39 protein-coding genes, 1 pseudogene and 1 riboswitch (1 of these 41 running past the window's edge) are annotated in these 57,671 nt (G+C 71.0%); of the genes and pseudogenes, 21 read left to right on the top strand and 19 right to left on the bottom strand.

Annotated elements, in window-relative coordinates; all coding sequences use genetic code 11:
- The 3 genes in view from ABTY61_RS31115 to ABTY61_RS31105 are tightly spaced (at most 33 nt apart) and all read left to right on the top strand, a layout consistent with a single transcriptional unit that may run on beyond the window.
- On the top strand, positions 1–1,088 hold the 3' portion of the coding sequence (locus tag ABTY61_RS31115; RefSeq protein WP_350508450.1) for a pPIWI_RE_Y domain-containing protein. Its footprint begins 67 nt before the window's first position; only the last 1,088 of its 1,155 coding nucleotides appear in the window; the start codon falls outside the window, past its left edge; it ends in the stop codon at positions 1,086–1,088.
- Positions 1,081–4,680, top strand: coding sequence for a pPIWI_RE_Z domain-containing protein (locus tag ABTY61_RS31110; RefSeq protein ID WP_350508449.1), 3,600 nt, complete (start codon positions 1,081–1,083; stop codon positions 4,678–4,680). Before ABTY61_RS31115 ends, ABTY61_RS31110 begins: the two co-directional genes overlap by 8 nt.
- A gap of 33 nt (positions 4,681–4,713) precedes the next feature.
- A complete protein-coding gene (locus tag ABTY61_RS31105) occupies positions 4,714–7,689 on the top strand; it encodes a pPIWI_RE module domain-containing protein (RefSeq protein ID WP_350508448.1) in 2,976 nt (991 codons plus the stop codon).
- Positions 7,690–7,732: 43 nt separating this feature from the next.
- Here ABTY61_RS31105 and drmC read toward each other — a convergent pair whose 3' ends face one another.
- From drmC to drmA, 3 genes are read right to left on the bottom strand one after another with little or no spacing between them, the layout of a single operon-like run.
- Positions 7,733–8,500, bottom strand: a complete 768-nt coding sequence (gene drmC / locus ABTY61_RS31100) for a DISARM system phospholipase D-like protein DrmC (protein ID WP_350508447.1) — start codon at positions 8,498–8,500, stop codon at positions 7,733–7,735.
- On the bottom strand, positions 8,497–10,398 hold the full coding sequence (gene drmB, locus ABTY61_RS31095; RefSeq protein WP_350508446.1) for a DrmB family protein: 1,902 nt from the start codon (positions 10,396–10,398) through the stop codon (positions 8,497–8,499). Before drmB ends, drmC begins: the two co-directional genes overlap by 4 nt.
- The gene (drmA, locus tag ABTY61_RS31090; protein WP_350508445.1) at positions 10,395–14,210 is read right to left on the bottom strand and encodes a DISARM system helicase DrmA; all 3,816 of its coding nucleotides are present in this window, start codon (positions 14,208–14,210) and stop codon (positions 10,395–10,397) included. Before drmA ends, drmB begins: the two co-directional genes overlap by 4 nt.
- Before the next feature lie 127 nt (positions 14,211–14,337).
- Here drmA and ABTY61_RS31085 point away from each other — a divergent pair, with 127 nt between their 5' ends.
- Positions 14,338–15,189, top strand: coding sequence for a methionyl-tRNA formyltransferase (locus ABTY61_RS31085; protein WP_350508444.1), 852 nt, complete (start codon positions 14,338–14,340; stop codon positions 15,187–15,189).
- A gap of 1 nt (position 15,190) precedes the next feature.
- Here ABTY61_RS31085 and ABTY61_RS31080 read toward each other — a convergent pair whose 3' ends face one another.
- The 3 genes from ABTY61_RS31080 to ABTY61_RS31070 all read right to left on the bottom strand — a co-directional run bounded on the left by ABTY61_RS31080 (position 15,191) and on the right by ABTY61_RS31070 (position 18,459).
- Complete coding sequence (locus tag ABTY61_RS31080; protein ID WP_350508443.1) at positions 15,191–17,524, bottom strand: ATP-binding protein; 2,334 nt, start codon at positions 17,522–17,524, stop codon at positions 15,191–15,193.
- A gap of 79 nt (positions 17,525–17,603) precedes the next feature.
- On the bottom strand, positions 17,604–18,197 hold the full coding sequence (locus tag ABTY61_RS31075) for a DUF6879 family protein (protein WP_350508442.1): 594 nt from the start codon (positions 18,195–18,197) through the stop codon (positions 17,604–17,606).
- Positions 18,190–18,459: a hypothetical protein gene (locus ABTY61_RS31070; RefSeq protein WP_350508484.1), complete on the bottom strand. Its 270-nt coding sequence runs from the start codon at positions 18,457–18,459 to the stop codon at positions 18,190–18,192. The genes ABTY61_RS31075 and ABTY61_RS31070 overlap by 8 nt, the downstream gene beginning before the upstream one ends.
- A gap of 162 nt (positions 18,460–18,621) precedes the next feature.
- Here ABTY61_RS31070 and ABTY61_RS31065 point away from each other — a divergent pair, with 162 nt between their 5' ends.
- Positions 18,622–21,171, top strand: a complete 2,550-nt coding sequence (locus ABTY61_RS31065) for a GmrSD restriction endonuclease domain-containing protein (RefSeq protein WP_350508441.1) — start codon at positions 18,622–18,624, stop codon at positions 21,169–21,171.
- A gap of 60 nt (positions 21,172–21,231) precedes the next feature.
- Here ABTY61_RS31065 and ABTY61_RS31060 read toward each other — a convergent pair whose 3' ends face one another.
- The 3 genes from ABTY61_RS31060 to ABTY61_RS31050 are packed head-to-tail and all read right to left on the bottom strand — an operon-like array spanning position 21,232 to position 22,012.
- Positions 21,232–21,408 carry a hypothetical protein gene (locus ABTY61_RS31060; RefSeq protein WP_350508440.1) on the bottom strand — a complete coding sequence of 59 codons (177 nt, stop codon included), beginning with the start codon at positions 21,406–21,408 and terminating at the stop codon, positions 21,232–21,234.
- On the bottom strand, positions 21,405–21,656 hold the full coding sequence (locus tag ABTY61_RS31055) for a hypothetical protein (RefSeq protein ID WP_350508439.1): 252 nt from the start codon (positions 21,654–21,656) through the stop codon (positions 21,405–21,407). Before ABTY61_RS31055 ends, ABTY61_RS31060 begins: the two co-directional genes overlap by 4 nt.
- Complete coding sequence (locus tag ABTY61_RS31050; RefSeq protein ID WP_350508438.1) at positions 21,653–22,012, bottom strand: ATP-binding protein; 360 nt, start codon at positions 22,010–22,012, stop codon at positions 21,653–21,655. Before ABTY61_RS31050 ends, ABTY61_RS31055 begins: the two co-directional genes overlap by 4 nt.
- 295 nt (positions 22,013–22,307) lie before the next feature.
- On the opposite strand from ABTY61_RS31050, the gene ABTY61_RS31045 reads away from it, so the two are divergent.
- The 3 genes from ABTY61_RS31045 (at position 22,308) to ABTY61_RS31035 (ending at position 23,771) form a co-directional block, all read left to right on the top strand.
- Positions 22,308–23,171, top strand: a complete 864-nt coding sequence (locus ABTY61_RS31045; protein ID WP_350508437.1) for a helix-turn-helix domain-containing protein — start codon at positions 22,308–22,310, stop codon at positions 23,169–23,171.
- Positions 23,164–23,358 carry a DUF397 domain-containing protein gene (locus ABTY61_RS31040; RefSeq protein WP_350508436.1) on the top strand — a complete coding sequence of 65 codons (195 nt, stop codon included), beginning with the start codon at positions 23,164–23,166 and terminating at the stop codon, positions 23,356–23,358. Before ABTY61_RS31045 ends, ABTY61_RS31040 begins: the two co-directional genes overlap by 8 nt.
- Positions 23,359–23,576: 218 nt before the next feature.
- The gene (locus ABTY61_RS31035; protein WP_350508435.1) at positions 23,577–23,771 is read left to right on the top strand and encodes a DUF397 domain-containing protein; all 195 of its coding nucleotides are present in this window, start codon (positions 23,577–23,579) and stop codon (positions 23,769–23,771) included.
- A 45-nt stretch (positions 23,772–23,816) separates the two neighbouring features.
- On the opposite strand, the gene ABTY61_RS31030 is transcribed toward ABTY61_RS31035, so the two are convergent.
- The 4 genes from ABTY61_RS31030 to ABTY61_RS31015 all read right to left on the bottom strand — a co-directional run bounded on the left by ABTY61_RS31030 (position 23,817) and on the right by ABTY61_RS31015 (position 33,760).
- Positions 23,817–28,127: an Eco57I restriction-modification methylase domain-containing protein gene (locus tag ABTY61_RS31030; RefSeq protein ID WP_350508434.1), complete on the bottom strand. Its 4,311-nt coding sequence runs from the start codon at positions 28,125–28,127 to the stop codon at positions 23,817–23,819.
- Complete coding sequence (gene drmD, locus ABTY61_RS31025; protein WP_350508433.1) at positions 28,124–31,336, bottom strand: DISARM system SNF2-like helicase DrmD; 3,213 nt, start codon at positions 31,334–31,336, stop codon at positions 28,124–28,126. Before drmD ends, ABTY61_RS31030 begins: the two co-directional genes overlap by 4 nt.
- A 111-nt stretch (positions 31,337–31,447) precedes the next feature.
- Positions 31,448–32,737: a serine/threonine-protein kinase gene (locus ABTY61_RS31020; RefSeq protein ID WP_350508432.1), complete on the bottom strand. Its 1,290-nt coding sequence runs from the start codon at positions 32,735–32,737 to the stop codon at positions 31,448–31,450.
- An 84-nt stretch (positions 32,738–32,821) separates the two neighbouring features.
- Positions 32,822–33,760 carry a serine/threonine-protein kinase gene (locus ABTY61_RS31015; RefSeq protein ID WP_350508431.1) on the bottom strand — a complete coding sequence of 313 codons (939 nt, stop codon included), beginning with the start codon at positions 33,758–33,760 and terminating at the stop codon, positions 32,822–32,824.
- A 117-nt stretch (positions 33,761–33,877) separates the two neighbouring features.
- Between ABTY61_RS31015 and ABTY61_RS31010 the strand changes: the two genes are divergently transcribed.
- Entirely contained in the window at positions 33,878–36,052 is a 2,175-nt protein-coding gene (locus tag ABTY61_RS31010) for a UvrD-helicase domain-containing protein (RefSeq protein ID WP_350508430.1), read from the top strand.
- Here ABTY61_RS31010 and ABTY61_RS31005 read toward each other — a convergent pair.
- The 4 genes from ABTY61_RS31005 to ABTY61_RS30990 are packed head-to-tail and all read right to left on the bottom strand — an operon-like array spanning position 35,991 to position 44,278.
- A complete protein-coding gene (locus tag ABTY61_RS31005) occupies positions 35,991–37,292 on the bottom strand; it encodes a TIGR02679 family protein (protein ID WP_350508429.1) in 1,302 nt (433 codons plus the stop codon). The two genes, ABTY61_RS31010 and ABTY61_RS31005, sit on opposite strands and share 62 nt — an antisense overlap.
- Before the next feature lie 2 nt (positions 37,293–37,294).
- Positions 37,295–41,410, bottom strand: coding sequence for a TIGR02680 family protein (locus ABTY61_RS31000; RefSeq protein WP_350508428.1), 4,116 nt, complete (start codon positions 41,408–41,410; stop codon positions 37,295–37,297).
- Positions 41,407–42,681 (bottom strand): TIGR02678 family protein, encoded by a 1,275-nt coding sequence (locus ABTY61_RS30995; RefSeq protein WP_350508427.1) that lies wholly within the window; start codon positions 42,679–42,681, stop codon positions 41,407–41,409. Before ABTY61_RS30995 ends, ABTY61_RS31000 begins: the two co-directional genes overlap by 4 nt.
- Positions 42,674–44,278, bottom strand: a complete 1,605-nt coding sequence (locus tag ABTY61_RS30990) for a TIGR02677 family protein (protein ID WP_350508426.1) — start codon at positions 44,276–44,278, stop codon at positions 42,674–42,676. The genes ABTY61_RS30995 and ABTY61_RS30990 overlap by 8 nt, the downstream gene beginning before the upstream one ends.
- Before the next feature lie 150 nt (positions 44,279–44,428).
- Here ABTY61_RS30990 and ABTY61_RS30985 point away from each other — a divergent pair, with 150 nt between their 5' ends.
- From ABTY61_RS30985 to ABTY61_RS30970, 4 genes and pseudogenes are all read left to right on the top strand, one after another.
- Positions 44,429–44,896: a GreA/GreB family elongation factor gene (locus tag ABTY61_RS30985; RefSeq protein WP_350508425.1), complete on the top strand. Its 468-nt coding sequence runs from the start codon at positions 44,429–44,431 to the stop codon at positions 44,894–44,896.
- A gap of 302 nt (positions 44,897–45,198) precedes the next feature.
- A complete protein-coding gene (locus ABTY61_RS30980) occupies positions 45,199–46,428 on the top strand; it encodes an MFS transporter (RefSeq protein WP_350508424.1) in 1,230 nt (409 codons plus the stop codon).
- A gap of 88 nt (positions 46,429–46,516) precedes the next feature.
- The gene (gene fdhD / locus ABTY61_RS30975; protein ID WP_350508423.1) at positions 46,517–47,356 is read left to right on the top strand and encodes a formate dehydrogenase accessory sulfurtransferase FdhD; all 840 of its coding nucleotides are present in this window, start codon (positions 46,517–46,519) and stop codon (positions 47,354–47,356) included.
- Positions 47,357–47,473, top strand: a pseudogene (locus tag ABTY61_RS30970) (LysR family transcriptional regulator); the annotation flags it as partial.
- Positions 47,474–47,624: 151 nt separating this feature from the next.
- On the opposite strand, the gene ABTY61_RS30965 reads toward ABTY61_RS30970, so the two are convergent.
- Complete coding sequence (locus ABTY61_RS30965) at positions 47,625–48,950, bottom strand: YhgE/Pip domain-containing protein (RefSeq protein ID WP_350508422.1); 1,326 nt, start codon at positions 48,948–48,950, stop codon at positions 47,625–47,627.
- A gap of 208 nt (positions 48,951–49,158) precedes the next feature.
- Positions 49,159–49,336: riboswitch (M-box (ykoK) riboswitch) on the top strand.
- A 327-nt stretch (positions 49,337–49,663) separates the two neighbouring features.
- On the opposite strand from ABTY61_RS30965, the gene ABTY61_RS30960 reads away from it, so the two are divergent.
- From ABTY61_RS30960 to ABTY61_RS30925, 8 genes are all read left to right on the top strand, one after another.
- Complete coding sequence (locus tag ABTY61_RS30960; RefSeq protein WP_350508421.1) at positions 49,664–51,313, top strand: NRAMP family divalent metal transporter; 1,650 nt, start codon at positions 49,664–49,666, stop codon at positions 51,311–51,313.
- 114 nt (positions 51,314–51,427) lie between these two features.
- Positions 51,428–51,730: a hypothetical protein gene (locus tag ABTY61_RS30955; RefSeq protein WP_350508420.1), complete on the top strand. Its 303-nt coding sequence runs from the start codon at positions 51,428–51,430 to the stop codon at positions 51,728–51,730.
- 71 nt (positions 51,731–51,801) lie between these two features.
- Positions 51,802–52,050, top strand: coding sequence for a hypothetical protein (locus ABTY61_RS30950; RefSeq protein ID WP_350508419.1), 249 nt, complete (start codon positions 51,802–51,804; stop codon positions 52,048–52,050).
- Positions 52,051–52,105: 55 nt separating this feature from the next.
- The gene (locus ABTY61_RS30945; RefSeq protein WP_350508418.1) at positions 52,106–52,525 is read left to right on the top strand and encodes a winged helix-turn-helix domain-containing protein; all 420 of its coding nucleotides are present in this window, start codon (positions 52,106–52,108) and stop codon (positions 52,523–52,525) included.
- A 48-nt stretch (positions 52,526–52,573) separates the two neighbouring features.
- Entirely contained in the window at positions 52,574–53,080 is a 507-nt protein-coding gene (locus tag ABTY61_RS30940; protein WP_350508417.1) for a hypothetical protein, read from the top strand.
- The gene (locus tag ABTY61_RS30935; protein ID WP_350508416.1) at positions 53,077–53,445 is read left to right on the top strand and encodes a VOC family protein; all 369 of its coding nucleotides are present in this window, start codon (positions 53,077–53,079) and stop codon (positions 53,443–53,445) included. The genes ABTY61_RS30940 and ABTY61_RS30935 overlap by 4 nt, the downstream gene beginning before the upstream one ends.
- A 109-nt stretch (positions 53,446–53,554) precedes the next feature.
- On the top strand, positions 53,555–55,324 hold the full coding sequence (locus ABTY61_RS30930) for an ABC transporter permease (RefSeq protein WP_350508415.1): 1,770 nt from the start codon (positions 53,555–53,557) through the stop codon (positions 55,322–55,324).
- A gap of 11 nt (positions 55,325–55,335) precedes the next feature.
- Positions 55,336–56,700: an ABC transporter ATP-binding protein gene (locus ABTY61_RS30925; RefSeq protein WP_350508414.1), complete on the top strand. Its 1,365-nt coding sequence runs from the start codon at positions 55,336–55,338 to the stop codon at positions 56,698–56,700.
- 268 nt (positions 56,701–56,968) lie between these two features.
- Here ABTY61_RS30925 and ABTY61_RS30920 read toward each other — a convergent pair whose 3' ends face one another.
- On the bottom strand, positions 56,969–57,406 hold the full coding sequence (locus ABTY61_RS30920; protein ID WP_350508413.1) for an ArsR/SmtB family transcription factor: 438 nt from the start codon (positions 57,404–57,406) through the stop codon (positions 56,969–56,971).
- Between the last annotated feature and the right edge of the window lie 265 nt (positions 57,407–57,671).

Raw genomic sequence — 57,671 nt, 5'->3', positions numbered from 1 at the left:
TCCGGACCCTCGCAACCGCACTCATCGGACTCGACGCAATCACCGGTCTGGACGGCTTCTCCCTGCCCTACCCCGACGAAGCCCAGCGGGCGCTGAACCGGACGGTCCTCACCTGCGTGCTGCAGGGCGCCGAGCCGCCCGCCAGCCTGCCGGAGCTGCTGCAGTGGTGTCGGTACCGCCCGGTCTCCGACTGGCCGCTCGATCTCCCCGCCGACGCCATCGGTGACACCGACCACCTCCTCGATCCGGATTCCGGCCGCCCCACCGAGCTCTGCCACGAGTGGGCCGAACGAGCCGCCGACAGCGCCGTACGTCAACGCGACCGAGAGATCATCAGTGCCGCGCTCCGGTTGTGCCGCGAGTGCGGCGAGGAGGACGCCTACACGGAGTTCCGGCGGCTTCTGGTCAATCGCCCGGTACTCACCTCGGTGGAGTTCTTCGAGGTCAGCAACGACCATGTCCTCGATCCAGTAAGAGAGTTGATCCGCCGGATCTACCTGCCGGTGCCGGCGAGCCATCTTCGGGCCGGCGCTTACACCACCTGCGCACGCTGCCTGACCCTGCTGCTCCCGGTGCAGGACGGCTCGTGGTGGTGCGAACGCGACCGGTGCCGTCGGCAGGGGCCCGCCCCGGTGGGAAACCTCTGGCCCGCCGACGAGGTCGGCGAACTCTTCCAGTTGGAGCGCCCGTTGAGGCAGTTCGTCACCGCGCCAGGACGGGCGGAGGTCGCTCTGGAGGGAGCGCTGACCGAACTCGGACTCCGGGTCCGGATGTGGCCCGGATTCGATGCCTACGACCTGCACGTCACCTTCCCCGACGGGCGGGTGTGGGCCGTGGACGTCAAGGACTGGGCGCACCCCGCCTTCCTGGGCAGGTCGGCCCGACCCGTGGCTCCGGAACCGCCCTTTGACGAGGCCTTCTGGGTCGTTCCCCGCTATCGGGTCGACGACCGACCCGGCTACCAGGACGTCTACCGCCGACACCGCCCCGCCTCGGCCCTCGGGCTGCCCCTGCTCACCGACACCGAACTGATCTCCCGCGCGGCCGCCCGGCTGCGCGGTGCACCGGCCGGAGGTGCCCATGCGTAACCGCGACAGCTGGCACCAGCAGGTCAGCCGTGACCTCAACCGGGTCTGGCGTGAGATCCCGACCGAGCTGGGCGATGTCAAACCCGCCCTGCTCTGCCAGGTGGAACTGACCCTCCGGGTGCTGGAGCGCATCGCGCCCCACGAGCCGGCCGCCGGCGCCTATACGCTGCTGGCCGGGTATTCGTTCGCCAAGGCTGCCGGGCTCTCCGTCACCCCGGACCACGAGGTCATGCTCACCGCGGTACGCCACCGCGTGTGGACCCTCCGCCGCCGCCGTACCTGGCAGCAGGCGCTGGAGACCTATCAGGCGCTCCCGGAGCGCATGCGCGCCTACCTCGTCCCGGAGGAGAGCGGCCCGGTCCGTCCGATCCGCCCGACCATCGCATCCGACCGCCTCGCCGTCTACGACGCGGCGCTGGCGACCCTCCCGGACTTCGACCGACGACGACTGCGCCTCGCCCCGCCCGGTCGCAGTACCTTCATCGAGCGTCGCCGGCCGACCTCCGTCACCTTCCCGGCGGAGCTGCGGCCCGATCCCACCCCGGGTCACGACCTCGCCGCCGCCCGTGCCGGCGACGGAGCAGCGATCCGGCTGACCCGCGCCGACCTCGCCGAGACCGCCCAGTGGATGGACCGGACCGAGATCGCTGCGGACGCCCCAAAGCGCGGGCACTGGGAACAGCGGCTCGCCGAGCTCCGGCTGGCCCCGCGCAGCGCGGACGGCCGGTCGTTCACCGACTCCGACGAGCTCCACCTGGACGGAATGCTCCACCTGGTGGGCATGGTCGGAGCAGGGAAGAGCACGCTCATGACCTTGGTCGCTGTCTGGGCGACCCAGCGAGGGATGCGGACCACCCTGGTGGTCGGCGACGTGGCCGAGCAGCTGCGGCTCAGCGCCCTGCTGCGGGGCCTCGGTCTGCCCGCCACCCCGGTGCTCGGTCCGACCACCCGCGAGACCCACGTCCAGCGGCTGCACCGCCGGCTGGCCGCTCGCGGCCTGGACAACCTGCTCGACCACGACGACCCGGGCTTCGACGATCTGAGCACGGCCTGCATGGTCGACGCCCTCCGCGGTACCGAGGCCGCCGAACCGCTCCGCTACGCCGACGCGCCCTGCACCTCGCTGCACCCGGAGCAGGTCGGGGAAACCGATCGGGCCGTCACCGACGAGGCCGAACCGATCGCCATCCCCGAGCCCTACCGTCCGGGCGGCACCACCACGACACCGTCCGTCGGCAACCGTCCCGCCGGCCAGAAGCACGGCTGCCCGCTCTGGAGCACCTGTCCGCGCCACCGCACCGCACGCGAGCTGGTGGAGTCGCTGATCTGGATCGCGAACCCGGCGAGCCTCGTCCAGTCCTCGGTGCCGCACCACCTGAACGAGGAGCGGCTGCGCTACCTCGAACTGGCCTGCCTGCGCAGCGACATCGTCATTGTGGACGAGGCCGACTCGGTGCAGATGAAGTTCGACGAGATCTTCGCCCCGTCCGCGACGCTGGTCATGCCCAGCCTGGAGTCCTGGCTCGACCAGCTGCACACCCACAAGATCGAGGAGTTGTCCCGGCAGGGTCGGCTGCCGCTGACCGACCAGGAGGTCGCGCGCTGGTCCGCCTCCCTGGCCGCCGTGACGACGGCAACCGACCGGCTGTACAAGAAGTTGATCGCCGACGGGGACGTGCGCGACTGGGCGGACCCCGAGTACTTCAGCCCGTGGACGCTCCAGGAGAAGCTGCTGACCGACTGGTTCGAGCCGAACGGCTCCCCCACGACCCCGGACGGCGTCCGCGACGAGGACGAGCTCTTCGAGGCGTACGAGAACGACGATCCCGAGCCGGAGCCCGCCAGCCCGGCCGTGCAGAGCCGGCGCGCGGAGCTGACCGCCGTCTTCGACCGCTTCCGCGACGACCCGCTCGGTGGAAACGGGCCGTACGCCGATCCGACCGACGATCTGGTCGCCCTCACCCAGGACCTGCTGAACACCCTCTCCGACTCGAGTACCCGCCGCCGGGTCGTCGCCGTGCTGACTGCGTTCCTCGCCGGCACGCCCGCGCCGGCCGACGACCCGAAGTGGCTCGACGCCACAGCCGGAAGGGTGGAGTTCATGTTGCTGCTCTCCGCACTGAACCAGCGGCTGGAACGGCTGACGTTCCTGTGGCCGCAGGTGGAGGCCGCCCTGCACCTGGACTCGACCGGAAACGACTTCTCCCGCCGCCCGCCACTGGACTACGCCCCGCTGGTTCCGGAGGCCCCGATGGGCAACGTCCTCGGGTTCCAGTACCTGCCCGACGAGCGGGAGCGGGACGAGTCCGGGCGCCACAGCGGCACCCTGAGGTTCTTCCGGTGCGCCGGGGTGGGCCGAGAACTCCTGCTCTCACTGCACGAGTTGGGCTCCAATCCGGCGACCGGTCGACCCGGGCCGCAGGTCGTGCTGATGTCCGGCACGAGCTGGGCGGGGAAGTCCACCCGCGCCCACGTGCTCGCACCGGTCGGAGCGGTCCTCAAACCGTCCGAACGCTCGTTGACCGCCGTGCGCCGCAGCGTCTTCCGCACCCACTTCCTCTACGACGACAACGGGAAGCCGATCAGCCTGTCCGGGACCGACACGAAGAACCGCCTCACCGTGGCCCGGGCCATGGCCTCGATCCTCGGCAGCCCGGGTCGTGGTCACTCGCCGAGCCCGCTGGAGGAGGAACTCGCATTGGTCGATGACGACGACCGACGGCGCGCGATTCTGCTGGCCGGCAGTTACAAGGAGGCCAACGCCATCGCCGACACCCTGCACGGCATCGAGCGCTGGCACGGCCGGGTCCGCGTCCTGGCCGCGGACGACGCGGACCTGGACCAGGCCGTCCGAGGCGGCGGCCCGGTCCCCGGACCTGCCGGACACGCCACCGCCCTACGGCGCGGCGACCTCGCGGCCTTCGCCGAGGACCCTCGCGCGGAGGTCCTCGTCGCACCGCTGATGGCCGTGGAGCGTGGCCACAACATCCTGAACGCACAACGGAACGCCGCCTTCGGCACCGCGCTCTTCCTCGCTCGGCCGCATCCGCGTCCCGACGACCTGGCTCTGGCGATCTTCGCGATCAACGACTGGGTCTCGCGCTTCGTCCGCGATCAGCCGGGTCTCGACCAGGGCACCTTCACCGCGCTGGTCAACCAGGCCGGGACGCTCGACGCAGCCGGGCTCGCGTTCCGTCATGTCGCCCGCCGGGAATGGCGCCGGCTGCTCGCCCGCCGGTACATCTACTCGCGCCTGTCCGAGGCCGAGAAGCAGGCGTTCGTCTGGGACCAGTTGGTGACGATCTGGCAGGTCATCGGCCGACTGGTGCGCGGTGGCGTCCCAGCGAGGGTGGTGTTCGTCGATGCCCGGTTCGCCCCCCGACTGGCCCGGTCACTCGCCCCGGGAATCCAGACCAACTCCCTGCCGTCCGACGACGGGCTGTTGCCCCGGCTCCGGACGGTACTCGCCCCCTACTTCGACCAGCACGCGGACCCGGCCCGCTTCCCGGATCCCGGCGATCCGGCCCTCGCCCGTCTGCTCTACCAGCCCCTGTTCGAGGCCCTGACGGACCTCACCCACCACCGCAGCTGACCCAAGAGACCACCCACTTGATCGGAGGCCATCATGGCCATGAAGTACCGGAGCATCCGCACCGCTGCCTGGACGCCGGTCTCCCCCGAGGCCTCGCTGACTGCCCACTACCGTGCCCTCCCGTTCCCCGAGGAGTGGCGGGACGCACTCCTCGACCTCTGCAACGCCGGTCGGCCGGCCCAGGCCGAGCCCTATCGGACGGTCCCCACCTGGCGGCTCGACCAGGTCCTCCAGGCCCTCGCCCCCGACGTCCTCGTGCGTCCTCGGCCCTCCCACCACAAGGACGAGACCCCGGACTTCTGGCTCTACGCCCCCGCTGAGCCGGCCGACCCGCTGCCCGGCCCGGCGCTGCGCGCCCTGCTCGCCACCTGGCTGCGCGATCTGCGCCCCGAGCCGGAGCACCGTGCCCAGCGCCGGGAGGTCGAGGCGATGCTGTCGGCCGACCCCCCGCAGTGGCACCCGGTCGAGGCCGAGCTGCTGCGCTGCCCGCCGACCAAGGGCGGCACGGCCGCGCCCGAGTCCCGCCAGTTCCAGCTGACCACGGACCACCTGGCCCGCCGGATCCTCGCGTTGGAGCCGTACGACTCCCGGGCCGGCAAACTGCACTTCCGCGCCGTACCGCGCGGCCCCCGCGACCAGGGCGCGGAGCTGGTCTCCCAGCCGCTGCCCTGGGACGGCAAGGGCGACCGGACCTGGTGGTTCTCGGTGGTCCTCAACATCACCCTGCACACCGTCCCGTTCCAGCCGCTGCCCCGGCTGCACCTGCACACCCACATCCGCCGCTGGGCGACCCGCACCAGCCCGACCACCGGCAGGCTGCGGCTGCCGTTCGGCCGCCGCACGTCCGTCCTGCTGCGCCCTAGGGTGCCGTGGCTGCCCGGGGCACCGGCGAGCGAGCGCTTCGCGGTGGCGCGGCTGGAATGGAACCGCGCGGTCAAGGGCATCGACTGGGTCGGCGGCGGTCCCGCCGGAATGCTGAACGGGATCTCGCTGGCCGAGCCGTTCCCCGACGCCGACAGCATCCTGAGCGCGCCCGAGGAGTGGCTGGGGGACATGCGCGCTGCGGTGGTGTACAGCACCGCCATGGGCAGCCATGAGGTCGGCGCCGGCATGATGTCGAACCAGCGGTCGCAGATCGTCCAGTGGGCCGAGCAGGCCCTGCCCGAGCAGCTGCAGGCGACTCCCACCCTGGAGTTCACCCGGCGCGCCACCTCCCACGGACCGGTGAACCCCCGCCCCAAGCCCTCGGGGGACGTCGCAAAGGCCGCCGAGGAGGTCCGCGCGGCAGCAGCCCGCCGACTCGGGACGGCCTTCGCCCTGACCGCCCTGGACGACGCTCAGGAGGGGGACCGCCTGCCGGTGCTGGAGGCACGACTGCTGTGGCAGACCGCCGAGATGCGTGACACGGCCATCACCGCCCTGGTCGACCACCTCGGGCTCAAGGACGACGGGACGCGGCCGACCGCCGAGGTCTACGAGACCGCCCGCCCCGGAAGCCCCGCGGTCCTGGAGTGGGACACGGCCGAACTCGTCGTCCGGCTGCGCTGCCTCAAGCTGACCGACTCGCTCGCCGGCGACCTGCCGCTCGGCGAGGGGCGCCCGACCCGCGCCACCGTCACCGCGGCGCTCAGTTCCCGCCGGAACGAGGTCCGCACTTTCCTGAGTGGTGACCGCACCGACGCGGTCCCCTGCCTCGCCCTGGTGGAGATCGACCGTCGGCAGGATTTCACCACCCCCGACCACGATCCCAAGTTCGCGCTCCGGCTGGGGTGCGCCGACGCCGGGGTGCTGACCCAGTTCATGGCGGTGCCCAAGAAGGTGAAGGGCTACAACAGCGAGAAGACCGCAAGCTTCCGCGCCCTCAAGTCCTGGGACGACGGCCTGCGGCAGCTCGGGGTCCGCGTCCATCCCCAGCACAGCCTCGGTGACCGGCTGCCCGAGGACCTGCGCTACGCGGCGGTCTGGATGGTCCGAAAGAACGCGCGCAGCCGTACCCGCTGGGCCGGCCACGAGCCGGTCGCCGTGCGGGTCACCCCGGTGCACCCGATCACCGGGCTCGCCCGGGTCGAGGGCTGGGACCGGAGGGCGGACAACGGTGCCGGGAAGTGGATCCCGTACCCGGCACTGCTGCTCCGGCTGACCGCGCTCTCCGAAGTGCCCTCCACCGTGCCCGCTCCGCGCAGCGGTGACGCGGAGCCGACCGGACGCCCGTCGTGGTGGCAGGACATGAAGCAGCAGCGGCAGCAGACCGAGGAGTGGCTGCAGAAGGTGGTGCGGTCGCTGCGCGGCACGCCGACCCTGCTGCTCGCCCATGCGCAGAACTGTCGCTCGCACTGGACGTGGCTGCAGGACGGACAGGCCGAACCGGACCGGATCCGGACCGGCCTGTCCGTCCGACCGATCGACCCGGACCTCCGCCTGGTCCGGGTGCGGACCGCCCAGGGCCGTGAGACCGCCCAGTGGTGGGGCGTGCGCCCGGACGAGGCGAACGGCGTCAACGGCCTGCCCGCGCACCTGTGGACCGACCCGACCGCGGCGACGGACACCGCCCGGGTGTTCTGGTCGACCACGCCCAAGGCCTTCCAGTTCAGCGGTTCCGCGGTCGAGGCGGACAAGCTCGCACCGCGCCCGATCCGGCTCGGCAAGCGCAAGGGGGAGCTGACCGTCGACACGGACAAGCCGGCCTGGAACCCTGGCCTGGTCGAACTCGCCGTCCTCGGCTGCCACCAGGCCGACGGCGACGACCCGGAGGCGCTCGCCCTGGCCGTCCACCAGCTGCGCCAGGCTCCGGACCACCCGGACGCCCTGAGCCTGCCGCTTCCGCTCCACCTCGCCGGGCTGGCGCAGGAGTACGTCCTCCCGACGATCGCCGACGAGGACACGACCGGCGACCCGGCGGCCGACAGCGACCCGGACGCCGCCGAGGCCGCCGGCCTCGCCCAGGCACCGGAGCCCGACAGCGACCCGGAACAGCTCTCGCTGTTCGTCGGCGACGGCGTTCTCAACTAGCGGAGAAGGGGTGGGGCCCTGCCGGTGGCATGGCCCCACCTTGCTACGCGGGAGCCAGGGGTTGCAGCGTCCCCCGTCGCATCAAGGCCCTGATGTGCTCGGCCGCCCGCTCCGGCGCCGTCCCGCCCCGGACGACCGCGCCGGCCTCCAGATTGCGGCGCACCCCGGATTCGGTGAGGTTGGCGCTCCCCAGGAACAGGATCCTGCGGTCCGCCACGGCCAACTTGGCGTGCTGGCGGGCACTGCGGTGGTCACGTAGGCCTACGGGCCAGTGCCAGAGTCGCAGTCCGGCCACCGAGCGGAAGGCCGCCGCGGGTTCCGGACCGTCCAGCAACCCACCGGCTCCCTCTCGGGTTTCGACCACGAGGTGCACCTCCACCCCACGAGCCGTCGCGTCGGAAAGGGCCTGGAGCAGCGGCCGGTAGGGACGGGCCGAGTAGGTCATCGCGAGCAGTTCGGTACGGGCCTGGCGTACCACCTCGGTCAGGACCCTGGCGGTGGACCGCACCGGCACTCCCGGCGTGCTGGGGCCGCTCCAGACGGTTCTCACCTCAGCCTGGTCGCGACGGTCACTCCAGGCGGCGCCGAACCCCCGTAGATAGGCTGCCGCAACCGGTCCGGGTATCGACTCGGTGCGGATCGCCTGGTACACCTCCCGGATCTCATCGGTGGTGCGGGGGGACGGGAACTCGGCCGATGCGTACTCCGGGCCTCGGCCCTGTTCCAGGAGCGCCGCCAATGCGTGGACCCGTTGCGGGCCGAGGGCCGCGACCGCCGAAGCGGCCGCGGCCTCGAAGCGGGGACTGCTCACGAAAGCAGCTCGGCGGGGGTGAGAACGACGTCCGGCGCCTCCCCGAGCGGCACCAGGAAGCGACGGTCCAGGAAGCGGTTTCCGCGCTCGCAGGTGGTCTCCGACACGAACAGACAGATGTGACAAGCCGCGCCGTGCAGGTGGTCGGACGGCGCATTCGGGAGCCGCTCCGCGCACAGCGGGTCGGAGGAGCAGTGCGCGGCGTTGCGCAGGGCCGTCCTGACAATTCGTTCGAACTGCGGGTCCTCGGCCAGCGAGACCAGCCCGCCCAGGGTGCCCTCCGAGTCGGGCACCGCTGTGTAGATCAGGATGCCGGTCCTCGGGTCGGTGTCGTCCCCGGCGTAGATTCGCTCGGCCAGGCTCGCCGAGTTGTAGCCACACTCCAGGGCGATGGTGCGGATGAGCAGGTGGGAGAGGGTGTGCAGGGCGAGGTAGCGTTCCCCCGGCCAGCCGTGCATCGGGTCGAACTGGCCGGTGAGCCGGTCACTCTTGCGGTTGGTCCGGAAACGGGCAAAGGCCTCCCGGTGGGCAGCCATCGCCGGTGACTTCTCCATCCGGGTCACCCAGTCGGCCATCAAGTCGTCCCGCACTCGCAGGAAGATCCCCTCGCCGCGGACCTCACTGGCGGGCACCCAGCCGAGGCCGGTCCGGGAGAGCCGCACCGGGGTGGCGATCTCGGGGGACTCGGGGTCGGGCGCGTCGAGCCGGGTGAATCCGATGAGGGCCCGGGCCTCGCGCAGCCGTTGCACCTGCCGGACATCGGAGAACAACCCCTTCAACGCGTCCGGGACCGTCACCGTCTCCAGTGCGAAGTCGTCGGTGGCGGCGGGCAGGCGCGCCGCGGAGAGGGCGACCCACTCCGGGCCGAGGAGGTCGGGAGGTCGCACGTCCGCAGCCGGTGTCCGGCCGTTCAGGGCGGCTGCGCGGGCCTGGACGGCGGCGATCAGCGCATCCGGGTCGTAGTCCTTGAGCCATCCGAAGGCCGGGATGGACGACAGGAAGTCGTAGTTGGCGCGTGAGGTGATGCCGTTCAGCTCCTCCCACCGCTCCTCGACCAGCTCCGGGAGCTTGTCGTCCTCCCCCGGCGGCAGCGCGAGGGCGCTCAGCGTCATCGGGAACCACTGGTTGGAGGCGCCCGCGACCATGAGGGTCGCTTCGCGGTCGCAGCCGCCGGGCTCGAAGTAGTTGCCGAGGTGCGGGTGGCGCCCACGGCAGGCGGGCATGTTGCGGCGGCCCCGCTCGCCCATCGCGTCGCGGATGTTCCGCTTCGCCCCACAACCCACGCACTCGATGGTCACGTTGGCCGCCTGGTTGCCGCCGTGATCCTTCATCCGCATCAGCGGCCGGGGCGAGTTCGAGCAGGCGCCGCCACCGTGGACGAACGGAATGTACGGGAACTCATCGAGGTGCCCGGCCGTGCACACCAGGGTGAAGCGGGCGGCGACGGCGAGCGGTTTCCTCCGGCCGGCTGTGCAGTCGTGGACGAACTTCGCCTCGTGCGGCGCCCGCGGGTTGCTGTTGACGAACGCGAAGGCCTCCGAGTCGACGGGTGCGAGCAGGTTGCAGGCCGTGCAACGCAGCCACTGCGGGAACGGGGCGATGGGCACTCCGACCCCCTGGGTGGCCCAGTCCTTGGCGTTGTCGTCCCCCTCGGCCCACGGCGCGGCCCGCAACTCGGTGACCTGCTCGCGGCCGTAGAGCTGGAGGGAACGGTTGACGGCCGTACGCAGCCGCGGTTCGTCGATCACGTAATCGGTCAGACCAGTGTGGCTCCACCGTTCCAGCCCCTGGACCAGGACCGAGAAGTTGGGCAGGTCGATGAGCGAGCCCACTCCTGCCGTGAACATCAGATGGCTCGGGCGCACCGCTCCGACCCGTCGGAAGTAGCCGTTGCTCATCGCTGTCCCTTCTTCGCCGCCGCGCCGGCGGTGTCTCCGTACTCGTCCGCGTCGATCTCGGCCTCGGGGCCGTCGCCGTCCGGCACCGGGCCGAACCGCCACTCGGGGCCGCCGTTCGTGGACGCTTCCATCAGGTTCCCGCCTCCGGACAGCAGCAGGTTGATCTCGTTCTCGGTCTCCCGCATCGACATCGGGACCGTGAGGGTGTCCCAGCGAGCGCCGTCGGCCCGGCGCAGGAGCGGGGCCACCAGGCTGTCCTTCTTCCTCTCCTTGCGGTAGCCGACCACCGCACTGCCTTCACGTTTGCCGGCCCAGGCGTCCTTGAGCACCTCGATCCGCTCGGCGAGGTAGCCACGGGCACGCGGGCCACCGACCGCCTCCGCCCGGTCCAGCAGTCGCCGTTCGACCTCGGCCGCGATCTCACCGTCGAGATCCACCCAGTGGGCGTCCGTGTTCCGCGAGTTCGCGTAGGCCGCCTGGCGAAGCGCGGCGATGTACGTCGGCGCCGTGCCCCGGTCGAGAGCTCGACGGGTGAACGGAGTGACGGACAGCGCCTCCACCTGGCGGTAGAAGGTGGCGTGATAGTGCTCGAAGTCCTCGAAGTGGGCCAAGTCCCTTGGCCGCGACCAGTTGTAGAGGGTGACGACCAGACCGGGGCGGCCCGGGTCACGGCCGACCCGGGAGGAGGCCTGGATGTACTCGGCGGTGTTCTTGGGCTGTCCGACCACCAGCATCAGACCGAACCGGGAGACGTCCACGCCGACCTGGAGCATCGAGGTGGCGAGCACCACGTCGACCCCCTGCCTGGCCGGATGGGTGGGCAGCGCCCGGGGCTCGCGCTTCTCCTTCTTCGCGGCCGCGTACTCGGCGATCAGGGCCCTGCGACGCTTGCTGGTGTCCCGCTCGGGGTCGAAGCCGCCCTCCAAGCGCTTGAGAGTGGCGCTGATCTCCGAGGAGGAGATCCGGGAGGTGAGCTCCTGGATGGTCAGCATGCCGGTCCTGCCGACGATGCGGTTGGCGATCTGCTCGTGTCCCTTGCGGCTTCCGTTGGCCCGCACCCGGGTGGTGATGTCGTCGTCGAGGTAGCGGCGCATGCCGGCCAGCTCGCGGGTGGCGTTGAAGTACCCGACCAGGGTCATGTAGGGATCAGCCGGGGCACCGTAGTCGTCGAAGAGCTGCTGCGCACCGAGCAGCAGGATCTCCGCGACGCGGATCTCGGCCGCTTTGAGCCTGGTGCCGTGGGCGCACACGCCGAGGTAGCGGCGGCCCGGGTCGGTCCGGCTGACCTCGACCTGCCGGGAGAAGAACGTGTCGCCGGCGTCCAGGACTTGCGGTGGGAACACCGCGATCCGGCGGCCGAAGACACCGCGCACCTGATCGGCGGCCCGCTTGGTGGTGGCGGTGGACGCCACGATCTTGGGTCCGACCTCGTGCCGGGCGCCGTGCTCGTCCGTGAAGGCCCAGCTGCACAGCTGGTCGACGGCCGACTCGAAGAGACCCACCGTGGTACCGAGCGCGCCCGAGATCAGGTGCAGCTCGTCCTGAATGATCAGGTCCGGCGGGCGCAGCCGGGTGACCGCCTTGGCAGGCTGCTCGCCCCGGTGGCGGGAGCGGCACTCGGTCTGCTCGTCGAGGTCGTCGTGTCGGTACCCGTGGACCGGGCAGAGCTCGGTCACCCGTCCGAAGAGAAGGCCGGCGTAGCCGTTCCACGGCAGCTGAGCGAACTTGTCGACGGTTGCGATGAGCATCGCCGGGGCCAGCCGGTAGATCTCCTCGTCCACGGTGAGGACGGGGATGCCCTCCTTCGGGGCGCCCTTGCGGGAGAACGGGCAGCGGTCCTCGCCCTCGCCCCGCGGGCAGTACAGCAGGACACGCCGGCTGCGTTCGTCGGCCTCCATGTTCCGGTGAGCAGTCAGCCCCGAGCCGCACCAGGGGCAACTGAGCACCTGGATGACCCGGGCGTACTTGTCGTCGGCGCTCTCCCTCGCTCCGGCGATCTGGTCCCGGGCCTCGGAGAACCAGTTCGGAGACACGGAGGTCCCCACCCACAGGCCGATCCGGAACGGGGTCTTGCCCCAGCGGACATCGCCGCTCTCGTAGGCCTCCCGACGCAACACCTCGGCCGCCGCGACCAGGGCTGCGGCCCGCTGGAACTGCTGTGCCGTCAGCAGCCGCAGGGTGTAGCGCATCAGCACGCCGACACCGGCCTCACCGCTGCGGGCCTCGTCGCCGCTGCCGATCACGCCCTGGAGGCGGCGCAGCGCGAAGGTGTAGGCGGCGAGGCCGAGGTAGGCCTCGGTCTTGCCGCCACCGGTCGGGAAGAACAGCAGGTCGACGACGGCGTTGGCATCGGCGCCGCGGTCCGGGTGGCCGGGGCTGGTGAGCGAGGCCAGGTTGAGCAGGACGAAGGCCAGCTGGAACGGGCGCCAGCTGGCTCCTTCCTTGCCTTTCTCCTCGACGGCGTCCTTCGCCGGCTGGTACGAGGCCTGGTCGTCCTCGTGTCCGGCGCGGGCTGCCGCGATGGCGGTGTTGCGCCGCTGGAGTGCCATCGCACGGTTGGCGAAGCGGAAGGCCTCCAGCGCGAGGTCGTCCACCTCCAGCGCGTCGATGCCGAACGCGATCCGGTGGCAGACGCGCTCGGCCTGCTCGATGGCGAACCCGGCGGTGTCACGCAGGTCCTCGGGGAGCGACGGGAGACGGTCGCGCTGCTCCTGCAGCCAGGTGTGGTAGCCGTCCGCGAGCGGGGCGAGCGCTTCCCGGAGTTCCTTGCGGCGGGCGGGCACGGCGAGTTCGGCGAGCGCGTCCATGCCGAGTTCGAGGCCGGTGAGCAGCGGCTGCTCCTCGATCCTGGGGGCCGTGGTGGAGGACACGTTGTACACCGGCAGCCAGGTGGTGGTGAGCCGGTGGGCACGGCGCTCCCCGGCCCGGACCTCGGCGTGCACAGCGACGTTCCGGCCCACCGCATGGCGCAGGCTGTCGCGGTAGAGCAGCCGAAGCCGGTTCTCCTCGTCATCCTCGTGCGCGCCTGCGGCGCCCGGGGCGAGCGGGTCGTCGACGGGGAGGAAGACGGCGGCGTCGGTGTCGGCGAAGGCGGTGACGTCGAGCTCGGTCTGGAACAGCCAGTTGGCGTCCCTGTGCTCGACGGAGTCCTCCAGCCGGTTGACGAGCGCCACCTCGACCACCCGCAGGTCCTCACCACCCGGCCCGCCGTTCCGCTGCCGCACCTTGACGTCCAGGAGCACGGACGGCGCATTCTCCGAGTCGCCCTCCAGGACGAGGCGGCGGTCCCCGGCGGCCGTGACGTCGATGTCCTCGGGCTTCTCCACCGGTTCGCGACCCCACACCCGACGGGTCCCTCCGTCGTCGGTGAGGGTGTCGGTGAGCGAGTAGCGCCCCCACTTCGCGGTGACCGTGAGCGTGCCGATCGAGGCCGGCACGGTGAACGACAAGCCCATGGACGAAGCCCAGATCCGCCCCGCCGCCTGGGGGGTGAGCAGCTCGGGTGGGTCGGTGTCGGTCCGGTCGCCGTCCCCGCCGGGTTCGACGTCGGCGAGCTGGGCCGCGTTCCGGGCCGTCCGGGCTGAGGAGCCATCGGCAGGACGGGGGCCGAGCATCCCGACGAGGTAGCGGTCGCGCGGGCCGGCCGAGCGGTGCGGCAGTGCCTCCGTGGTGCCGTCCCAGGGGCCGAGCAGGTCGCGGCTGATGTACGTTTCGAGGGCCTCGCGGGCGTCGTACGAGTCACCGGCGAGGAAGGTCTGCGGCACTTCGTCCAGCGGGTGCGGGACGGGTGCCGAGGCGGGCTGGGCGGACATGGAGTGAACTGCCCCTTCGGGAGGACGACCGAGTACGGCGAGCCTACTGGGCGGCGCCGACACTTCCTTCGGGAACCATACATTCACCGATTGACTTAGTTCACAGTTTTTCTCAGTGGGAGGCTCAGTGAAGAATCGTCTGCGGGTCGTTCTGATCTCCTCCGGTGCGGCGGGGTTCACCGACCTCCAGGCACCGTGCGCCGAGGCGGGGCACGAGACCGTCGCCTATGTGTGCGCCGCATCTGCGGCGGGGGCAAAGGTCGGTGACGTTCTTTCGCAACTGCCGCCAGGCGTCGATCTGCTGCTGCCGCGCAGCACCACCGGTCTGGCCCGCGCCTTGTCCGGCTACCGGCCGGACCTGGTGATCTGCAACGGGTTCCCCTGGAGACTGCCGATCGAGGTGCTGAGCGTTCCGCGCCTCGGCGTGCTGAACGTCCACCCCTCCCTGCTGCCGCGCCACCGCGGACCGATGCCGATCCACTGGGCCGTGCGGCACGGCGATCCGGAGACCGGTGTGACGATCCACTGGATGGACGAGTCCTTCGACACCGGACGAATCCTCGCCCAACGCGGAGGGGTCGTACTGCCGGACGACCTGGACGGCGACATCGTGTTCACGGAGATTCAGGCCCTATCCCGCGAACTGCTCGCGGAGGCGCTGGAGTTGGCGGCGGCCGGCCACGCAGGCACTGAGCAGGGCCGGGAAGGGGCAGGCTACGAGGGCATGATGGGGCCGCAGAGCGCGGTCATCGACTGGTCGGCGAGTCGCCGCGACATCCACGACCTCGTCCGCACCTTCCGCTTCGGGCTGTTCCCCGTCCCAGGGCCTCTTGCCGTTGTCGACGGCCGCTGGGTGGCCGTCCTCAAGTCCAGCACCGAGCCTGGCGACGGCGTGCGCATGGAGTGCGCGGACGGCCCGCTGTGGATCGTGGAGTCGGTTCCCGTGCCGGCTCGGGACATCTGGCTTTCCGCCGGCTGACTCAGGAGCCCTCGCCCAAGGCACTCGTCAACTGGTCGCGCAGGCGCTGCGCGCTCGGATCGGTGAAGTCGCCGAGGAGTGTCAGCGCCTCGCGCCTGCACTCCCGTACGACGTCCGCTGCCTCGCCCATGGCCTCCAAGGCCTCGGCGAGGTGGCAGAGGGCCAGCACCCATTGCCACCGGTCGCCCAGGTCACGGTGCGCGGCAACGGCCCGACGGTGGAACTCGCTCGCCTCCTGGGCCCGGCCGAGTGCGAGGTACGCCAGACCCGCGCCGTCCCAGGCCAGCGCCTCGCGGCTGCGGTCCCCGAGGCTCCGTTGCAGGACGGCGGCGCGCTGGTAGGAGGCGAGGGCGTCCGCGTATCGGCCTGCCGTGCGTTGGGCGTGTCCGAGTTGCGTCAGCCAGTACGCCTCCACGACGGGGCTGTTGAGGTCCATCGCGAGGTCGACGGCCCGCTGAGCGCTCTCCAGCGCCTCGTCCGTCCGCCCGCCTTCGAGCTGGATCCGGCTGAGGATGCGCAACGCGTTGCCCTCGGCCCTGCGGTCGGCCACCTCGCGGAACGACTCCAGGCCTGCACGGACCAGCCGCTCCGCGTCCGCGAGTCGGCCGAGAGCTACCTGCGCCTCGGCGAGGTTGACCGCCGTCCGCGGCTCCCAGTAGGTGTCATCGAGGGACTGGAACAGCGCACGTGCTCTCTCGAAAGCCTCCTGGGCATCCGAGATTTGGTGCCTTCGCAACCGGAGGAGTCCGAGTCCGTTGAGGGTCAGGGCTTCGCCTGCCCGATCATCGAGCTCACAGCGGATGCCGAAGGCCGCCACGTACTGTTCGGCGGCCTGGTCGAGACGGCTGGACTGGGTGTAGGCCATGCCCAGGCTCTCGTGCAGTTCCGCCTGCGCGTGCCGATCGTTGCCACGCTGTGCGGCCTCCAGGCCCAGGTGCGAGGTGGCAAACCAGTCCTGGAAGGTGTTGCGCGACATGTAGAAGGCCCGGAGGACGATGGCGAGCTGCCAGACGTACTCGTCCAGGCCCAGGGCAGCCACGGTCCGCATCGCTGCCGCGAGGTTCTCCCGCTCCACGTCGAACCACCCCCACGCGGCGGCCGCGTCTCCGAAGACCCCGGGTTTCACCTCGGGATCGAGAGCGGCGAGCGCGACACGAGGCTCATGAGGCGCGATGCGCGCCTGGGCCGCATCGGCCGTGTGGAGGTACCAGGCCAGGACCCGCCGGATCGCCCGCTCGCTCTCCTCCGGCTCCTGCTCACGCCTCACCTGGTCGACGGCATAGGCACGCAACAGGTCGTGGAACCGGTAGCGGTCCCGGGCGGTCTGCTCGATCATGTGGCTCGCGACGAGACCGTCGAGCAGCCGGCTCGCTTGCCGGGCACCGCTCGCGGCCAGCGCGGCGGCAGCTGCGACACTGAACTCCCCGGTGGGATGGAGGCCGAGCAGACGGAAGAGCCGTGCGGCATCGGCCGGCAATGCCCGGTACGACCAGGCGAAGACGGAGCGAACCGCCTCCGACTCCTCCTCGTCCTCGCTGGACAGCGCGTCCCACAGGCTGGACTCGTCGCGCAGGTCCTGGATCAGGTCGTTCAGCAGCATCCGCGGCCGGCCGGCCGCGCGTTCGGCCGCGATGCGCAGGGCCAGGGGCAGGCGGGCGCAGAGCCGCGCCAACTGCGCGAGCTCGTCCGGATCGTCCCCGACGCGGTAGTCCGCCGTGACCGCGCTCAGAAGCTCGACGGCGTCGTGCTCCGCCAGGACCTCCAAGGTCAGGTGCCTGGCCCCCTCACGCACGCCGAGACCGGACAGGCGGTGCCGGCTGGTCACCACGACCAGGCACCCGGGAACGCCGGGCAGTAGCGGGCGGACCTGGGCGGCACTTGAGGCGTTGTCCAGGACGACCAGCATCCGACGGCCGGCCACCAGGGAGCGATAGGTCGATGCCAGGGCCTCGGGGTCGGTCGGTATCGCCGCAGCCGGCACGTCGAGGGCACGCAGGAAGCGTTCCAGTACCTGCGGGGAGGCAACGGGCTCCTGGGGGTCGTAACCACGCAGGTTCGCGTACAGCTGCCCGTCCGGGAACCGCTCGCGGACTGCGTGCGCCCAGTGCAGAGCCAGCGAGGTCTTGCCGACCCCGGCAGTGCCGGTGAGCACCAGGACCTGGGCCGAGGACGGGTGTTCCTCCAGGAGGCGGTCCATGGCCTCCTGCTCCACGGTCCGGTTCACGAAACCGCGGACATCCGTGGGCAGTTGCCAGGGCACGGGTTCGCCGTACCGGGTGGTGTTCGGCGGCACGGCGTGGATGTGGACCGGCCCCTGGATGTCCCGGGCCTGCACGACGTTTCCGGCGGAGGACCCCGACAGCGACGAACTGACACTGCCGGCGAGTGCCTCAGGTACCTCTCGCTCCACTCGCTCAGCGCTCCACCGGCAGTCGGGCCATGAAGGTCTCGATGTCCTCGCCCTGGTCGTACAGGCGGGAGATGAACTCAGCGACCCGATCTCGGGCCGCATGATCGATGTAGCGCGTCGCACCGCTCAAGATGCCGGCCTCGTCGTACGAGATGTCGTAGACGGTGTCCGGCCCCAGGGTGACGAGCTCCGGAAGTGGCCCATCAAATTCGTACGACGCGATCAGTTCGGGGCCGACCACGCGAATCAGCTCGCCGCATTCGGCACGGACCTGGAGCAGTGGCAGCTCCCATGCCATGTAGGGAATGAGTGGGAACTCGACGACACGCACACGCAGTAGCCGGCAGGCGTGGTCGTCCGCCAGGCGGGAGAGCTGGAGCAGGTCATCGCGCCTGGCCTCGATCAGCTCCCGAGCCTTCGACCGATCCCCCTCCAGATAGGCGCGCCAGCTGGCATCCTCGGGCTGGTGGAAGTCCTGCCGGCGTTCCAACTTCCACGAGTCGTAGCCGTCGACCGCGAAGTCCCGCTGACGGAAGTCGGCTTGGTACTCGGCGCGGGGCAGTCGGTCACCCGGCACGCCACCGAGGAGGTCACGCATCCGGCAGGTCCTCCTTCGCGGAGAGGAGCGTGATCCGGGGGATGACCACGAGGCGCTCGCCCTCGCCGACCACCAGGTCTTGAGGCAGTCGGGCCTGGTAGGCCGCAGTCAGATCCCGCCCGATGACCGCGATGTCACCGTTGTCGAGTTCCCAGACGTCGGGACAACCGTCTCGGCCCCCGGTGGTGCCCAGCTCGGCCGGTGACTTGCCCAGGCGCCGGGTCAGTGCAGCATCGGGATCGGCGTCCCACGGCTGGTTCATCACGCCTCCGCATTGTCGCGTGAGCTGTTGACTACACACCGTACTGACGGGCCCAACTCCGGGTCAATGACGACCAACCCCACCCCGCTGTCGCACAGCACCCGTACGCTGTCGGCCAGTGCCGGACGCGCAGCTCCGTGCACGACCGGCTGAAGGGGAGTCATGCGGGCGCAGGAGATCACGTTCCTCAATCTGGTGCAGGGCGAGAAGCAGTTCCAGGTGCCGCTCTACCAGCGCACGTACAGCTGGGAACGCGCGCAGCTGCAGCAGCTCTGGGACGACGTGTCCGAGCTGGTGGAACAGCACACCGACGGCGATGTGCCGGCGGCACACTTCCTCGGCTCCGTCGTGCTCGCGCCCGGCCACATCCAGGCCGGCGGGGTGCAGCGCTGGCTGGTTGTCGACGGGCAGCAGCGGCTCACCACGCTGATGCTCGCCTTCACCGCGCTGCGTGACCACTACAAGAGCGCCGGGGCCGCGAAGGCCGCCGACCGAGTGCACCGGCAGATCCTGGTCAACGAGTTCCACGAGGAGCTCGACCACTACCGGCTGCTGCCCACCCAGGCCGACCGGGACAGCTACACCGCGTGCGTGGGGTCCTCCCCGAAGGCCGGAGGCGCCGGAAACATAGGTACGGCGTACCGTTTCTTCCTCGGCGCCCTCGCGCAAGGCGCGGACGAGCACGGTGCCGAGTGGGTCGCCGCCGTCGAGACCGTCCTCAAGGACCTGCTCTCGATCGTCGAAATCACCGCCCAGGCTGGCGACAACGTCTACCGGATCTTCGAGTCGATCAACAACACCGGAGTCGGCCTCAGCCAGAGCGACCTGCTGCGCAACTACGTCTTCAGCCTGCTGCCGAAGCGCGGCGAGCGGGTCTACCGCGAACTGTGGCTGCCGATGCAGCAGGAACTCGGGCCGAAGAACCTGGAACTCCTGGTCTGGCTCGACCTGGTGGTGCGCGGGCACAACAAGGCGAAGCAGAGCGAGATCTACCGCGAGCAGCAGAAGCGTCTGGACGCCTTCAAGAACGACGAGGAGGCGCTGCAGCAGGAGATCGCCCTGCTCGCCGAACGCGGCAATCGACTGCTGCGCATCCTGGAGCCCGAGCGGGAGAGTTCGGGTGTGCTGCGCAGTGCGCTGGAGCGGCTGGGGGCGTGGGGCGGTCAGACGCACTACCCGCTCGCGCTCCACCTCCTGGATCTGGTCGACGCCGGTCAGGCCACGGCGGAGGAGGCTGCCGAGGCGCTGGGCTACGTCGAGTCGTACCTGGTCCGCAGGATGATCTGCCAGGTGCCGACGAACAACCTCAACCGGATCTTCATGGACGCCCCCAAGGAACTGGAAACGGATCGCTCCCCCGCCGAGGCAGTGCACCGGTTGCTTTCCGGCCGGCGTCGCAAGTGGCCCTCGGACGAGGACCTGAAGCAGGCGATCCGCACCAAGCCGTTCTACTGGAACGGGCGATCCCACCAGCGCTTCCACGTGCTGCGGCGGCTGGAGGAGAGCCACGCGGCGAGCGAACCGGTGGACTTCGAGAAGGCGGCGCTCAGTATCGAGCACGTGCTGCCGCAGCGCCCGCAGCAGGAGTGGTTCGACCTGCTCGCGGAGGAAGCGGAGGACGGGCAGAGCCCGAAGGAGCTGCACGACCTCTTGTTGCACACCCTCGGGAACCTGACGCTGTCGGGCGACAACTCCAAGCTCTCCAACCACCCGTTCGAGCGGAAGCAGCAGCTCCTCGATTCGAGTGCGCTGCGGATGAACCAGGAGATCGCCGCGGCCGAGCGCTGGGGCAAGGCGGAAATCCTGGCCCGCGCCGACCGGCTCGCCGAGCGGGCCATCGGCTTGTGGCCGGCTCCCCTCGGGTCGGTGAAGACGGTCGGCGACGAGTGGCCGGGCTGGGCGGACCTGCGGGCAGCGCTCGTCGCGATGCCCAGCGGTACCTGGACCTCGTACGGCGACGTGGCCGAGCTGATCGGCCTGCACGCGATCGGTGTCGGCAACCACCTGTCCTCCAAGCCCGGGGTGATCGGGGCGTACCGGGTCCTGAACTGGAACGGCCAGGTCTCCCCCGGCTTCCGCTGGCTCGACGACGACCGCACCGACACTCCGAGGGAGATCCTGGAACAGGAGGGCGTGCCCTTCGACGCGGCCGGCCGCGCCCACGCCTCGTGTCGGCTGTCCGCCACCGAACTGGCAACCTTGCTGGGCCGCGAGATCCCGGCGGACAGGGTGCACGACCCGCTGCCCGACACCGAGAACGCAGCGGCGGCGGAACGCTTCCACGCTCAACTGTCCGGGCACCACGACAGGCCGGTGTGGCTCAGCGTGCAGGGAGTGCTGCGCTTCTGGGAGCAGCAGGGCGGTCACTTCGACTACGGTCGCGCCGACGAGACCAGTTGCTTCCCGATGATCGACACCGGGACCCCGTCCGAGCCGCACCTGCTGTGGCCGCTCGCCCTGTATCCGGTGACGGGCACGGCGGAGGTGGTCTTCCAATACCTGAAGGACCGCAGTCCGTTCAACGACACCGAGGTGCGGCGGGAGCTGCTGCGGCGGTTCAACGAGATCGACGGCATCGAACTGGCGGAGGCCAAGCTGGACCTCCGCCCGTCCTTCCCACTCCAGGTGTTCGCCGACCATCCGGAGGAGATCTGCGCGGTTCTGGAGTGGTTCGTCCACACGGCGGCGCTGGAGCTCGCACAGCGAGCCTGACCCGGATTACTGTGCGACCGAGTCGAGCTGGAGGACTCGACTCGGTAGCGCGCGGCGCGGTCAGACGGGTATGCGCCGGGTCGGGTCGTGATCCTGGTGCTCGGGGTCGGTGCGCTGGGGGTCGGTGCGCTCGCCGTCGAGCCCTGGCATCCGGAGGGCCGTGATGACGCCGAGGGCGACGGTGGCGAACGCGAGCGCCAGGAGGACCGCGAAGGCGGCGCCGATCAGGAACCTCACCCGTGCTCGCCCCCTTCGAGATCGCGGACGAGCTGGAGGAGGTTGAGCAGCGTGCTCACAGGCGCGTGACCGAGGTCCACCAAGGTGCGGCCGTCGAGGGTCGTCTCACCCGGGGCGGCCGAGCCCCAGAGAAGCCCGTACGGGAGACCATGCCGGTGCAACTCCCCGAGGAGAGCGGTGATCTGCGGCGCGGTGTAGTCGTGAGCCCCGGGGTCGGTCGGCGCGACGGGGGTGCGGTGGCGGCTCACGCGGGGAAGTCCAGCTCGTACCAGACCGTCTTGCCCCGCTTCTGGGGGTCGACGCCCCAGCGGTGGGTGAGCCCCTCGACGAGCTGGAGGCCGCGCCCGGACTCGGCGAAGTGGCCGGGCGTGCGCGGCGCGGGGAGGGCGTCGCTCTCGTCCGCGACGCAGACGCGGAGGGTACGGGTGAGGGAGAAGTAGACGACGGGGGCGGGGGGCTGGCCGTGCCCCCAGGCGTTGGCGATCAGCTCGCAGAGGGCGAGTTCGGCGTTGAAGATCACCTCCGGGTCCCAGCCGGCCCGGGTCAGGATGTCTCGCAGGGCCTGCCTGGAGAGGGCGAGCGAGGGCGTGTTACGGGTGCACATGGAGTCCTCCATGAAGCGGTGGTGAGGAGAGAAGAGGAGAACCGGCGGATACGTCGCCGTGAGCCAGGCCGGGATGCGGCTGCTCTGCGGTGCGCGGGCAGCAGGCGCCTACTGCCCGAAAAGACAGGCGTTACTGACGATCCGTCGGATCGATGTACAGCGACCGTATCGCAGATCCATGAGAAATTTTCCATGGATCTGGAATGTTCCCTCTAACGTGGCAGCGACAGCCCCGAAATGGACCGCCGTTCCGGCAGCGCGGCACACTGGGGGCACCCACGTCCTGGAAGGAACCATGGCTCGCACGAACCCAACACTCCGCCAGCGGCGGCTCGGTGCAGAGCTGCGAAGGATGCGCGAGCAGGCCGGCTTCGGCGGCAGCCAACTCGGTCGCGCCGTCGGGATGAACCCGGCCCAGGTGACACAGATGGAGTCGGGAAAGATCGGCATCAGCGTCGAGCGACTCCACACGATCGCCGCAACGTGCATGTGCGTCAATCAACCCCTGATCGACGCACTCGCCGGCATCATCACGGACCGAGGCAAGAGCACCTGGTGGGAGGAGTACAGGGACGCCCTGGATGCCGACTTCCTTGAGGTGGCTGAGCTTGAGAGTGGCGCGCGGCAGTTGACGACGTACACAACGTCGTTCATCCCGGGCCTGCTCCAGACCGGCGCCTATGCGTCGGCCCTGTTCGCCCAGACCTACCCGCCACTTCCGCACCATGAGATCGACCTCAGAACAGCGTTTCGCATGCAGCGGCAGCGAGTGGTTCGCTCGGGCGTGGCGCCCTACACGGCGTTCATCCACCAGGCAGCCCTACACATGCAGTTCGGTGGACCCACGGTGCTCACGGAGCAGCTCAAGGCACTCGCCATAGACTCGGAACATCCGAGCATCTCCGTTCGGGTGGTGCCGTTCAGTGCGGGCGTCGTCCCAAGCCCCAGCGAGAACTTCACCTATGCGGAGGGGTCGATCCCGGAGCTGGACACCGCACAGATGGACACTGGTCACGGCATCCATCTCTTCGATGCCCCAGCCCACCTCGCAAGGTTCCGCGCCCTCATCACGCAGATGGACTCCACGGCCCTCCCCGAGGAGGATTCACGAGAGTTGATCCGATCGGTCATGAAAGAGATGGAACACCAAGATGGCTAGCTCCGAATGGCAGAAGTCCAGCTACTCCGGTGCGAGCGACAACTGCGTCGAAGTACGTGAGACCAGCGGGCTGGTCGAGATCCGCGAGTCCGACGACGGCGAGGTCATAGTCCGCACCGCCCCGGCCAAGTTCGCCACGTTCCTCCAAGGCGCCAAGGCCGGCGAGTTCGATCACCTCGCCAACTAAACCCGGCGGCGCCTCTCTCCACGGAGCGAGGCGCCGCTTGCTAGAAGAGAGCGCCCTCCGGTGGGAAGAGCTCGTCATCACCGAAGCCGACCGAGCTGGAGACGTTCAGCCGCTCTGCCTTTTTCGATCCCTGCTCGCCCGGTTCGAGTCTCGCACCCTCTCCGAGGAGGAAACCCGAGAGTTCATCGGATCCATCAAGAAGGAAATGGAAAGCAAACGTGGATAGTTCTGCGTGGCAAAAGTCCACCTACTCCGCCGCCAACGACGAATGTGTCGAGGTGCGCTCCGCTGGCAGGCTGGTCGAGATCCGGGAGTCCGACGACGGCGAGGTCATAGTCCGCACCACCTCGGCCAAGTTCGCCAGCTTCCTCCGAGCCGCCAAGGCAGGCGAGTTCGACCACCACGCCAACTGACGCTGGTGGCCCTTCGCTCCGCAGAGCGAAGGGCCACCGCATCCGCTAGAAGAGAGCGCCCTCCGGTGGGAAGAGCCCGTCATCACCGAAGCCGACCGAGCTGGAGACGTTCAACCGCTCCGCCTTCCTGCGCCGCGCCTCCGCAGAGGGCGACGGAAGGTCGGGCCGCAGGTTCGGCTTCTTGTGCAACCCGAGGAACACCTCATCGGCGTAAGCCTGGTGGTTGAGCTGCCGCAGTCGGTCGATGATTTCCGTCCGAGCGAGCAGCCCAATGGTGTACCGGGTCCCCTGGTCGGTCTCGTGGAACCCGTGCTCCAGCGGAAACGTCTCGTGCGTCGGATCCGCCGGCCGGGTAGCCCCGGTGGGATCGAGCAGGTCGTACCACCCGTAGGCAGCAATAGTCGCCCGGTCGATCTCCTCGTGAATCGCCCGCAGTTCGACGATATCCTCATCCTTGCAGCTAGGGTCATGCACAAGATTATAGGTGGCCGTCAGCCCAATCCCGCGATCCCTCATTAGCCCTTCGCGAAAACCGTCAAGCCTGGCACCAGATTCCCGCAGGTCGCCAGTAAGAGATGGTCGAATGAGGGTCTCAAAAACATCGGAGGGGCTATAGTTGAGATCAGCCTTCATAGTGGAGCTGCGACCAAGGGCCCACCAGTAGTGAGGTGCGCTGCTAAGAATCGCGAGCAGCGCAAAGTCATCAGATGCAAACACCCCAAGCTTGTGCGAGAACACCTGACCAGTAGGCACCATGACGGGCATTACCACCTTGCTAACAAGTGTGATGACTACACAACGTTCAAGCGCCTCGATGGCCGAATAGAGCCCACTCGCCCTCTCGGCGAATTGCCACCACCGTTGCCGCCGCGAAGGCCGATTATTCTTTACGCGCTCTGGCTTCACTTCGCGCAGGACCTGCCCGTAGGCTCTGTCAAACTGAGCAGCCTGGCCTTCTGGCCAGTCATGGAAGTTAATGACCCATCGATCACTGCCGAGAGTTGGACTATTATTAACATCCTGTCCATTCAAGTATGGAAACAGGACACTCTTATAGCGATCGTCTTCGGAAATCCAGACTTGAGCTTCATTTCCAGGCAGCGTGAAACCAAGGCCAAGAATGATGGAACCCTGGAATGACATTCCCTTATTGCCCACCAAAGGCTCAACCCATGAGGCCTCTCGCGTCCTCGGACTAAGTGAGGTTGAGATTCCGCGTGGCACAACGCGCTCGTCGAGCACCCACTCGACATCCTCCCCCATCTGCGTCTTAGTTGTCCACACGGCGCAATATTCGAGAACAGCCGAACTTGACGGCCAGGGCGCACTCTTGATGCCGCGCCGAATCATAACACCGACTTTTTCAAGCTGGTCGAGCCCAACCTCGCGCGTATCGCCTTGCGCAAGCGTATTTGTGGCAATGAGACCAGTCTGGCCACCGCGATTTAGCAGCTCGTGCGCGCGTAGCTCGAAGTAAGCTACGAGATCTGCACTCCCTCTCTTGCCACCTGCCAGGTAGGCAACCATGTATTCCCGGTATGCCTCACCCATAGCACCGGTAAGCTTCTGGCCACCCAGGAATGGCGGGTTGCCAACTATTGCATCAAAGCCGCTTTGTTCCTGGAAAACCTCCGGGAACTCCAGTGGCCAATGCACCGGCCGTCGTTCTAGCCCGCCGGTTGGAAGCTCACTGGCCAGCCACTCCTCCGCAAGGCGGCGGGCGATCGCAACCTCGGGCGCTTCCTCGTCCACGTCGCCCTGCCCGAGGTCCCTGGCAGCACGTGCTGCCAGCGGGAACAGGTCACGAACCCGGTCTCCGCCATTCGGCGCGTACCACTCCACTCGGCCCGATGCACACGTAGCCAGCGCCGCGCCAGCGATCAGGTCACCGATGAGCCTCAGCCGAGCGGTGTGCTGGCGGACATCCTCCAGAAGCTTGCGCTTCTCCGCTAGCGACGGAAGGTCCTCACCCCTTATCTCCGTAATCGCATGACGCACCCGTACCGCGTCCTCGACCTGCTGCTCGGTATCGGCTTCCGCGCCGTGGAGGTCGCCCTTCGCCACCTCCAGGTGGACAGCCTTCAACTGCTCCAGGCTGGTAACGCCCAGCAGCGAGTCCCCCGCCACCAACCGGTCATCGAGGAAAGTGAACGGACGCTCCGGGTCCATGGAGACCAGCCACAGCGACAGCTTGGCCATCTCCACCGCCGCCGGGTTGATGTCGACCCCGTACAGGCAGTGCTCGATGATCTGCCGACGCGCCTCCACCACGACCGGGTCCGACTCGACATCGACCGCCGTCACCGTGTCCACCGCACGGCCCGACCGGTACTCGATCGCGTCCTGCCGCTCCTCCCGGGTCCACGCATCGATGAGTTTGTCCGCCAGGTAACGGCAGGCGGCGACCAGGAATGCGCCCGAACCCATCGCGATGTCGGCGACCTTCAGCTCCAGGATCTCCTTGGCCGGCTTCGGCACCCACTCCCGGGTGTCCGCCGTCTGGAGCGGCCCGACCCGGTACACCAGCGGCTCCAGCGCGTGCCGGACGACTTCCTCCGCCAGCTGCCTCGGCGTGTAGTGCGTCCCCGTGTTCTTCCGCAGCGAGGACTGCGTCACGTACAACGCACCCACCGGCATCACCACCGGCAGGTCCCGCAGGTCACGCCGGATGATGCCGAAGAACGGCAGCAGCCGCTCCACCAACTCGTGGTCGCGACAAGCCCCGTAGAGCAGGCGCTTCGCTTCCGTATCAGCATCCCCCGCCAAGGGCGCGAGCAGCTTCTCGATCTTCGCCGCGTTGCCGATCCCGGGCTTGGGCTCCTTGAACGCCTCGCTGACCTTCTTCGCGAGCGCCGTCACGTCCCGGCTCGACGCCGCCATCAACTCCAGTTCTTGCAGCGGGACTTCGTGTTCGAGCCCCTCGGGCCCGATCAACCCGACAACCGTATCGACCGCCCGCTGCCCGTCGTACGACAGCAGACCCTCGTACACGTACCCGATCTGCTCGACGTCCAGGGCCCGGAAGGTGAGCCGGCGCCGCTCCTTCTTCTTCCCCTTGCCGATCTCCACGTACTGCACCGACTGCAGCATGTGCAGCACGGTCCGGTCGTCGATCGCCAGCAGCGGCGAACTCTGCTCCAGCCACGGGTACTTCGCCGGATCGAAGATCGAACCGTCGTACGCCGGCATCTTCAGGTCGGGGTGGTTCACACCCCCGTACACCGCGTGGAACAGCGCGATGAGCCGGTGCCAAGCCGCCGTCGTGTGCTCCAGCGAGGCTTCGCCCTCCGCCAGGGCCCGGGCCTCAAGGTCCGCACACAGCCGCCCGGCCGAGTACGACTCCGCGTACACCTGGTCCGAGGACGGCAGCATGCCCCGTTCCTCCGCGAAGAGCAGGAACACCACCCGCATCATCACGGCGACGGCCGCCCGGTACACCTCCTGTGCGCTGACCTCGTCCGCGTGCAGCCCCGCCGCCCCGCGCTCCATGGCCCGTGCGTCGGCCCGGCCGATGGCGTCGACCAACAGCTCCACGGCCTGGCGGACCTGGAGGCCGAGCGCGTCCGTGACTTCCTCGCCCGCCTCCAGGCTCTTCCGCAGCAGCCCTTCCAGCGTCTCGGCAGCCTCGAACTCGAAGAACCGCCCCCGCCGCAGCATCGAGATCAGCGCCCGGACGACGTTCCGTTCGGCGGCCTCGTTCCAGCCGACCGCGTCGAACAGCGCCGTCGTCGTCACCCCGCCCACGGGTGCCCACACCAGGCACCACCAGCGGCCGTCCGTCACCAGCCCGAGCGGAATCCCGTGCTGCCGGCACACCTTGGCGAGCCGGTCCGCCGGGGTGGCGGACCACTCCCCGCCCCACGCCGCCCGCGCCGTCGGCACCGTCCCGCTGGGCACGACCATGCCGATCAGCGGTACCCGCTTCGCCGCGGCCGCCGCATCGGGTTCGGCAGCGAAGTCAGCGCCGGGCTCGACCAGCGCGAAGTCCGCCCGCAGCCGGGCCCCGTGCTCCGGCACGTCCACCGTGAACCGGTCGAGCGCCAGGTCGTCGTCCTCGCCCTGCCGGAGGACCAGGGCGTCGCCCCACTCCAGCAGGTCCCGCAGCACGTACGCGACCCACTCGTCCCGCCCGGCCACCGCGTCGACCTGCCAGTCGGCGTGCTGGGCCCGCAGCCGGTCGCGCTGCTTGCGGTCGATCGAGTCCAGCTGCGGCCAGGCGCCGAGCAGTACCGGCATGGTCAGGAACGGCCCGGAGACCTCGGTCAGTTCGAGCCACTCCTGGTGCTGGGCGCGACCGTCCAGCGCCTTGGCCCTGGCGGCGGCGAGTCCACGGGAGGCGGCGGGGCGGGGGCTCATCGGACGGCTTCCTTCCGGGGGATGACGAAGACCACGGCGACGGGGAACAAGTGGGAGCGCGGCTCGCGGTAACGCTTCTCGATGGCCGCGAGTTCGCGTTCGCGCTCGACGGCGAGCGCTTCCAGGCGCGCCTCCCACCGCTCACGGTCCTCGCGGTACTGGCGCTGTTCGACGGAGGTGAGCTCGCGCTCACCGAAGAAGGCCAGCTGCTCGCCGATTCCGTCGCCCTCCTCCTTCAGCTTGGCGCGCAGCGTCGCCTCGAAGCGGTCGAGCGTCGCCTGGATGCGCCGCTCCTCCTCCCCCCGTCGGTCGAGCAGCGCCCGCTCCAATGACGCCCGCCGTTCCCGCGAGCGCGCCGTGAGCGAGTCGCTCAGCGGCTGGGCGAGCCGGGGCCAGGCCTCGGCCAGCCCCTTCTTCAGGTGCGGCGCAGCCTCGCTCCCGGTGGTGAGCGCGTGCGAGAGCGTCGCGCCGAGCCCGCGGACCGACTCCCAGCGCCGGAAGCGTCCGGTGTCGCCGAACCATCCGCCGGCGTAGAGCACTTCCTCGTGCAACCGGGTCCCGTCGACACCCACCAGCACGTACCGGGCGTAGGCGCCGACCAGCGTGGTCTCCACGGCCGGGTCGTCGGTGACCACGGCGGCGACCCGGTGCAGGCCGACGCTGTCGGCGTTCCACACGGCGGCGGTGAGCAGCCGGGTCGAGAGCGCGACGAGCGGGTGCTTCAGGTGTGCCAGGACGACTTCGTCGCGCGCCTTCTCGATGATCTTCGCGTCGAAGGTCACCGGCCGCAGCTCCTCCGGGCGCAGCTTGTGCGCAAGCCCGCGCGTGGCGCGGACCCAGGTACCGGTGAGCGGCGGGACTTCGAAGAGCCCGCCGTCGAAGTCCTCGTGGTGGTGGGGCAGCAGGGTCTGCTGGTGGTCCAGTGCGAGGGCGGTGTCGACGACGCGGCGAATGTTCTCGGGGGTGAGGCCGAGGGTGTCGACGGTGTCCTCGTACTGCTCGGCCAGCCGCTTCGCCTGCGCGGTGACGTTCTGCTCGTGCGCGACCGTCCCACCGGTGGTGCGGCCCTTGATCTGCCGGGGCTTCGCGTGCTCGATGTCGACCGGGGTGTGGTCGCCGGTCATCCGGCGTTGCACGGCGTCGGCGATCACCGCGTTGACGGAGCCGAGGTCCGCCTCCATCCGCGCGACCTTCTTCGCCACCCGGGAGAGGAACTCCAGGTCGGCCTCGTACGAACCCGCGGCGGCCTTCTCCCAGCCCGAGCCGACGAAGTGGCGGATCTCCGGGTCCTTGCGCTGCCCCCAGCGGTCGATCCGGCCGATGCGCTGTTCGAGCTTGTTGGGGTTGAAGGGGATGTCGTAGTTGACCAGCCGGAAGCAGTGGTTCTGCAGGTCGATGCCCTCGCTGGCGGCGTCCGTGGCGATCAGGATCCGGACCCGCCCCTCGGCGGTGTCCGGGGCAGCCTGGAAGCCGAGCCGGATCTGTTCCCGCTCCTCGGCGTTGAGGCCGCCGTGCAGCTGGGCGATGCGCCCGCCGTCGGTCATCTCCTGCTGGCGGAGCAGCTCGACCAGCCACTTCTGGGTGTCGCGGTACTCGGTGAAGACCACGACGCGTTCGTTCGACCAGCGCTTGCCGTCCGGGCGGCAGACCGCCTTGAGGTAGTCGAGCAGCTCTGCCGCCTTCGAGTCGGCGGCGGCCTCGTGGGTGAGCGCCCAACGCTCCATCTCGCGCAGCAGGCGCAGTTCCTCGCCGTCCTCCTCGGGGGTGAGCCGGGTGGAACGGGTGAGCGCGTCGTCCTCCGCCTCGGCGAGGGCGAGGTCGTCGAGCTCGGCGGCGAGGTCGTCGAACTCGTCCAGCCAGTCCGGCACCTCGTCGGCGGCGGTGCGCGGGCGTCCGGCCGTGTCGTCCAGGTGCCCGAGGTAGATCCGCACGGTGTGCAGGAAGGCCGCTGGGGAGGAGAAGAGCCGTTTCTTCAGCAGCAGGGTGACCAGGTCGGCTGCCTTGCGGCCACCCTTGGCCTTGGGTGCGAGGCGCTTGCGCCGCAGGTCGGCGAAGCTGCTGACCAGCCCGTGGACCTCCAGTTCGGCCGCCGTGTAGTCGACCGTGAGCTGCTTGGTGAGCCGGGTGCGGAAGCGCGGGTTTCCCGCCGCGTCGGTGACGTTGCTCTTCAGCCGCCGGATGACGGTGTCGTCCAGCGCCGCCTTGTCCGGGTCGACGCCGCGGGCGAACCGCTGGTTGTCGATGAGTTCGAGCAGCGCCGTGTACGACTCCGGGTACCCGTTGTGCGGGGTGGCCGAGAGGAACAGCCGGTGCTCGAAGTGCGGTACCAGGCGGCGGATGAGCTTGGTCTGCTGCGAGTCCACGGCGTACACCTGCTTGGGCGCGGCCGGCGCCACGTGGTGCGCCTCGTCCAGCACCAGCAGGTCGAAGAAGCGGCGCTCCGTGCCGTCCTCGTTGCGTGCGGCCTCACCGACCGGGACCACCTCGTCGATCAGACGGGTCGCCTTGGCACCGCGCAGCCAGGGCAGGGAGACGATGGTCAGCGGGTGGACCCGGAACGGGTTGGCGGCGGTGCCGTGGGTGCGGCGCAGCCGGGCGCACTGCTCGGAGTCGACGATGGTGAAGTCGAGGCCGAACTTCTCGGCCAGTTCGTCCCGCCACTTCAGGGTCAGGCCGGCCGGGCAGACGACCATCACCCGGCGCGCCCGGCCGCGCAGCAGCAGTTCCTGGACGACGAGTCCGGCCTCGACGGTCTTGCCGAGGCCCACGTCGTCGGCGAGCAGCAGGTTGACGCGCGGGGCGCCGACCGCGCGCGAGACGGGTTCGAGCTGGTAGGGCTCGACGGCGACGCCGGAGCGGAAGGGCGCCTGGAGGTTCTTGGCGTCAGCGGAGGCGACCGCGGACCAGCGGACGGCGTCCAGGAAGGCGGCCAGCCGGGCCGGCGGGTCGTAGCGGCCGGTGGCGGCGTCGGGGAGCGAGCCCGCGGGCAGGACGCGGCGGCCGGGCTCGATCTCCCAGATCACGCTGAGGGTGTCGCCGAAGCGGCCGTCCGCGACGGACTGCAGGTGCACCAGGGTGGCCCGGCCGTCGCCCGTGCCGTAGGAGGGATCGACCCGCGCCACGACCCAGCTCTGGCCGCGGACCTCGACCAGCTCGCCCTCTTCGGGGAGCCGCTCGTCGTTTCCGCTCTCCCCGCGCCGGTCCGCCACGATCGGTCCGCCTTCCGTCGATTCTCCGGTTGCCGCCGAACTCGGTGCGCCTCCCCCGGTCGGCCGCCGCGGATCCTATCACAGGGTAATTCGTGTACAAAGTTCACAGCATTACGAGGAGCCCCCCAACAACCGGTCGAGCCGAGCGATCAGCCCGACCGTCCTCGCCAGTGCAGGATCGTCTCCCGGCAGTACGGCCCGCTGGTCGTCGCACAGCTCCGTCAGCAACGCGCGGGCCCGCTCCCGCTCACCGAGCCCGGCCGAGAGCTCCCCGATCCGGTACCGACTCTCGAAGACGGACTCGTGCGCGGCACCGAAGGCCCGAACCTGGAAGGGCAGCAGCGCCCAGTAAGCATCCCGGGCCTCGGTCGAACGCCCCAGCATCGCCAGGCACCGAGCCTCGCCCACCCGGCAGGCCAGCAGCTCCGGATCGTCGACGGACCGGCTGCCGGCCAGCCTCTCGACGAGCCCGATGTACGCCTCATACGCGCGCCTGGGCTTGTCGGCCCGACGCCAGCCGTCGTACCGCTGCAGCAGCAAGGTCACGGAGCCCAGCTCGTCAACCCCGATCGCGCCGGTCGACCACCGCCACCCGATGGCGCGGACCTCGTCGACCGAGGGGCGATCCGCCGGCTTCTTGGCCAGCATTCGCATCACCAGGTCGGCGAATTCGGCGGGCACCTCCGGTCGGTGCGAGGCGACCGGAGGCGCCTCCTTGAAGGCGTGCTCGTACATCAGCATCACCGCGTTCGACGCGGCGAACGGCGCCTCACCGGCCAGCAGTTCGTAGAGCACGCAGCCCAGGCCGTACAGGTCGCTCGCCGCGGTCGGATGACCTTGAGCCTGTTCCGGCGCCATGAATCCCGCAGTACCGGGCGTGGCGTCGGTCGCGGTGAGCCGCGGCTCGTCCGGAGCAGGCTCCAGCGCCGCGGCGATGCCGAAGTCGAGCACCTTGACCGCGCCCGCCGGAGTGAACATCAGGTTCGACGGCTTGAGGTCGCGGTGTATCACGCCGTTGGCATGCGCGTACGCCAGCACCTCGGCCGCCTGGGCCGCGACCGTCGCGGCCCGCGGCACCGTGAACCGCCCCGCGTCCTTCAGCAACGCCGACAGGGTCTCGCCCGGCACCAGCTCCATCACCAGGTAGAGCCGGCCGTCGTCGAGCCTGCCGCTGTCATGGACGACCGGCACACCGGGGTGGCTCAGGCCGGCCGTGAGCTTCGCCTCCCGCTGGAACCGCCGCTCCAGCGCGGTCGACGCTTCGCCCTGCCCGTACGGGGCGAGGAACTTCACCGCAACCCGGCGGCCGGCCACGCGGTCCCACGCCGCCCACACCTCGGCCATCCCGCCTCGGCCCAGGAGGTCCGCCAGCTCGTAGCGTCCCAGGATCTCCTGTCTCACGCGCCCCGTCCCCCGTCACAGTTCCGTTCGCACCGCTACCACCACTGTCCCGCGGCATCCTCTCATCCCCCCGCAACCGTGTGGTCACACGGGGTAGGGAGCCTGCGGGAGTACGAACGGGCGCCGCGGATCCTCCGGCCCGAATCGACGCAGGGCGTCCGGACCAGGCTCCGCCGTGGGCAGGTACGGCCCGAGCGCGCCGTACACCTCGGCGGCCGACCCGGGCCGAGCCTCCCGATCCTTGGCCAGCAGCGCCGTCACCAAATCCTGGAGCCCCCGGGGCACCTCGACTCCGCAGTCGGCGAGCAACGGCGGACGACCGTCGAGGTGGCCGGCCACCAGCTCCAGCGGCGTCGAGGCGTCGAAGGGCCCACTGCCGGCGAGCAGCTGGTGCAGCAGGCAGCCCACGCTGTAGAGGTCGCTGCGGGCGTCCAGCGCCGGTGCGCCGGTGAGCAGCTCCGGCGAGGCGCACTGGAGATTGCCCAGCCGCTCTCCGGTCGAGGTGAGCCGGGGACCGTTGTCCGCGACGACCTTGACCAGGCCGAAGTCGAGGATCTTGACGATGCCGTCCCGGCCGACCATGACGTTCTCCGTCTTGAGGTCCCGGTGCACCAGACCGGCGGCGTGTGCCGCGGACAGGCCGGCGCACATCTGCGCGGCCACGGCAGCAGCCGACTCGACATCGAACCGGTCCCGCTCACCGAGCAGCACACCGAGGGTCTCCCCCACGACCAGCTGCATGACCAGCCAGTAGGTCTCACCGGTCACGTCGGCGTCGTGCACCGTCGCGATGTTGGCGTGGTCCAGTGCGGCAGCCGCCTTCGCCTCCCGCTCGAAGCGGCGCAGCGCGCCCTCCCGGCCCACCGCGTCCGCCAGCAGCTCGGCCGACACGGTCTTCACCGCGACAGCCCGGTCCAGGTGCTGGTCCCGCCCCTGCCAGACGCGTCCCATCGACCCGCGCCCCAGCGGTCGTTCCAGCTGGTAGCGCCCCCTGAGCACCGCGCCGGGGCAGATCTGCTCCATGCGCCTCCTCCCGTCCCGGGGGAGGTTACCGCAGTCGTCCGTACGCACCCCGAGTGATCACCGAGACCAGTACAGTGAGCGCACTGCCCGTCCGAGTTGAGGCGCAAGGGGGCCCGCGTGGCAACGCTGGGTATGCACCGGGACTTCCTGTTGGAGTTCGCGGCGTTGGAGAAGTCCGTGCAGCGCAGGGTCTTCGAGGTCTTCGAGAAGTTCACCGAGGCGACGCACACCGGCGCGCACCTGGAGAAGCTCACCAACCAGCGGGATCCCCGGATCCGGACCATCCGGATCACCGACTTCTGGCGCGGAGTGGTCCTCAAGGCCGACCGGGGCAGCGGCTACATGCTGCTGAAGGTGCTCCCCCACGACAAGGCCAACGACTGGGCGTGCAAGCACCGGGCGTCGGTCAACGCCGCCACCCAGGGCATTGAGATCCGCAACGACGTCGCGCTGGAACGCGCCACCGAATCGCTCAGGGTCCTGGCCGCCGACGAGCCCCGTCGGCTCTTCGCCGACCGTTCCGACAAGGTGCTGCGCCAGTTGGGCATCGACGAGGACATCCTGCCGATCATCCGGCTGCTGCCCGACGATACCCACCTGGAGGCACTCCAACGGGTCCTGCCGGAGCAGCAGTTCGACGTGCTGATCGGCCTGGCGAGCGGGATGGCCCCGGAGGACATCGACCGGGACATCGTCCAGGCGTACGCACGGGCGGTGGCCCCGGTGAACTCCGCGCAGCCCGAGGACGGGCTGGTCTCGGCGATGGCCCACGCACGCGGCCGGGTCGCCCTGGTCTCCGGCCCCGAAGAGCTGCTGGAGATCCTGGAGCGTCCCTTCGACGCCTGGCGGATCTTCCTGCACCCGGCCCAGTACCGGATCGCCTACCGGGACTCCTACAACGGGCCGGCCCGGGTGACCGGCGGCCCCGGAACCGGGAAAACCGTGGTGGCCCTGCACCGCGCCTACCATCTGGCGCGCCGGCTTCCGGCCGACGCTCCGGACGGGTCCGTGCTGCTCACCACCTTCACCAAGGACCTCGCCGCAGAGCTGGAACGGTGTCTGGCCCTGCTCGTCACGGACGAGCGGATCAGGGCGAAGGTCAGGGTGGTCAACGTCGACGCGCTGGCGAACGAGGTGCTCCGCCAGTCCCGCGGCGGCGCCCCGCTCAGGATCGTATTCAACCAGCGCGCCGTCCTCGCCCGGTGGGGACGGATCGCCGAGCGGCTCGGGGTCGAGTTCACCGACGCCTTTCTCGACCAGGAGTGGCGCCAGGTCGTCCTGGCCCAGGCGATCGGAAGCCCGGAAGAGTATCTGAAGGCCCCCCGGAACGGCCGCGGCAAGGCAATCGGGCCGCTGAAGAGGGCCCAACTGTGGCGCGCGGTGGCCACGTTCGAGGACGAGCTGCGACAGACCGACGAATGGACGTTCCTCCAGGTCTGTGCCCAGGCGGCACGGATGCTCGACGAACGGGCCAACCGCCCGTTCCGACACGTGGTGATCGACGAGGCACAGGACCTGCACCCCGCTCAGTGGCGGTTCCTGCGCGCCCTGGTCGCATCCGGGCCGGACGATCTGTTCATCTCCGGAGACACCCACCAGCGGATCTACGGAAACAGGGTCTCGCTCCGCTCGCTCGGCATCCAGGTGGTCGGGCGGTCCGCCCGCCTGCGGATCAACTACCGGACCACCCACGAGATCCTCAGCTGGTCCGCGTCCCTGCTCACCGGGGAACGGCCGGACGACATGGACGGCGGGGAGGACTCCCTCGCCGGCTACCACTCGACCCTGCACGGCGCGCACCCCGAGGTGCACGGGCACTGCGACAAGGCCGAGGAGCTCCGGGCGCTCATCGCCCGGATCGAGGGGTGGACCGCCTCCGGCGTGAGCGCGGAGGACATCGGCGTCGCCGTCCGAACCGTCCAGCTCGGCCGCGACATCGCCCAGGCCCTGGAACAGGCCGGGATTCCGGCCTGTCCGCTCGGCAATGCGCCGTCCCCCGGGGTCCGTATCGGAACGATGCACCGGATGAAGGGGCTGGAGTTCCGCTGCGTCGCCGTACCAGGTGTGACTGATGGCATCGTGCCCATGAGAAGCGCGATCACGCCGGTGGAGACGGACCCCCAACTGCACGTCGACGACCTCAACGGCGAACTCAGCCTGCTGTTCGTGGCATGCACCCGGGCGAGGGAGGCTCTCGCCGTCTCCTGGCACGGCACACCCAGCAGCTTCCTCAGCCCGGTCCTGCCGCAGCCGACGCTGAGGGACCAGCGGGCCCGCGTCCCCGCCCGGTAGCGGGCGTGCCCGCCAGGTCGGCGAGCAGTTCGTCCAGGACCAGCTCCTCCTCGATGCGTCGGCCGGAGGCGAGCAGTGCCGGGCCAAGAGCCGGATCCCAAGGCGCGTCCGTGGGAGCTCCGGCGAGGGGCGCGGTGCCGGGGTGGGCGTCCCGGGCGGCGCGGTAGTCGGCGAGCGTGTAGCGCCACGGGGTCCAGGGGACGTGGGTGAGCAGGCGGGTGGCGATCCTGATGCCGCCCCAGTCGAAGTCGCCGTGGTAGCGGAAGGTCCATCCGGCGTCGGCGTAGTGCTTCAGCAGGCGCAGGGCAGCCGTACTGGGCTGGCCCTGGAGGCAGACCAGCGGAGCGCAGTCGAGGCCCAGCCGGTCGGCGGCTGCCAGGACAACGGCCGGGTTCTCGCAGACGTACGCCTCGCCGCCCCGTGGCGGGCGGGGAGCGTCGCGGACAAGCTGCCGGAGGGTCAGGACGGCCGGCTGTCCGACCGCCCCGAGCGCGTCGAGGGCTCGCCCGGTGGCGGTGTCGGGGTCACCGGGGAGGTTGAGGGCAAGGACCTGCGAGGAGAGTTCGTCGAGCAGGAGCCCCGCCGCCGCCCAGGTGTCGCGCCGCGCCTGGGCTCCGTCACCGGGCGGGGCGCCGGTCAGGGCCCGGACGGCGTCCAGGGTGAGGGTCGCGAGCGGGCCGTGGTCCAACGCATGGGCGCTTCCGGCGTGTTCGGCGGCGAAGGTGCTGAGCGAGCGCGGCGGCGAGACCGGCAGGCGCGGCAGCAGACGGGCGAGATCGGCGAGCAGCGGCGTCGCCGCTTCGGGACCGGGGACCAGGCGCCGCACCAGGCCGGTGGCATGCAGGGAGGCGTACCAGTCGGCGAGTTCAGGGCGTGCGGCCGCCACGGATGCGAGCGGGGCGAAGGCCTGTTCCCAGGCCCGCGCCAACCGGTCGGCCGTCTGCCGCCGTGGGACGACCGGTCCGGTGAGCGCGACGACCGCGGCGCCCAGGCCGTCCGGGCTGGCACCGCTGGCGCGCAGCACCTGGTCGACGGCGGCCAGCGGCACGGACAGCGACCGACCGGGGCGCGGGGCCCGGCCCAGAAGCCGCGCCACGGCGGCCCGTTCGGGCTCGCCGGATCCGGCCAGGGTGACCGAGGCGTCGAGCGGTTGACCGGCCTCCATCCGTCGGCGGGCACGGTCGAGCAGCCAGCTGAGTTCGGGCGAGCCGATCAGGCGTTGAAGCCGGGGAATGTCCATGGTCAGGAGAACACGCTCCCCTGCCGTGGGCCGGGTACCTCGCCGTCGGCCACCCGCGCACGCCGGTAGCCGTCCCACTCCCAGCGGGTGACCAGAACGGCGGCGATCTCGTCGACCCGGGAGAGTTGGGCGATGGCCAGGCCGGGCACCTGCGGGTAGCAACCCCATTCGCGTTCGGAGGTCATCACCACGTCCAGGTCGAACGCGGCGAGCAGACCGAGCGACTTGGCGCGGGAGTCGTCGTCCACACCGGCGAACGCCTCGTCCAGGGTGACCAGACGCGGCGCGTGCGGGTTACCGGCCGAGGCGTAGTGCGACGAGGCGGCGGCGAAGAGCGGCAGCGAGACGGAGAGCACCCGTTCGCCTCCGGAGGCCGGGCCGGTGGCGGACTGCCACTTGCCGTGCTGATGGCGCTCGATGCCGAACTCGTGCCAGGACCGGTAGTCGAGGGCCGCGGTGAGGTGCTCCAGCCAGGTCCCGGACGGATTGTCGGTGCGGGCCCGCTCGATCTGCGCCTGGAGGAACTCGCCGAGCGCGGACCGGTCGGCGGCCGTCCAGGCGTCGGAGGACTGACGCAGGAGGCGTTCGCGCGCGGCGGCCAAGCCGCCGGGCGCATTGCGGGCGAGCTTCCAGACGAGCCGCAGCAGCATGCCGGTACTGGTCGGGCGGTCGGTGAGTTCCCCGTTCATCCGCAGGACCTGTTGCTCGGCGGCGCTGACCAGCTCCTGGAGGGTCCCGGCGACCTCGGTGATCAGGTGGTTCTCCAGGATCTCCTGCTCCCGGGCAGAAAGCAGCTGCTGCCGGTCGGCGACCTCGCCGGTCAGGGCGGCGGCCAGCTCGGGAACCGAGCGTTCACGCCCCTGGAAGACGACGTCCACGACCAGTCCCTCCTCCAGCATCCGGGCCGCCGCGGTGTGGCCGTGGCGGGCGAGGGCGTCGGAGAGGTCCTTGAGTTCCTCGGTGATCCGGCGCTGGACGCGTTCCCACGCCGGATCGGCGTCATCGACGGATTCCAGCTCCCGCTCGACGGCCCGGGCCAGGCGGACCGCGGGCTCGGGGGCCCAGGAGTCGGCCGCATGTTCTGCGGCCAGGTCGGGCAGGGCGACAGCGAGCAGGCCGGTGGCGGCGAAGCGACGCAGCGCCTCGATCGCCTCGGCACGGGTACGGGCGGTGTCCTCGATCTCGGCACGGACCCGGTCACGAAGGGCGTCCGCGGCGGCTCGGCGACCGGTCGCATCGTTCTGTGCCCGGCGAGTGGCCCGCTCGCCCTCCTCGCAGTCCCGCAACGCAGCCTTCACTTCGGCGAGCTGGCGCTGCAGCTCGGCGACGGCGGCACCGACGGTGGCGGCGAGTGTCTCATGGCGCTCTCCCGCCGTGACGGCCTCGCGCGCCGCGTCGCGCGCGCGCTCGACCAACTCGGCGCCGTGTTCGGCAGCACGGCGGTGATCGGCCTCCTCGGCCGCCAGCGCGGTGTGGGCGGCGCGGGCCTCCCGCACGGCGGGCCACAAAGCGGCCAGGGCCTCACGGTAGGAACCGAGGTCATCTCTGGCCTCCCGCAGACCGGCGCTCGTGACCGGAAGGCCGAGCTCCTCGGCCAGGCCGTGCAGTTCGGCGGTGGACTGCTCGGCGACGACCGCTGCCCCGGCAGCCTCCCGCTCGGCCTCTCCGCGGCGTTCGACGGCCCGGGCATGCTCACGGTGCGCGGCCACCGCGGTGGCGTGTGCACCGCGCAGGGTGGTGTCGTCCGGGAGGGAAGCCAGTTCGGCCGCCAAGGTGCGAAGGTCTGCCTCCAGACGCTCCGACCGGGCCGATACGTCTTCCAACCGCTCGGTGATCCGTGCGAGTTCCGCATCGATGGCGTCCATTCGGGCACGCCTGGCCTGCTCCCGGGCCCCCTCGCCGAGGTACTCGGCGGCAGGCTTGGACCAGGCCCCGGTCAGCGAGCCGAGACGGAAGCGCCCGTCCAGACCGATCCAGCTGCTGTTGCCGGGCACTTCCTCGTCCGGACGCAGCAGGCCGATGCCGGCGAGCAACCGGTGGACCAGTTCGTCGGACAGTACAGCCGTGGCCGGGTCCGCGCGATCCACCGCCGGCCGCAGCACCGTGGCCAGCGAATCGCCGTCCACCGGCACGCCGGCGGTCGCCAGGACGTCCCAGGTGCCTACGGCTGCCACCGTCCCGTCCGGGGCGACCCAGGCATCCAGCAGACCCGAGGCTTCCAGAGCGGCTTCCAGGTCAGCCGCCTGCTTTGGGGTCAGATCGTCTGTGAAATCGACCAGTTGCCACAGCGGTGCACCCGAGCTTTCCTTCCTGGTCTCGGGCGAGCGGGTGTACGGCACCTGCGGCCCACGCCGACCACCCTGCCGCAGCTCGGCCAGCTCGGCCTTCAGCCGATCACGCTGCTCGGCGCCGTCCCGCTGCTCGGCCTCCAGCGTGGCCCGGCGGCGGGCCAGATCGGCCCCGACCGTGGACGCGACCTGCTGTGCGGCCGACCGCGACGGGTCCGTGCCGACCAGGGTCACACTCCACTGGTCGAGTTCATCGAGTACGCCTTCGACGCCGTCGGGACGCAGCAGCATGCAGGCGTCGAAGTGCGAGCGAACGGCAGTGAGGTAATCCCGGCCCGCCTGCACCGTGTCCTCCTCCGCCTCGGCCCGCAGCTCCGCCTGACGGGCCAGGTCTCCGTCCGAGTCCTCCAGCCGGCGGCGGGTCCGCTCCACCTCCCGGACCGCGTCCTGCGCTGTTCCGAGATGCTCCTCGACAAGGGCGATCGAGCGCTGACGGCGGTCGACGAGATCGGCAGCACCATGCTGCACGGCTTCCGGCACCTCACCCGCCGCCAGCGGAAGGGCAACCCGGTCGGCGTGCCCTCGACCCAGCCCGGCCGTCGACGCAGCGGCACCCGAGCGCTCCAGCGCGCCGTCCCGGGCACGTTCCGCTGCCTCAGCCCGCGTTCGCGCCGCACCCAGCTTGGCCGCGAACCGGGTCAGTTCGTCCTCGGCCCGGAGCCGGTCCGCCTCGGCCCGGTCGGCGTCCTTCGCCGTACGCTCGGCCAGGGCGGCGGCCTGTTCCAGCTCGCGGGCGCTGCGCATCTCCGGGCCGGCCCGCAGGGCCTCGTCCTTGGCCCGAAGCCCGGTTCGCCGTCGGTCCAGTTCCTCCAGTCGCGTCTCGGCTTCGGCGAGTGCAGTGCCGGCCGCCTCGAAGTCCTGTTCGGCGGTGTTCAGTTCGACGCGAAGCGACTCGTATCGGGAGTGCTGGACCCGGGGGGCACGGGCCTTTCGCCGGGCAGCCACCCGGGCGTACCGACGGTAGTGCTGGAGGAAGGCGCCCGCGGCACGTTCAGCGGCTGCCATGACAGCGAGCTGCTCCTTCTCTTCGTCCAACGACCGGAAGGCCTCGGCCACATCGGCGACCACGGCCTGGTCGATCGGTGGCAGTGATTCGGTCAGGGCCTGCGAGAGCGCCTTCTCGCTGGGCCGCTTGGACAACTGGGGCTGGCGCAGCTGGATCAGAAGATCGACCAGGGCCGTATACCGCTGCTCACCCAGGCCGAAAAGGGCCTCGTCCACCGCGCGCCGGTACGCCCGCGCCGAGTCGTACATCAGGCCGCGCCCGCCCAGGGCCTCGGCCAGCCGCTCCCGGCCGACGGCCGCACCGGTGGAATCGACCAACCGCAGCTCCGGACCGATGCGCTGTCCGGTCACGAAGTACCAGTGGCGGGCGATGCCCCGGCCACTGACCGCCTTCAGGCCGCAACCGAGTGTCGTGTAGTGCGCGGTGCCGTCCGAGTCGAGGCGGCCGAACTCGATCCAGGTGTAGCCGAGCCGCTCGGAGTGCGGGTGCTCACCGCCCAGCAGCAGGTTCCATTCCATCCGCTTCTTGGGATCCGCGTCCGGCTCGACCCGGTGCGAGGACAGATCGCCGTCCAGCAGGAAGGGCAGGGTCAGGGCGAGCACCTTGGACTTTCCGGTGCCGTTGTTGCCGCGCAGGAGCAGCCGACCGTCGCGGAAGTGGAACTCCTCCTGGTCGTAGTAGAACAGGTCGACCAACCCGACGCGGAGGGGCTGCCAACGGAGGCGACCGGGCAACGGCAGACGCGTCTCGACGGTGGTGTTCATCGGTTCCTCGTGCCCTTCGTACGGCCTGCCATCGTCCTCGTGTTCTTCCGGGGAGCACTCTGGCCGGGTTCAAGCAGCACTGCCTCGCCGACCCGGTAGCGCTCCAGGGCGGGTCTGGGCCGCACCGAAGCGACACCATCCGGGCCCTCCGCGCGCTCCAGGAGCCCGAGCGCGACCAGCCGTTCCACCGCCTGTTCGGCCAATTCGGCCTCAGCTCCGGGGGTGGTCGCGCTGCGCCGCCAGAAGCCGGCGTGCTCCACCGCCCAGCCGGCCACCTGCTGGTGCAGGTCTGCCAGCGGGACCGTGCCGCCCCTGCCGGCGAGGTACTCGGCCAGCAGAAGCGCCACATGGCCGTCGGTGCCCGACTCCGGCATCCGCAGATCCGTCAGATCGTCGTCGGAATCGACCATCGCCAGCCCCTCCGCTCTCACTTCCGGTACCAGACCGGTGAGTTCACCGATGCGCCGGGTCAGCGCGCCACGCTGTGAGGTGAGATAGGCGCTCTCGTTCTCGGTCAGCCCTTCCACGTACACCACCGGATCGTCCAGCAACCGGCGGGTCAGGCTGTGTCTCAACGCCCGGTTCCGCAGCTCGTCGCTGTCCGGCAGCACCTCTGCGTTGAGTTCGGCGAGCCGCTCCTCGAATCCGTGTGCGTGAACGGTGCTCGGACCCCGTCGGGCGACGAGCAGGACGGCGAGCACTCGGCGGTCCACGTCGTACAGGGCGTCACCGGCCGACTTCAGGAAGGCCTCCTCGTCGCCCGCGACCTTGGTCAGGACCCCCCACTCCAGGAGCAGCCGAACTACGGCCACCAGATCGGTGCGCTGTTCCCGGTCGGCCAGGGTGAACCGGACGCCGGCGGCATCGAGCGCCGGATCGGCAGCCGCCAGCACGACCTGCTCGGCCAACCGCCCCAACGCGACCTGCTGCTCGGCTCGCTCCAGCACCGCCAGGCACAGACATACCAGGACGTAACGGCGCCGCGAGAACGGCAGGCCGGTGCGCTGGTCCCTGGCCGGATGCGTCGAGTCGTCTGCCCGACCGGGAATGCGGCGGAGCCGGGCCACCTCGGAGTCCACCAGGAGCCCCCAACCGGTGTTTCGGTCGAACCAGGTGCGCAGTTCTGTCGCGTACTGCCGCACCAGCCTGAAGTCGTCGGCGTGGGAACCGCCCGCACGGAGCAGGGGGCGGCGCAACAACGCCCGCGCGGCGCGTCGCACCTCTGCCGCACGCTGCGCGGCGAGGGCGTCACCCAGACGGTCGTCACTCATGCTCGGCCCCCACCGGCTCCGGGTGACCTGCCAGGTCGACGATCTCAACCAGGTGTTCCGGCCCCCACAGCACGCCGTCGAGGGTGCTGATCTCGGCGATCCCACCGCCGCGCACCCTGGTCAGTCTGATCTCCATCGTCCCGTCGTTGGTGGTGGTCGAGACGGACTCCGTGCCCGGGCGCCAGGCTGACAGCGCATCCCCGAGCAGCAGCAGGAACAGCCGGAACGCCTCCCGGTCGAGCACGTCCAGGTCGCTGAGCCGCACCTGTCCGCGGGTCGCCAGCCTGGCCCGGACCGCCGCCGTCTGCTCAGCCTGCTTTCGGGCCAGTTCGGCCAGGTACGCCTTGGCCTCGCCTCGGTCCTGCACCGCCGCGCGGCGACCGCGGCGCTCGTACGAACCGGTACGACGCAGCTGCGGGCTGATCCGCACGCCCGGCGCATCACGCCAGGACGCGGAAGCGGACACCGGATCAGCCTCTCGCTCGGCGAGAGCGTCATGATCGATCGTGAGGTGCCTGGCTGAATGGAGCCCGAACGCCGAGCGCCACAACCGGTGCCGGCTGTCGTCACCGGGTGCCTCGGCGAACCATCGGGCAAGCTCGCGGAAGTCCGCCGAGCGGTCCGATCTGCCGGCCCGTCGCTCGTTCAGTGCCTGGATGACGCTCAGAAGTTGGGGAATCGCCTGGCGGGCAGCAGAGCGCAGCAGCTTGGCTTGGGAGCTTCGGCCCGGCACACTGAGGAACCAGGCCCGCAGGCCGTCCCAGCGGCCGAGCCAACGTCGCTCCGACGCTGCCAGTGCCTCGGCCGCCACGTCCGGCGCGGCATCGGCGGCCTCACGCTCGGCGGCCAGCCGAAGCAGCGACCCGATCCGCCCCTCCTGCTGCGTACCGAGTTCCTCCAGCAGCCCGGCGATCTCCGCCCCCCGGGTCACCAGGTCCTCGATGAAGCGCTCCAGGTAGTCGATCAGCCGCTGTTTGTACGCGAGGAACACCTCGACCTCGGCCTCGTGCAGGTCGACCGTCCGCTGGAGCGAGTTCATGAAGGCGCGCGCATTCTCGGCCAATCCCGAGAAGCGGTCCACCAGGGCAAGCATCGCGAGGTGTGTCACGGCCGGGTCCGGTTCGCCCCGGTCGGCCAGCGCCAGCAGGGCGCGCAACTGCACGACGATGTCGGCGAGGGCAACTGCCTGCAACTCACCACGCCTGCCGAGCGCTTCGTCGTACGCCCCCAGCGCCTCCTCGGCGGCCTCGCCCTCACGCGTGAGCTGGTAGATGTACCGGGAGCGGTAGAAGTCCTCCAGCGCCGTGACCCGGCCGGTGTCCGGGTCTGCGCGGAGGTTGCCCCATTTGGAGAGCCGTTCCAGCGCGGCGGCAACCGACTCCAAGGACGGCCGATCCTCCGGAACCAGTCCCAGGTGGACGTCCTCCGGGCGTAGGTGGACGGTGAACTCCTGCTTGGCCCGGACGAACACTCCCATCACCTGGCGATAGAGCTCACAGTTGTCGGTGGTGAGATGCGCGAACGGCCGGTATCGTTCGTCCGCTCGGCCCTGGACCCCTCCCCGCAGGCTCGAACTCGGGTCGTCGGCGCTGGTCATGCGCGTCATTGTGCCGGACGACCGTGTCCACCCGAACCAGTTTCGCTGAAACCGGGGCAACTTGCCGAGGATTTGCCGGGGATTCGGCGGGGTGGGGTAATGAGAGGCGACCGGTGTTTGGGTGTTCCCTCAGAGACCCGGGAGCGTGCGATGAGCGGTGGGCCGGAACCGATCAGTGCCGAGGGGCTGCGTGCCGTACAGGAGGAGTTGGCGCAGCTGCGGGCGGAGCGGGGGGAGGTGGCCGCGACGCTGCGCGGGGAGGACCCGGTGGGGGACCGGGCGGATGCGGCGGACGAGTTGCAGCGGGCGTCGGAGGTGACCCGGCTGGACCGGCGGATCGCCGAGCTGGAGGAGCGGCTGCGGGAGGCCGAAGTGGCCGGGGCACCGTCCACGGACGTGATCGGGGTGGGGTCGACGGTCACCGTGCGGTTCTCGGACGGCGAGGAGGAGACCGTCGAGATCTCCGAGCTGGCCGAGGAGCGGGAGCTGACCCTGGTGACGTACAACAGTCCGCTGGGGAAGGCGCTGCTGGGGCGCCACGCCGGGGAGACGGTGAACTACGAGACGCCCGGCGGCGCGGCGAGCGCGGTCGTGCTGGCGGTGGGCGACGCCGCGTGATCGGCGGCGGGTGATCGGCACCGCGTGATCGGCGGCGGGTGATCGGCACCGCGTGATCGGCGGCGGGTGATCGGCACCGCGTGATCGGCGGCGGGTGATCGGCACCCGCTCGACGGGCGCCACCCCGGTCGATAGGCGCTGCCTGTCAGCCGAGCGGGATCACCTCTTTGACCTGCGACGATGCCGGACAGCACACTGGACGGGCGGCCTTCCGCCGCCGCCCCCACCCCACCCCACCCCACCCCACCCCACCCCACCCCGCCCCGCCCCGCCCGGGCGAACCGTCCGAGGAGCCCCCGCACGTGCGCACCGCCCGCTGGATCCCGGCCGCGGCCGCCGTGGCCGTCGCCGCCTGGGGCGCGAACCAGTTCACCGCGCTCGCCAGCGTCTACCGGGCCCGCACCGACTGGTCGCCGCTCGCGCTGGCCGCGATGTTCTCGGTGTACCTGGTCGGGCTGGTGCCCGGCCTGCTGCTCGGCGGCCCGGCCGCGGACCGGTACGGGCGCCGCCGTACGGTGCGGGCCGGGCTCGCCCTGTCGGCGGCCGCCAGCGCACTGCTGGCCCTGACGGACGAGCCGACCGGCTACCTCGCCCGGCTGGCGACCGGATTCGCGGCCGGACTGGTGTTCCTGGCCGGGACGACCTGGCTGCGCGAGCTCTGCGCGGACGGGCCCGGGGCGCGCCGCGCGATGTACGCCACCGGGATCGGCTTCTCGGCCGGCGCGCTGGCCTCCGGCGTCCTCTCGGAGTGGCTGCCCGGCCCGACGGTCGTGCCCTGCCTCGCCCACGCCGCGGCCTGTCTGCTGGTCCTGCGGGCCACCCGCGGGCTCCCGGACGCGGTGCCGGCCCGCCGCCCGGCCCCGCCCGCGCAGCACCACCGCGCAGCCGTGCACCACCCCCGGTTCCGCTACGTCGTGCTGCCCGCCGGCCCCGCCGTACTCGGCGCCGCGACCGTCGGCTACGTGGTGCTGCCGCCGCTGGTCGCCCACCATCTGCCCGGCTACGCACCGCTGTTCAGCGGTTTGGTGGCGGCGCTGACGCTCGCCATGGGCGTGCTCGCCCAGCCCTTCGCGGCCCGGCTGGACGACGCGGGCAGCGCCCGGGCCACCCTCACCGCGATGGCCACGGTGATCGCCGGACTGCTGCTCGGCGCGCTCGCCGCCGACCGGGACTCGGTGGGCCTGGTGGTGGCCGCCGCCGTCGTGCTCGGCACGGGGTACGGGCTGACCCTCGGCGCGGGGCTGCGCGAGGTGGAGCGGCTCACCGCGCGGGGCCCCGGACGCGCCCCCGGCCCCACCTCCGCCGCGCTCCACCAGAGCACCACCTCCAGCGGTTTCCTCACCCCGCTGCTGCTCACCGGCAGCGCCGGCCACGTGTCCTACCCGGCGCTGCTGACCGGCATGGCCGCCGTGGGCGTGCTCTGCCTGGCGGTCACCGGCACCCACAGCCGCCGCCACCTGCCCGGGCCCGACGGGCGTCCCGGGCACCCGGCCGGCCCGGAAACGCGCGAGGATTCATCCGTACAGACCTGACGTACAGACCTGACGTGCAGGTCTGACGTGCAGGTCCGACGTGCAGGTCTGACGCACAGACCTGACCGACCCCGAGGAGCCGACGACCATGGGCCGAGTGACCGTACCCCGCAGGGTGCTGCGGCTGCGCAAGGGCGTGCCCTCGTACCGCCCCGACACCCTGGCCGCCGAGGAGCCGATGGAGATCCGGGTCGGCGGGCGCCCGCTGACGGTGACCATGCGCACCCCCGGCAGCGACTTCGACCTCGCGGCCGGCTTCCTGGTCAGCGAGGGCGTGCTGCACGCCGCCGACCACCTGGCGGGGATCCGCTACTGCGCCGGGGCCACCGCCGACGGCGGCAACACCTACAACGTGGTGGACGTGGTGCTCGCGGCCGGCGTACCCGCCCCGGACGCCTCGCTGGAGCGCAACTTCTACACCACCTCCTCCTGCGGCCTGTGCGGCAAGGCCAGCCTGGACGCGGTGCGCACCACCGCGCCGTGGAGCGTCGCGCAGGACGGGCTGCGGCTCACCCCCGAGTTGCTGTCCGCGCTGCCCGACCGGCTGCGCGCCGCCCAGAAGGTCTTCGACAGCACCGGCGGCCTGCACGCGGCCGGGCTGTTCGACGCGCAGGGGCGGCTGCTCTGCCTGCGCGAGGACGTCGGCCGGCACAACGCGGTGGACAAGGTGGTCGGCCACGCGCTGCGCGAGGGCCTGCTGCCGGCCCGCGGCACGGTGCTGATGGTCAGCGGCCGGGCCTCCTTCGAGCTGGTGCAGAAGGCCGTGATGGCCGGCATCCCGGTGCTCGCCGCCGTCTCCGCGCCGTCCTCGCTGGCGGCGGACCTGGCCGAGGAGAGCGGGCTGACCCTGGTCGGCTTCCTGCGCGGCGACTCGATGAACGTCTACACCCGCACCGACCGGATCGACACCGCCCCGGAAAGCAGTTAGATGCACTTCCGCCAGCTCGAGTACCTGGTCGCCCTCGCCCGCGAGCGGCACTTCGCCCGCGCCGCCCAGGCCTGCCGGGTCTCCCAGCCCGCGCTGTCCGAGGCGGTGCGCAAGCTGAGCCCGCGCCCTGCTGGAGGTGGCCCGCCGGACGGACGTCGCCGGGGTGCTGGGCAGCCTGCCGCACGCGTGACCGCGCGAGCGCGGCGGCGCCGGGTTCGACCCGGTGGACGCCATCCGGGCCCGACCGCCGCCGGGGCCCAGGGGCCGGCTACTCCGACGGCTGGGGCGTCCAGCGGTGCAGCCCCTTGCGGTCGTAGTAGCGGGTCATCCCGAAGCCGAAGGCCAGCGCCAGCACCACCCCGACGGCGATCATGATCCAGCCTCGGGCCAGCCCGGCGTCCGCGCGGGCGTCGAAGAACAGGATCGCCCGGATGCCGTCGCTCAGCTGCCGCATCGGTTCGAAGACGGCGAGGAAGCGGTAGAAGCCGGGCACCGCCTGGAGCGGGACGGTCGCCCCGGAGGACGGCAGGGCGAGCGCGATGAACACGAACATGGACACCAGCTGCCCGATCCCGCCGAACGCGGCGTTGATGGCCTGCACCCCGAGGCCGACGGCGAGGCTGGCGCAGTAGGCGAACACCCACAGCAGCGCCTGGTGCGGGGCGTCCATGCCGAGGACGCCGGCCGTGCAGAGCAGCACCAGCGAGGTGGTCACCAGCATGAGCCCGGCGGTCATCAGCATCTTGAGCAGCAGGGTCTGGGTGCGGCTGATCGGAACGGTCGGGCGGCGGGTGTGCCAGGGGCCGATCTCGCTGTCGCTGTAGCCGAGGGCGCCGTCGACGCCGTTGTGGATGATGTTGCCGCCGATGAAGCCGGTCAGCACGGCGAGCAGGGTGAAGTAGAAGGCGCTCAGGCCGAGGCCGCTGTGGCTGCCGATCGGGTGGCCGACCTGGGTGGTGACGGCGAACGGGTCGGCGAGCAGCAGCCGGGCGGTGGCGCCGGTGTCCGGCCCCTGGGCGCCCGGGCCGCCCTGGGCCGGTACGGCGGCCAGCAGCTGCCGGCCGGCCGCGACCGAGGCCTGGTGGGCGGCGTTCTGGGCGGTCTGGGCGGCGATCGAGGAGCCGAGGCTGCCCAGGCCGGGGTTGGTGAGGACGGTGAGGGTGGGCCGCTTGACGGCCCCGCCGGTGGCGAGCGCGGAGACGGTGGCGGTGAAGTCGGCGGGGACGACCAGTACGCCGTAGACCTTGCCGGTGGCGAGCAGGTCGCGGGCGCCCGCCTCGTCGGTCTGCCGCCAGTGGACGGTGTCACCGGGCGTGCCGGCCACCACGGCGCGGGTCAGCTGGGTGCCGAGGTTCACCGGCTGGCCGGGCGGCGGCGGGGCCTGGTCGGCGTTCACCAGGGCGATCGGCAGCCGGTGCAGGTGGCCGGTCGGGTTGACGATGCCGCCCAGGTAGAGCAGGGAGAGCAGCACGGCCACCAGGGCGCACAGCACGCCGGGGAAGAGCCAGAGCTTGGGGCGCCGGGCGAGCGCCAACGCCCTCGCCTGCCGGGGAGCCCCCTGGGAGCCTGCGGTCTGGGAGCCGGCGGTAGCCATGCCACCCCTCTGCTGCGTGTGCGGGTACGGATCCGGCGGGAAGTCGTTCCGTCGTCACGTGCTGCTCAAACCCGCGTCACCCGGACGGGCGGCACACCGGACGTCACACCCGACGTCACGCCCGACGTCACGCCTCGCAAAAGGTAAAGGTTCTACCAAGTACGCAAGTATCGCGCTCCGGCCGGTCTATGCTTCTGGAGGTTTGAAGAAGGCACCTCGTTCGGTGAGGCTTCTTCACGGACACAGGCCACTGATCCGACGACGTCGAGAGACGCCCAGGGTTAGGACAGATCTTCCCGACCTAAGGGTTGATCCGAAGTGGCTTCCGGCCCGAGCGGGTTGGACACGCCGTGGAGTGCCAAAGCTCTGACGAGTTGGGGTGAGCCGGCGTCTCTGTAGCGCGTCGGCGAACTCCTTGCCGTGTCGATGACACGCACCACGGGGTGCGTCGACCGGGAGGAGGCGAGAGACATGGATTGCAGTAGTCCGGGCCACAGTTGCCCCTATCCCCGCTTGTCCTCGTACACCTCCGGCACGCGGTAACAACCTCCCCTGCGCGTCTCTCCGGCGACGCATCACCTCACGCTCGCGGCTTCGCCGTGCCCGCACGGGCCCGCGCCGCCGCGCGCTGATGCGCCATGCCCTCACGCAGGGGGAATTGCTGCTGCGCGCCCCCACCACCCCGCCTGTCAGGGGTCCACGGGAGGAACGTCATGACCACCAACGCCACACTCAACTCCAAGATCCCGCCGCAGCGTTCGGCCGTCCTGGACGACGCCCACGTCGGCGACATCAAGGGTGCGCTCGGCACCATCAAGCTCGATGACGACGCACCACGCACCGGTCTGTCGGCGAGACTCAAGACCCTGCTCGCGATCGTCGGCCCCGGCCTCATCGTGATGGTCGGCGACAACGACGCCGGCGCCTTCTCCACCTACGGCAACGCCGGGCAGAACTACGGCACCCAGCTGCTGTGGACGCTGGCCCTGCTGATCCCGGTGCTGTACGTCAACCAGGAGATGGTGCTGCGCCTGGGCGCCGTCACCGGTGTCGGGCACGCCCGGCTGATCCTGGAGCGCTTCGGCAAGTTCTGGGGCGCCTTCAGCGTCATCGACCTGTTCCTGCTGAACGCGCTCACCCTGGTCACCGAGTTCATCGGCGTGACACTCGCGGCCGGGTACCTCGGACTGCCGAAGGTCGCCTCGGTCGTGATAGCGGCGGCCGTCATCATCGCCTCGGCGTTCACCGGCTCCTTCCAGCGCTTCGAGCGCGTCGCCGTCACGCTCTGCGTCGGCTCGCTGCTGCTGGTGCCGATCTACTTCATGGTCCACCCCAAGACCTCGCAGATGGCCCACGACTTCGTGGTCCCGCAGATGCCGGGCGGCTCGGGTGAGCTCGCGACCGTCATGCTGCTGATCGTCTCCATCGTGGGCACCACCGTCGCCCCCTGGCAGCTGTTCTTCCAGCAGTCGTACGTCATCGACAAGCGCATCACCCCGCGCTTCATGAAGTACGAGAAGGCCGACCTGTGGATCGGCATCGCCATCGTGATCATCGGCGCCGCCGCCATGATGGGCTTCTGCGCCGCCGCCTTCGACGGCACCGACGGCTTCGGCCAGTTCACCGACGCGGCCGGGATCGCCAAGGGCCTGGAGGACAAGGCCGGGCACGTGGTCGGTGTGCTGTTCGCCATCGCGCTGCTGGACGCCTCGATCATCGGCGCCTTCGCGGTGTCGCTGTCCACCGCCTACGCCATCGGCGACGTCTTCGGGATCAAGCACTCGCTGCACCGCGGGGTCAAGGGCGCCAAGGGCTTCTACGGCATCTACGCCGGCGTGGTCGTGGTGGCCGCCGCCATCACCCTGCTGTCCAACGACTACCTGCAGGGTCTGATGACCCAGTTCGTCCAGGTGCTGGCCGGGGTGCTGCTGCCCTCCGCGACGGTCTTCCTGCTGCTGCTCTGCAACGACAAGGCCGTGCTCGGCCCGTGGCGCAACGGCCCCAAGACCAACGCCTTCACCTCCGCCGTGGTCGGCATCCTGGTCATGCTGTCGCTGATCCTGACCGCCGCCGTGGTCTGGCCGGACATCAGCTCCGACGCGCTCCTCTGGATCATGGCCGGCTGCGGGGTGACGGGCGTCCTGGTCGCCGGGTACTTCTTCACCTTCGGCCGCAAGGGCACCAAGGAGGACCCGATCGACCGCACCGACCGGGAGAACTGGCGGATGCCCCCGCTGGAGACCCTGGAGAAGCCGGTCATGTCCACCGCCCGCAAGATCGGCATGGGCGCCCTGCGCTCCTACCTGCTGGTCGCGATGATCATGGTCATCATCAAGATCGTCCAGACCGCCCTGAGCCACTGACGCCGAACCGCTGACCGGCCGCCGGGGGCGGCACCGCGCACGACCGCCCGCCGCCCCCGGCCCGCCCCGGAACCCTCGACCGCCCCGCACCCGGGGAAGGAAGGAAGTACGGCCATGCGCACCACCCCGTTCCACCGCTGCCCGAGCATCCGCCTCGCCCTCCACGACGGCGTCGAGCGCGCCTATCGCCTCGACGATCCCGGCAGCTGCCCCCAGTCGGGCACCCGCAACACTCCGGCCTCCGCGTACGAGCCCCGCGTCCACCTGGCCTACCTGCTGGCCCGCCAGGGCCACCGCCCGGCCTGGCTCGCCGCCTTCGCGGACCTCCCGCCGGCCGCCGCGCACCGGCTCGCCCACGCCGCCGCCCGTCACCGGGCCACCGCCGCGAGCCCCGCATCCGCCGCGTCCGCCGCCTGATTTTTCGTCAATTCCCGCACCGATCGGTGCAGTTGTTCCCATTCATTGCCTTGTCACGGAGGTGACCAGCCATGTCCATCGTTGCCGCGTTCCAGCCCGCCCTTCCCTCCTCCGACCCCGGCCGACTGCGCGCCGCCCTCGCCGCGGTGGGCCGACGGCTGGCCACCAGCCCGCTCGACAACACCGTCCTGCGCGCCGTCGGCACCCCGGCCACGACCCTGCCGAGCAGCCGTCCGACCCGGCTGCGGGCCAGCTGGCACTCCGTCACCGGCCCCGACGGCGCCGCCCGGCTGGAAGCCTCCTGGCACCCGGGCCACTGACCGGCCGGCCTTTCCCCTCCTCCCACCACTTCGACCCGACGAAGGAGCTTCCGCCATGGCCGTGCGCTACCGCAGGCTCGACGCCATCTTCTCGGACCACACCGCCGCCGCCCCGGTCCTGCGGCCCGTCCCCGCCACACCGCCCGTCCCCGCCACACCGCCCGCCCTCAGCCCGGACCCCGGCCTGGTGGTCGACTCCGAGCAGCGCACCGTCATCGTCGACGGTCAGCAACTCACCCTGCCGTACCTGGAGTTCGAACTGCTCGCGCACCTGGTCGGCAACCCGCTGCGGGTGCACTCCCGCCGCCAGCTGATGGAGTCCGTCTGGGGCCGGCCGGACACCGGCGACACCCGCACCATCGCCACCCACATCGCCCGGCTCCGCCGCAAGCTCGGCCCCGGCCACCGGGAGGCGATCGCCACCGTCCGGCAGATCGGCTACAAGTACGACCCCCGGCTGGTCCGCGCCGCCTGAGGCCCGCACCGCCGCAGCACGGCCGACACCACCGAAGGAGGACACCGCATGACCAGAACCGCCCTGTTCCCCTGGACGAGCCGAGGTACGGCGCTCTGCGTCGTCATGCTCCTCCTGGCCCTCCAGGTCGCCGCCCTCGGCGTCTCCCCCGCCCCGCTGCGGCTCTTCCTCTCCGGCGTGCTCATCGGCGCCTCGGCCGTCGGACTGCTGCTCGCCCTGCTGCTGGCCCACAGCCGGCAGCGGGCGGGCCGGCCGGCCGCCGACCGGGCCGCCGCCGTCGCGGTCGCCGCCGGGGACGACGACACCCAGTGGTTCAGCGCCCGCTCGCTGGAGGGCTTCCCGATGGAGCAGGTCCGCCCGCTCCTGCTCGGTCCCGACGCCCCCGGGCTCAACCGGCTCTACACCGCCTGGGTGTTCGCCACCCACGGGCACGACCCCCAGTGGATCGCCCACCACCTCGGCCTGCCCACCCCGACCGCCCGGCTGCTGGTCACCGCGGCCCGGCAGCACGCCACGTCCACCCCGTCCGACCCCTCCGAGAGGAAGCCGCAGTGATCACGGCCCTCGACCACGTCCAGCTCTCCGCACCCCCCGGCAGCGAGGCCCTGCTCCGCGCCTTCTACGGCGACGTCCTGCAGATGGCCGAGATCCCCAAGCCCCAGCCGCTCACCGGCCGCGGCGGCTGCTGGTTCGCCGCCGACGGCGGCCGGGTCCGGCTCTACCTCGGCATCGAGGAACGCTTCCGCCCCAGCACCAAGGCCCACCCCGGCATGGCGGTCTGCGAGATCGAGGACTTCGCCGACCGGCTCGCCGAACTCGGCGCCCAGGTCGTCTGGGACGACACCCTCCCGCCCCGACGCCGCTTCTACACCACCGACCCGGTCGGCAACCTCCTGGAGTTCGTCGAAGCCCCCGCCTGACCGGCGAACAGGACGCGGGCCGCACGTCGGCCGGTCCGAACACGGGTCCATTTGCGTACGGACATCAGAAGGGAGCAGACTGCCCGGGTTTGCGCCGGAGGTCCCCGCCATGTCCTTCCCGTCCCTGCCGAAGTCCGCCCCGGGCCTGTCCCGGGGCTCACTGCCGTCCCGGACCGCGAGCCGCCTGGCCCGGATGGGCTGGGTGGACGTGGTCGTGGCGGCCGCCGTGCTGGTCCTGCTCTACCTCGCCCTGCGGGTCGGACAGGGCACCACCGTACGGTTCTCCACCGCGCGCGACGCCGCCGTGGACACCGACCCGGCCCGGCTGCCGTACGACGCGGCGCGCTCGCTGCTGCGGATGTTCGCCGCGCTCGTCGTCTCCGTCGGCTTCACCTTCGGCTACGCCTACGCCGCCGCCCGCAGCCGCCGGCTGGAACGGGTGCTGATCCCCGCCCTGGACATCCTCCAGTCGGTGCCGGTGCTCGCCTTCCTGACCGTGGCCGTCACCGGCTTCCTCGCCCTGTTCCCCGGCTCCGTGCTCGGCCTGGAGTGCGCGGCCGTGTTCGCCATCTTCACGTCCCAGGCGTGGAACATGACCTTCGGCTTCTACCACTCGCTGGTCTCCCTGCCGCGCGAACTCGACGAGCTCTCCCGCTCGTTCCGGTTCAGCCGGTGGATGCGGTTCTGGAAGGTCGAACTGCCCTCCGGCATGATCGGCCTGGTCTGGAACGGCATGCTCAGCTTCGGCGGCGGCTGGTTCTTCCTGGTCGCCTCCGAGGCGATCAGCGTCGACAACCAGCGCTACGCCCTGCCCGGCGTCGGCTCCTACGCCGGCGCCGCCATCGCCGCCGGGGACCTCGGCCGGGTCGGCTGGGCGATCGCCACCATGGCCGTCCTCGTCGTCGGCGTGAACTTCCTGTTCTGGCGGCCGCTCACCGCCTGGGCCGAGCGCTTCAAGAACGAGCAGTCCGAGGCCACCGAGGTGCAGCGCTCCGTCGTCCTCGACCTGCTGCGCCGCTCCCAGCTGCCCGGCCTGCTGGGCGCGGCCCTGCGCCCGCTCGGCCGGGCCCTGAACCGGGCCGGGAGGCTGCTCGGCACCGACGACCGGCCGCTCGCCGTCAGCGCCGCCCGGCAGCGCACCGGCGACCTCGTCTTCGCCGTCGTCTCCGGCGGCATCGTGCTCTGGGGCCTGGTCGACCTCGTCCGCTACCTCACCGACACCACCGGCCTCGGCGTCTTCGGCGAACCCCTGCTGCTCGGCCTCGCCACCCTGGCCCGGGTCGTCGTGCTGGTGGCGGTCGCCACGGTCGTCTGGGTGCCGATCGGCGTGAAGATCGGCTTCTCCCCGCGGCTCACCAGGATCGCCCAGCCGCTGGTCCAGATCCTCGCCAGCTTCCCCGCCAACTTCCTGTTCCCGCTGGTGGTCTGGCTGCTGCTGCGCACCGGCCTGTCGATCGACCTCGGCGGCGTCCTGCTGATGGCCCTCGGCGCCCAGTGGTACATCCTGTTCAACGCCATCGCCGGCGCCATGGCCATCCCCAGCGACCTGCGCGAAGCCATGGACAACCTCGGCGTGCGCGGCCGGCAGCGCTGGCGGCGGCTCATCATCCCCGGGATCTTCCCCGCGTACGTCACCGGCGGGATCACCGCCTCCGGCGGCGCCTGGAACGCCTCCATCGTCTCCGAGGTGGTCACCTTCGGCGGCACCACCCTCACCGCCACCGGCCTCGGCGCGTACATCGCCCGCGCCACCGAACACGGCGACTACCCGCACCTGCTCGCCGGGGTCGCGGTGATGAGCCTGTACGTCGTCGCCCTCAACCGCCTGCTCTGGCGCCGGCTGTACCGGCTGGCCGAGCGCCGCTACTCGCTCCAGTGAGGTACCCCCCGATGCACTTCCCCTTCCTCCCCCGCCCCGCCCACCCCCCGGTGGCGGACGGCGAGACGCTGCTGGAGACCGTCGGCCTCACCAAGTCCTACGCCGGGGCCGACGGCGAACTGCCGGTGCTCTCCGGGATCGACCTCACCGTCCGGGCCGGCGAGATCGTCGCCCTGCTCGGCCGCTCCGGCTCCGGCAAGTCCACCCTGCTGCGCTGCCTGGCCGGCCTGCTCCCGCCCAGCTCCGGCACCGTCCGCTACCGCGGCACCCCGCTCACCGGCGCCAACCCCGGCACCGCCCTCGTCTTCCAGACCTTCGCCCTGCTGCCCTGGCTCACCGTCCGGCAGAACGTCGAACTCGGCCTGGAGGCCCGCGGCGTCCCCGCGCGCGAACGCGCCCGCGCCGCCGACCAGGCCATCGACCTGATCGGCCTGGCCGGCTTCGAGAACGCCTACCCCAAGGAACTCTCCGGCGGCATGCGCCAACGCGTCGGCTTCGCCCGGGCGTTGGTCGTCGAACCGGACGTGCTGATGATGGACGAGCCGTTCTCCGCGCTCGACGTGCTCACCGCCGAGAACCTGCGCGGCGAACTCATGGAACTGTGGGACTCCGGCCAGTTCCCCACCCGCGCCGTCGTCCTGGTCACCCACAACATCGAGGAGGCGGTGCTGATGGCCGACCGCGTCGTCGTCCTCGGCTCCCGCCCCTACGGCACCATCCGGGAGGCCGTCGACGTCGACCTGGAACGCCCGCGCGACCGCGACTCCGCCGCCTTCGACGAACTCGTCGACCGGGTCTACCGGATCATGACCGGCCGGCCCAAGGACACCCGCCCGGCCGAGCCCCCGGCCACCGGACGCCCGGACCCGGACCCGGACCGCCACGAACGCCGCACCGTCGCCAACACCCCGCTGCCCACCGCCAGCGTCGACGGCCTCTCCGGCCTCGCCGAGATGATCGCCCACCGCGCCGGCCGCTGCGACCTCGCCGACCTCGCCGACGAACTCGGCCTCGACATCGACGACATGCTCCCCCAGGTCGACGCCCTCGACCTGCTCGGCTTCGCCGAGATCCACGGCGACGACCTCCTGCTCACCGAGGACGGCACCGCCTTCGCCCACGCCGACGTCCAGGACTCCCGCGCCCTCTTCGCCGGCGCCGCTCTCGACGTCCCCCTGGTCAAACTGATCGCCAACAGCCTGAGCGGCCACCCCGGCGCCACCGTCCGCACCGGCTTCTTCCGCGACCTCCTCGCCCACCACTACACCAGCGAACAGGTCGACCGGCAGCTGGAGACCGCCACCGACTGGGGCCGCTACGCGGGTCTCTTCGGCTACGACGCGGCCCGGCAGGAGTACCGCTCCGACGAGGCGTAGCCGTGGACAATGCCATTCAACTCCCCTACCCCGACCGGACGGAGCACACGACGGCATTGAACAGGCGTCACTTCCCCGGCGCGGCAGGCGTCATGGGGCCGGCCCCGTACGCGACACCCGCCCCGGCCGCCACCGCACCGCAGAGCCACGAGCACTACCCCTTCGGGGCGGTGCTCCGTGCTCGCCGCCGAGACGGACGAACTGTTCCGACGCGCCCAGGTCATCCGGAACAACCACGACGAGGACGCGTGGCACCAGAGCCCCTGCCTCAACCCGCCTGGCCGGTCGCCGGGCGGCGGCGCACTCCCCGCACGGCGCGGGCAGCCCGGGCGAACGGCTGCTCCGCCGTCTCGACGGCCGGTGCCGCACCGCCGTCACCACCACCGCCGTCACCGCCCCGGCCCGGCAGGTCGTTCGCGATCACGGCGGCCTCGGTCAGCAGACCGCGCACCTCGGTGGCCCGGTAGAAGATCCGCGTCCCCTCCCGGCGGGCCACCACCAGCCCCGCCGCCCGCAGCTTCGCCAGGTGCTGCGAAGTGGCCGCCACATGGGCCCCCAACAGCTCGGCCAGCTCGCTGACCGGCAGCTCCCGGCGGCTCAGCGCCCACAGCAGCCGGTACCGCGACGGGTCGGCCACCGCCTTCAGCACCGCCACCGCCCGCTCCGCCGCATCGGCATCCCAGGCCTCGTCCTTCGCACCACCCATACAGCGATCGTACCGACGCCCACCCCACCCCCCATCGCCGGGAACCCGCCCACCACCCCGCCCCCGCCGAACAGGCCCCGCCCAGGAACCCGACCCAACCACCCCAACCCGCACCAACCCGCACCCACCCGCACCCAGCCCCACCACCCCCTCCCCCCTCACCCACCCCGGGCGAGAGGGACGCGCTGCGGGAGGGGGCGGTGGAGGGGGTGGGTGCGGAGAGGGGCGTGACGGGTGATTTTCAGACCGCCAACGGCGCCCCACC

Origin of the sequence: Kitasatospora sp. NPDC096128 (assembly GCF_040303105.1) — a bacterium.
Lineage (GTDB): Bacteria > Actinomycetota > Actinomycetes > Streptomycetales > Streptomycetaceae > Kitasatospora.
Note: the sequence above shows the minus strand (reverse complement) of the source record. Positions and strands in the feature narration are given on the sequence as shown.

What these genes read in the sequence shown, in the direction of transcription:
- drmB (WP_350508446.1), bottom strand. Translation starts at nt 10,398, where the DNA reads ATGAGCAACGGCTACTTCCGACGGGTCGGAGCGGTGCGCCCGAGCCAT.
- ABTY61_RS30950 (WP_350508419.1), top strand. Translation starts at nt 51,802, where the DNA reads ATGTCCATCGTTGCCGCGTTCCAGCCCGCCCTTCCCTCCTCCGACCCC.
- ABTY61_RS30990 (WP_350508426.1), bottom strand. Translation starts at nt 44,278, where the DNA reads ATGACCAGCGCCGACGACCCGAGTTCGAGCCTGCGGGGAGGGGTCCAG.
- ABTY61_RS30995 (WP_350508427.1), bottom strand. Translation starts at nt 42,681, where the DNA reads ATGAGTGACGACCGTCTGGGTGACGCCCTCGCCGCGCAGCGTGCGGCA.
- drmA (WP_350508445.1), bottom strand. Translation starts at nt 14,210, where the DNA reads ATGTCCGCCCAGCCCGCCTCGGCACCCGTCCCGCACCCGCTGGACGAA.
- ABTY61_RS30955 (WP_350508420.1), top strand. Translation starts at nt 51,428, where the DNA reads ATGCGCACCACCCCGTTCCACCGCTGCCCGAGCATCCGCCTCGCCCTC.
- ABTY61_RS30925 (WP_350508414.1), top strand. Translation starts at nt 55,336, where the DNA reads ATGCACTTCCCCTTCCTCCCCCGCCCCGCCCACCCCCCGGTGGCGGAC.
- ABTY61_RS31005 (WP_350508429.1), bottom strand. Translation starts at nt 37,292, where the DNA reads ATGGACATTCCCCGGCTTCAACGCCTGATCGGCTCGCCCGAACTCAGC.
- fdhD (WP_350508423.1), top strand. Translation starts at nt 46,517, where the DNA reads ATGGGCCGAGTGACCGTACCCCGCAGGGTGCTGCGGCTGCGCAAGGGC.
- ABTY61_RS30930 (WP_350508415.1), top strand. Translation starts at nt 53,555, where the DNA reads ATGTCCTTCCCGTCCCTGCCGAAGTCCGCCCCGGGCCTGTCCCGGGGC.
- ABTY61_RS30940 (WP_350508417.1), top strand. Translation starts at nt 52,574, where the DNA reads ATGACCAGAACCGCCCTGTTCCCCTGGACGAGCCGAGGTACGGCGCTC.
- ABTY61_RS31105 (WP_350508448.1), top strand. Translation starts at nt 4,714, where the DNA reads ATGGCCATGAAGTACCGGAGCATCCGCACCGCTGCCTGGACGCCGGTC.
- ABTY61_RS30945 (WP_350508418.1), top strand. Translation starts at nt 52,106, where the DNA reads ATGGCCGTGCGCTACCGCAGGCTCGACGCCATCTTCTCGGACCACACC.
- ABTY61_RS31050 (WP_350508438.1), bottom strand. Translation starts at nt 22,012, where the DNA reads ATGTGCACCCGTAACACGCCCTCGCTCGCCCTCTCCAGGCAGGCCCTG.
- ABTY61_RS31030 (WP_350508434.1), bottom strand. Translation starts at nt 28,127, where the DNA reads ATGAGCCCCCGCCCCGCCGCCTCCCGTGGACTCGCCGCCGCCAGGGCC.
- ABTY61_RS30960 (WP_350508421.1), top strand. Translation starts at nt 49,664, where the DNA reads ATGACCACCAACGCCACACTCAACTCCAAGATCCCGCCGCAGCGTTCG.
- ABTY61_RS30965 (WP_350508422.1), bottom strand. Translation starts at nt 48,950, where the DNA reads ATGGCTACCGCCGGCTCCCAGACCGCAGGCTCCCAGGGGGCTCCCCGG.
- ABTY61_RS31065 (WP_350508441.1), top strand. Translation starts at nt 18,622, where the DNA reads ATGCGGGCGCAGGAGATCACGTTCCTCAATCTGGTGCAGGGCGAGAAG.
- ABTY61_RS31110 (WP_350508449.1), top strand. Translation starts at nt 1,081, where the DNA reads ATGCGTAACCGCGACAGCTGGCACCAGCAGGTCAGCCGTGACCTCAAC.
- ABTY61_RS31040 (WP_350508436.1), top strand. Translation starts at nt 23,164, where the DNA reads ATGGCTAGCTCCGAATGGCAGAAGTCCAGCTACTCCGGTGCGAGCGAC.
- ABTY61_RS31015 (WP_350508431.1), bottom strand. Translation starts at nt 33,760, where the DNA reads ATGGAGCAGATCTGCCCCGGCGCGGTGCTCAGGGGGCGCTACCAGCTG.
- ABTY61_RS31045 (WP_350508437.1), top strand. Translation starts at nt 22,308, where the DNA reads ATGGCTCGCACGAACCCAACACTCCGCCAGCGGCGGCTCGGTGCAGAG.
- ABTY61_RS31070 (WP_350508484.1), bottom strand. Translation starts at nt 18,459, where the DNA reads ATGAACCAGCCGTGGGACGCCGATCCCGATGCTGCACTGACCCGGCGC.
- ABTY61_RS30985 (WP_350508425.1), top strand. Translation starts at nt 44,429, where the DNA reads ATGAGCGGTGGGCCGGAACCGATCAGTGCCGAGGGGCTGCGTGCCGTA.
- ABTY61_RS31000 (WP_350508428.1), bottom strand. Translation starts at nt 41,410, where the DNA reads ATGAACACCACCGTCGAGACGCGTCTGCCGTTGCCCGGTCGCCTCCGT.
- ABTY61_RS31075 (WP_350508442.1), bottom strand. Translation starts at nt 18,197, where the DNA reads ATGCGTGACCTCCTCGGTGGCGTGCCGGGTGACCGACTGCCCCGCGCC.
- ABTY61_RS30920 (WP_350508413.1), bottom strand. Translation starts at nt 57,406, where the DNA reads ATGGGTGGTGCGAAGGACGAGGCCTGGGATGCCGATGCGGCGGAGCGG.